Annotated in this window: 57 protein-coding genes (1 of these 57 running past the window's edge); 17 read left to right on the forward strand and 40 right to left on the reverse strand. The window is 52.9% G+C overall.

What is annotated here, in order from left to right; genetic code table 11:
* Positions 1-108: 108 nt before the first annotated feature.
* The 18 genes from G7Y52_RS06015 to G7Y52_RS06100 form a co-directional block, all read right to left on the reverse strand.
* A complete protein-coding gene (locus G7Y52_RS06015) occupies positions 109-429 on the reverse strand; it encodes a phage tail protein (protein ID WP_206215210.1) in 321 nt (106 codons plus the stop codon).
* Between the two features lie 31 nt (positions 430-460).
* Positions 461-973: a lytic transglycosylase domain-containing protein gene (locus G7Y52_RS06020; protein WP_165067812.1), complete on the reverse strand. Its 513-nt coding sequence runs from the start codon at positions 971-973 to the stop codon at positions 461-463.
* The gene (gene pilV / locus G7Y52_RS06025; protein WP_165067833.1) at positions 970-2094 is read right to left on the reverse strand and encodes a shufflon system plasmid conjugative transfer pilus tip adhesin PilV; all 1125 of its coding nucleotides are present in this window, start codon (positions 2092-2094) and stop codon (positions 970-972) included. Before pilV ends, G7Y52_RS06020 begins: the two co-directional genes overlap by 4 nt.
* A 9-nt stretch (positions 2095-2103) precedes the next feature.
* Entirely contained in the window at positions 2104-2523 is a 420-nt protein-coding gene (gene pilM, locus G7Y52_RS06030; protein ID WP_165067839.1) for a type IV pilus biogenesis protein PilM, read from the reverse strand.
* Positions 2524-2994 (reverse strand): type 4 pilus major pilin, encoded by a 471-nt coding sequence (locus G7Y52_RS06035; RefSeq protein ID WP_165067844.1) that lies wholly within the window; start codon positions 2992-2994, stop codon positions 2524-2526.
* A 1-nt stretch (position 2995) separates the two neighbouring features.
* Positions 2996-4087: a type II secretion system F family protein gene (locus tag G7Y52_RS06040; RefSeq protein ID WP_165067849.1), complete on the reverse strand. Its 1092-nt coding sequence runs from the start codon at positions 4085-4087 to the stop codon at positions 2996-2998.
* Entirely contained in the window at positions 4078-5706 is a 1629-nt protein-coding gene (locus tag G7Y52_RS06045) for an ATPase, T2SS/T4P/T4SS family (RefSeq protein WP_165067870.1), read from the reverse strand. Before G7Y52_RS06045 ends, G7Y52_RS06040 begins: the two co-directional genes overlap by 10 nt.
* A gap of 3 nt (positions 5707-5709) precedes the next feature.
* Entirely contained in the window at positions 5710-6378 is a 669-nt protein-coding gene (pilP, locus tag G7Y52_RS06050; RefSeq protein ID WP_165067873.1) for a type IV pilus biogenesis protein PilP, read from the reverse strand.
* Positions 6365-7663: a type 4b pilus protein PilO2 gene (gene pilO2 / locus G7Y52_RS06055; RefSeq protein WP_165067894.1), complete on the reverse strand. Its 1299-nt coding sequence runs from the start codon at positions 7661-7663 to the stop codon at positions 6365-6367. Before pilO2 ends, pilP begins: the two co-directional genes overlap by 14 nt.
* Position 7664: 1 nt before the next feature.
* A complete protein-coding gene (locus G7Y52_RS06060) occupies positions 7665-9236 on the reverse strand; it encodes a pilus assembly protein (protein ID WP_241159616.1) in 1572 nt (523 codons plus the stop codon).
* 10 nt (positions 9237-9246) lie between these two features.
* On the reverse strand, positions 9247-9621 hold the full coding sequence (locus G7Y52_RS06065; RefSeq protein WP_165067897.1) for a toxin co-regulated pilus biosynthesis Q family protein: 375 nt from the start codon (positions 9619-9621) through the stop codon (positions 9247-9249).
* A 76-nt stretch (positions 9622-9697) separates the two neighbouring features.
* A complete protein-coding gene (locus tag G7Y52_RS06070) occupies positions 9698-10426 on the reverse strand; it encodes a conjugal transfer protein TraL (RefSeq protein ID WP_165067900.1) in 729 nt (242 codons plus the stop codon).
* Between the two features lie 163 nt (positions 10427-10589).
* Positions 10590-10901 carry a helix-turn-helix domain-containing protein gene (locus G7Y52_RS06075; RefSeq protein WP_165067904.1) on the reverse strand — a complete coding sequence of 104 codons (312 nt, stop codon included), beginning with the start codon at positions 10899-10901 and terminating at the stop codon, positions 10590-10592.
* A 1-nt stretch (position 10902) separates the two neighbouring features.
* Positions 10903-11178 (reverse strand): LuxR C-terminal-related transcriptional regulator, encoded by a 276-nt coding sequence (locus G7Y52_RS06080; RefSeq protein ID WP_206215211.1) that lies wholly within the window; start codon positions 11176-11178, stop codon positions 10903-10905.
* Between the two features lie 366 nt (positions 11179-11544).
* Positions 11545-11790, reverse strand: a complete 246-nt coding sequence (locus G7Y52_RS06085; RefSeq protein ID WP_165067911.1) for a hypothetical protein — start codon at positions 11788-11790, stop codon at positions 11545-11547.
* 9 nt (positions 11791-11799) lie between these two features.
* On the reverse strand, positions 11800-12039 hold the full coding sequence (locus G7Y52_RS06090; RefSeq protein ID WP_165067918.1) for a hypothetical protein: 240 nt from the start codon (positions 12037-12039) through the stop codon (positions 11800-11802).
* A gap of 1 nt (position 12040) precedes the next feature.
* Positions 12041-12184 carry a hypothetical protein gene (locus G7Y52_RS06095; protein ID WP_165067924.1) on the reverse strand — a complete coding sequence of 48 codons (144 nt, stop codon included), beginning with the start codon at positions 12182-12184 and terminating at the stop codon, positions 12041-12043.
* Positions 12181-12519, reverse strand: a complete 339-nt coding sequence (locus G7Y52_RS06100) for a hypothetical protein (RefSeq protein ID WP_165067930.1) — start codon at positions 12517-12519, stop codon at positions 12181-12183. Before G7Y52_RS06100 ends, G7Y52_RS06095 begins: the two co-directional genes overlap by 4 nt.
* Before the next feature lie 104 nt (positions 12520-12623).
* Here G7Y52_RS06100 and G7Y52_RS14910 point away from each other — a divergent pair, with 104 nt between their 5' ends.
* The 4 genes from G7Y52_RS14910 (at position 12624) to G7Y52_RS06125 (ending at position 16456) form a co-directional block, all read left to right on the forward strand.
* Positions 12624-13091 carry a hypothetical protein gene (locus G7Y52_RS14910; protein WP_206215212.1) on the forward strand — a complete coding sequence of 156 codons (468 nt, stop codon included), beginning with the start codon at positions 12624-12626 and terminating at the stop codon, positions 13089-13091.
* Positions 13057-15324 (forward strand): TraI/MobA(P) family conjugative relaxase, encoded by a 2268-nt coding sequence (traI, locus tag G7Y52_RS06110; RefSeq protein ID WP_165067950.1) that lies wholly within the window; start codon positions 13057-13059, stop codon positions 15322-15324. Before G7Y52_RS14910 ends, traI begins: the two co-directional genes overlap by 35 nt.
* Positions 15325-15407: 83 nt before the next feature.
* Entirely contained in the window at positions 15408-15659 is a 252-nt protein-coding gene (locus tag G7Y52_RS06115; RefSeq protein WP_165067953.1) for a hypothetical protein, read from the forward strand.
* Between the two features lie 425 nt (positions 15660-16084).
* Complete coding sequence (locus G7Y52_RS06125) at positions 16085-16456, forward strand: Mov34/MPN/PAD-1 family protein (RefSeq protein WP_165067963.1); 372 nt, start codon at positions 16085-16087, stop codon at positions 16454-16456.
* 461 nt (positions 16457-16917) lie between these two features.
* On the opposite strand, the gene G7Y52_RS06130 is transcribed toward G7Y52_RS06125, so the two are convergent.
* Positions 16918-17619 carry an HNH/ENDO VII family nuclease gene (locus G7Y52_RS06130; protein WP_165067967.1) on the reverse strand — a complete coding sequence of 234 codons (702 nt, stop codon included), beginning with the start codon at positions 17617-17619 and terminating at the stop codon, positions 16918-16920.
* 307 nt (positions 17620-17926) lie between these two features.
* Here G7Y52_RS06130 and G7Y52_RS06135 point away from each other — a divergent pair, with 307 nt between their 5' ends.
* From G7Y52_RS06135 to G7Y52_RS06160, 6 genes are all read left to right on the forward strand, one after another.
* Positions 17927-20821 (forward strand): ATP-dependent DNA helicase, encoded by a 2895-nt coding sequence (locus G7Y52_RS06135; RefSeq protein WP_165067970.1) that lies wholly within the window; start codon positions 17927-17929, stop codon positions 20819-20821.
* Entirely contained in the window at positions 20814-21956 is a 1143-nt protein-coding gene (locus G7Y52_RS06140) for an ATP-binding protein (RefSeq protein WP_206215213.1), read from the forward strand. Before G7Y52_RS06135 ends, G7Y52_RS06140 begins: the two co-directional genes overlap by 8 nt.
* Positions 21953-22555: a DUF4276 family protein gene (locus G7Y52_RS06145; protein ID WP_165067976.1), complete on the forward strand. Its 603-nt coding sequence runs from the start codon at positions 21953-21955 to the stop codon at positions 22553-22555. The genes G7Y52_RS06140 and G7Y52_RS06145 overlap by 4 nt, the downstream gene beginning before the upstream one ends.
* A 12-nt stretch (positions 22556-22567) precedes the next feature.
* Entirely contained in the window at positions 22568-24394 is a 1827-nt protein-coding gene (locus G7Y52_RS06150; protein ID WP_206215214.1) for a site-specific DNA-methyltransferase, read from the forward strand.
* Positions 24394-27072 (forward strand): DEAD/DEAH box helicase family protein, encoded by a 2679-nt coding sequence (locus G7Y52_RS06155; RefSeq protein WP_165067979.1) that lies wholly within the window; start codon positions 24394-24396, stop codon positions 27070-27072. Before G7Y52_RS06150 ends, G7Y52_RS06155 begins: the two co-directional genes overlap by 1 nt.
* 163 nt (positions 27073-27235) lie before the next feature.
* On the forward strand, positions 27236-28444 hold the full coding sequence (locus G7Y52_RS06160; protein ID WP_165067982.1) for a hypothetical protein: 1209 nt from the start codon (positions 27236-27238) through the stop codon (positions 28442-28444).
* 122 nt (positions 28445-28566) lie between these two features.
* On the opposite strand, the gene G7Y52_RS06165 is transcribed toward G7Y52_RS06160, so the two are convergent.
* The 4 genes from G7Y52_RS06165 to G7Y52_RS06180 form a co-directional block, all read right to left on the reverse strand.
* Positions 28567-28875, reverse strand: a complete 309-nt coding sequence (locus G7Y52_RS06165) for a hypothetical protein (RefSeq protein ID WP_206215215.1) — start codon at positions 28873-28875, stop codon at positions 28567-28569.
* 129 nt (positions 28876-29004) lie between these two features.
* The gene (locus tag G7Y52_RS06170) at positions 29005-29901 is read right to left on the reverse strand and encodes an Abi family protein (RefSeq protein ID WP_165067990.1); all 897 of its coding nucleotides are present in this window, start codon (positions 29899-29901) and stop codon (positions 29005-29007) included.
* 237 nt (positions 29902-30138) lie between these two features.
* Positions 30139-31020, reverse strand: a complete 882-nt coding sequence (gene rdgC, locus G7Y52_RS06175) for a recombination-associated protein RdgC (protein ID WP_206215216.1) — start codon at positions 31018-31020, stop codon at positions 30139-30141.
* Between the two features lie 73 nt (positions 31021-31093).
* Positions 31094-33982 (reverse strand): helicase C-terminal domain-containing protein, encoded by a 2889-nt coding sequence (locus G7Y52_RS06180; RefSeq protein WP_165067997.1) that lies wholly within the window; start codon positions 33980-33982, stop codon positions 31094-31096.
* 684 nt (positions 33983-34666) lie between these two features.
* Between G7Y52_RS06180 and G7Y52_RS06185 the strand changes: the two genes are divergently transcribed.
* Genes G7Y52_RS06185 through G7Y52_RS06200 form a run of 4 tightly spaced genes read left to right on the forward strand, consistent with a single transcriptional unit; the run spans position 34667 to position 37670 of the window.
* Positions 34667-35059 (forward strand): hypothetical protein, encoded by a 393-nt coding sequence (locus tag G7Y52_RS06185; protein ID WP_165068000.1) that lies wholly within the window; start codon positions 34667-34669, stop codon positions 35057-35059.
* Between the two features lie 28 nt (positions 35060-35087).
* On the forward strand, positions 35088-36080 hold the full coding sequence (locus G7Y52_RS06190) for a hypothetical protein (protein WP_165068003.1): 993 nt from the start codon (positions 35088-35090) through the stop codon (positions 36078-36080).
* A complete protein-coding gene (locus G7Y52_RS06195) occupies positions 36080-36787 on the forward strand; it encodes an OmpA family protein (RefSeq protein ID WP_165068007.1) in 708 nt (235 codons plus the stop codon). The genes G7Y52_RS06190 and G7Y52_RS06195 overlap by 1 nt, the downstream gene beginning before the upstream one ends.
* The gene (locus G7Y52_RS06200; protein ID WP_165068011.1) at positions 36780-37670 is read left to right on the forward strand and encodes an HNH endonuclease signature motif containing protein; all 891 of its coding nucleotides are present in this window, start codon (positions 36780-36782) and stop codon (positions 37668-37670) included. Before G7Y52_RS06195 ends, G7Y52_RS06200 begins: the two co-directional genes overlap by 8 nt.
* 19 nt (positions 37671-37689) lie before the next feature.
* Here the strand turns inward: G7Y52_RS06200 and G7Y52_RS06205 are convergent, their stop codons facing one another.
* From G7Y52_RS06205 to G7Y52_RS06260, 13 genes are all read right to left on the reverse strand, one after another.
* Positions 37690-38694 (reverse strand): hypothetical protein, encoded by a 1005-nt coding sequence (locus tag G7Y52_RS06205; RefSeq protein ID WP_165068015.1) that lies wholly within the window; start codon positions 38692-38694, stop codon positions 37690-37692.
* 83 nt (positions 38695-38777) lie between these two features.
* Entirely contained in the window at positions 38778-39380 is a 603-nt protein-coding gene (locus tag G7Y52_RS06210; RefSeq protein ID WP_165068018.1) for a hypothetical protein, read from the reverse strand.
* Entirely contained in the window at positions 39377-40081 is a 705-nt protein-coding gene (locus G7Y52_RS06215; RefSeq protein WP_165068026.1) for a protein mobD, read from the reverse strand. The genes G7Y52_RS06210 and G7Y52_RS06215 overlap by 4 nt, the downstream gene beginning before the upstream one ends.
* 2 nt (positions 40082-40083) lie before the next feature.
* A complete protein-coding gene (locus tag G7Y52_RS06220; RefSeq protein ID WP_165068032.1) occupies positions 40084-40455 on the reverse strand; it encodes a hypothetical protein in 372 nt (123 codons plus the stop codon).
* Between the two features lie 10 nt (positions 40456-40465).
* Positions 40466-41680 carry a relaxase/mobilization nuclease domain-containing protein gene (locus tag G7Y52_RS06225; RefSeq protein ID WP_165068054.1) on the reverse strand — a complete coding sequence of 405 codons (1215 nt, stop codon included), beginning with the start codon at positions 41678-41680 and terminating at the stop codon, positions 40466-40468.
* Positions 41674-42024, reverse strand: a complete 351-nt coding sequence (mobC, locus tag G7Y52_RS06230) for a plasmid mobilization relaxosome protein MobC (RefSeq protein ID WP_165068059.1) — start codon at positions 42022-42024, stop codon at positions 41674-41676. The genes G7Y52_RS06225 and mobC overlap by 7 nt, the downstream gene beginning before the upstream one ends.
* Positions 42025-42742: 718 nt before the next feature.
* Positions 42743-42946, reverse strand: coding sequence for an AlpA family phage regulatory protein (locus G7Y52_RS06235; RefSeq protein WP_165068064.1), 204 nt, complete (start codon positions 42944-42946; stop codon positions 42743-42745).
* A 276-nt stretch (positions 42947-43222) separates the two neighbouring features.
* Complete coding sequence (locus G7Y52_RS06240; protein ID WP_241159617.1) at positions 43223-44428, reverse strand: integrase arm-type DNA-binding domain-containing protein; 1206 nt, start codon at positions 44426-44428, stop codon at positions 43223-43225.
* Complete coding sequence (locus tag G7Y52_RS06245) at positions 44422-45621, reverse strand: integrase arm-type DNA-binding domain-containing protein (RefSeq protein WP_165068074.1); 1200 nt, start codon at positions 45619-45621, stop codon at positions 44422-44424. The genes G7Y52_RS06240 and G7Y52_RS06245 overlap by 7 nt, the downstream gene beginning before the upstream one ends.
* Before the next feature lie 108 nt (positions 45622-45729).
* Complete coding sequence (locus tag G7Y52_RS06250) at positions 45730-49221, reverse strand: SNF2-related protein (protein ID WP_241159618.1); 3492 nt, start codon at positions 49219-49221, stop codon at positions 45730-45732.
* Positions 49167-49487, reverse strand: coding sequence for a hypothetical protein (locus G7Y52_RS15225; protein ID WP_241159619.1), 321 nt, complete (start codon positions 49485-49487; stop codon positions 49167-49169). The genes G7Y52_RS06250 and G7Y52_RS15225 overlap by 55 nt, the downstream gene beginning before the upstream one ends.
* 472 nt (positions 49488-49959) lie before the next feature.
* Positions 49960-50133 (reverse strand): AbrB/MazE/SpoVT family DNA-binding domain-containing protein, encoded by a 174-nt coding sequence (locus G7Y52_RS15565; RefSeq protein ID WP_165068077.1) that lies wholly within the window; start codon positions 50131-50133, stop codon positions 49960-49962.
* A 90-nt stretch (positions 50134-50223) separates the two neighbouring features.
* A complete protein-coding gene (locus G7Y52_RS06260; RefSeq protein ID WP_206215218.1) occupies positions 50224-50934 on the reverse strand; it encodes a DsbA family protein in 711 nt (236 codons plus the stop codon).
* Between the two features lie 204 nt (positions 50935-51138).
* On the opposite strand from G7Y52_RS06260, the gene G7Y52_RS06265 reads away from it, so the two are divergent.
* Complete coding sequence (locus G7Y52_RS06265) at positions 51139-51765, forward strand: NYN domain-containing protein (RefSeq protein WP_165068084.1); 627 nt, start codon at positions 51139-51141, stop codon at positions 51763-51765.
* 25 nt (positions 51766-51790) lie between these two features.
* Here the strand turns inward: G7Y52_RS06265 and G7Y52_RS06270 are convergent, their stop codons facing one another.
* From G7Y52_RS06270 to G7Y52_RS06285, 4 genes are all read right to left on the reverse strand, one after another.
* Entirely contained in the window at positions 51791-52120 is a 330-nt protein-coding gene (locus G7Y52_RS06270; RefSeq protein WP_165068087.1) for a hypothetical protein, read from the reverse strand.
* Positions 52121-52203: 83 nt separating this feature from the next.
* Positions 52204-52455 (reverse strand): hypothetical protein, encoded by a 252-nt coding sequence (locus G7Y52_RS06275; RefSeq protein ID WP_165068091.1) that lies wholly within the window; start codon positions 52453-52455, stop codon positions 52204-52206.
* Between the two features lies 1 nt (position 52456).
* Positions 52457-52900, reverse strand: a complete 444-nt coding sequence (locus G7Y52_RS06280; protein WP_165068095.1) for a hypothetical protein — start codon at positions 52898-52900, stop codon at positions 52457-52459.
* Between the two features lie 113 nt (positions 52901-53013).
* Positions 53014-53262: a hypothetical protein gene (locus G7Y52_RS06285; RefSeq protein WP_165068098.1), complete on the reverse strand. Its 249-nt coding sequence runs from the start codon at positions 53260-53262 to the stop codon at positions 53014-53016.
* Positions 53263-53714: 452 nt separating this feature from the next.
* On the opposite strand from G7Y52_RS06285, the gene G7Y52_RS06290 reads away from it, so the two are divergent.
* Complete coding sequence (locus G7Y52_RS06290; protein WP_165068101.1) at positions 53715-54041, forward strand: hypothetical protein; 327 nt, start codon at positions 53715-53717, stop codon at positions 54039-54041.
* On the forward strand, positions 54038-56345 hold the 5' portion of the coding sequence (locus G7Y52_RS06295) for a relaxase/mobilization nuclease domain-containing protein (RefSeq protein WP_165068124.1). 299 nt of this gene lie beyond the right edge of the window; 2308 of the gene's 2607 nt are visible here — the first part of the coding sequence; its start codon is at positions 54038-54040; its stop codon lies beyond the right edge, outside the window. The genes G7Y52_RS06290 and G7Y52_RS06295 overlap by 4 nt, the downstream gene beginning before the upstream one ends.

Genomic DNA, 56345 nt, shown 5'->3' on the forward strand with positions numbered 1-56345 from the left:
TTTCCCGAGAATTTTTCCGCTTCGATATACCGTGCTGGCATGGCACTTTGGGCAGTCGGGCTTTGCTTCCATGGGCTCCTCCTGTTGGAGGGAGATAACATATTTACATCATATTGTTAATACTCTCCCCCTGAGAAACAGCCCCCTCAGATCCGGCACGCTTCCGCCCACAAGCGCAAACAGTTCCGGGTAGGCTGTCTGCGACACGGTTTGTCCGTTACATTCCAACCAGTTATCCATATCGTCAGGGTTGGTTGCAACGGGCCATGCGACGATGGTTCCCACAGGGACGCCGCCCCCTGCATTTTTGGCAACCACGGCGACCGTCGTGGGATTGAAAGCGGTAGCATCCGCGCCTGTGGCAAGCGGCGGGGTAAATGTCAGTTGAAAAACAAACAGGAGAAAGAAAGACAAAAAAAATTGGTTCATTCGCATACTTTTTCCTTCGGTGGAGGATTTTTCACTTCTCCGCCAGTATCTTTTTCACATGCCCGAACACGGTTCGCGCATAGATCCGCCCGCGTTCGGGGTTTTTGTGCAGCGGCGTGTGGTAGGAGGCCACGGCTTTCCAGTTCAGCCCGTGCCGGCGGATCTCCTGCGCCAGAATCCATACGCCGATCCGGACGTTGGTGGCCGGGTCCAGCACCTGTTCCAGCGGCCAGTGGTATTTTCTGATCCAGTAGGCATTGACCTGCATGATCCCCACATCGAAGGAGCGGCCACTGTGCAGGGCGGCCCGCGCCAGGCGCAGGGCCTTTTCCCTGGAGTCCGGCCGCACGTCCCGCCCGGCGAGATTCAGTATCCAGGGCCGGCAGCCGGACTCTGTGCGGGCAATGGCCAGCGCCAGGGCTTTCGGCACCTGATAGCGGGCGCACGGCGCGTCAAAGAGATGCTCCACGGCCTGCTGACGTTCCCGCAAGGTGTTGGCATGAGCTGGCGCGCAACAGCAAAGGAGCGCCAGAAACACTATCATTCCTGCTTCGCGCATGTGGTGAACACCATGATCCTGGCGTAATTGTCCGTCGGATAAATCCAGCCGTCCGCGTCTCCCAACTTTTTGTTTGGGGTCTGCACACGCAGATGCACCTGCCATTCGGTATCGGATACGGACGTCGCCCAGGTCTGGAGTGAAGTCAGTGGCGGCGCTTGCGGCCCGGCCTCGGCAAGGGACGGCGCGGTATAAATGGCTGGCACCGTGCCTGTGGACGGCGCGCAAACGGGCTTGGGGATGCGCTGACCGTTGACGGCCACGGCAGCACTTTTGAACAGCGCGGAGTTGCCGGAATCCCCGATGATCTCCAGGGAGTGATTGCGGCAGATGTAGAGGCCGTGCACACGATCCAGAAAGACGCGGCCCTGATCCTCGTCGGCGGTACAGGCTTCCGTACTGATCGCCCGCTCCGTAAACCGGAGTTCGCCCACGCCGGTAATGGCGTGATCCGTCATGTCCAGATTCGTTTGCATGGCGTTAAGATCCGGGTTGCCCGGCACGGCCACGCGGTAGAGAAAATCCTGCCCCAGCGCCGAAGCGTCGTAGGTGGACAGCGCGCCCAAATGCCCCGCGCCGGGCGAGGCAAGACCCAGGGAGGCGAAGCTGACGGCCCAGCCGCCGCCGGCTCCGTGCAGTGTCTCGGCGCTTTGGCCGGGAACATCGCCTGTGGGCACATACCCGCCGGATCCGCCCAGCAGCGCGGCGGTGTACGGAATCACCACATTGGCAAACCGGCTTCCCGCGTCCACGCCGCGTCCGCCTGTGGTCAGCACCACGCCCTGAAGCTGGCCCGTTTCGGGCTGGCGCACATGGATCTGGTATTCCTGCCCCCAGATGTTGCGCCGGCTGAACCCTTCATACAAAAAGCCCTCGTTGATCAGCGTCTCGATGCTCACGCCCGGCCCGGATGTGGCGCTCGTCTGAGACAGCAACGTGTCCTGATGCCGGGCGACGTAGCCGCCCGCCGCCCGCGTCACCTGCCGTAAATGATCAGCCGCAAGCCGTTGCTGTGTGGCCGTGTTGCCCTGTTCCCACAGGGAAACCATGCCGGGGATCATCAGGATGGTGATGATCAGCGCGCCGATGGCGTTGAGAATGGTCATGCCGCCTCCTTACGCTTCCGTTACGCTGATGACGGATCCGTTCGGCACAAAGGCCGGAACCGGCACCGGATGCCGTACTGCCGGGACAATCCGGCCCTGATCGGCCAGACCCACGGCCAGGCTCTCCCGGAAAAGCTGGCGCACGGCTTCCGCCTCGTGCGGTGACGCGGAGCCGTACACGTAGCAGTAGCCGCCCTGAACACGGGCGTGCCAGGGGCGAAGCGCGCGCCAGCTTGCGGGGAGGTCGAGGGAGGCGAGCGGGATCTCGCCGGAAACCCCCTTGTTGGCCCGCACAAAGGAAAAGACGGCCTGCCGGTATATGGCGTAATTCATGGCCGTGATACGGGCTTCCTCCGCCGAGAAATCCGCCGGGCGCTGCAACAGGGCCATGACGCCCAGCAGAAGCACAAGGACAGCAAGGGCTTTCATTTACCGCGCCGTGTAGGTGATGGTGTTGGTGTCGCCGCAGGCGTTGGTGACGGCTGTGGCGTCGGAGGGATCGATCTCCCCGCCGTTCACGCTGATTCCGGCCCAGGCGTCCGCCTGGAAGCGCGCCAGTTGCGTGCAGTCCGTCTGCGGGATATTCGTCAGTTCAATGGCGAATGTGCCGGTGCTGGTGTCGGAGGTCAGCGTGATGTCGCCGCCCCACGGGTTGCGCAACGCATCGCCCTTGATGAAGGCATCCGGCACGATGCCGGCCTTGATCGCGACGTCGTTGTCCAGCCCGTCGTAATTCGTTCCGGCAAAGAACTGTTGCGTCTGCATCCGCAGAATGATCAGGTTTTCCTCCATATTGGCCACGTTGCTTTTGGAGAACGCGGCATAGATACCTCCCGCGGCCGACGCCAGAACAATCAGACCAATGAGAATGCCGCCGAGAGCGCCGAGAATGTGTCCCATATTACATGCCTCCAAGCTGGAGTTGTGTTTCAAACGTGCCCGCGACCAGTGAAATCAGGATCAACTGGCCGATGATGAGCAGGTTGACGATGACGCCGATTTGTTGGGCGTAGCCCCTGATTCGTTCCACGCCGTCCTCAAGCCAGGTGTCCGCAATTTCCGCCATGCGCTCCTGAAAGCCCGGCATCCGCGCGTACACGCGCAGATCGTCCACGATCTCCCGGCTGGGAAAGCCCATGCCGGAGTCGCGCAACGCCGTGCCGAAGTCCTCTCCGTGTCGGCTGTGCCGCAGAATCGCGGCCACGATTTCCCGCAGGTACGGCGTGGACGCCGTTTCCGTCATGCGGGAAAGGATCTGCGCAAGCTGATGCCCCGCCTGCATCCGGGTGGCAATGGTGTACAGCCAGACCGTGCCCACAGTGAGTCGGTAGATGGACCAGGGGATCACCCTGTCCGCCAGACGACGGAACCGGCCGGTCCACAGGGGGAAGGAGATCAGCACGGCGATCAGTCCCAGCCCCAGCCCCACGCCGCAGGCGGCCCCGGCCCAGGAACCGATGAACGATGACAGCGCATGGAGCACGCGGGCGGGGCCGGTCCAGTGCGCGGGGTCTGACACCAGCGCCAGTTGCGGCATGACGTGCAGGGCGATGATCACCATCATGGCCATGCACGCCAGAAACAGCAGACAGGGAGCCGTCAGGTTGGCCGCAAGGCATGTGCGCATGGCGCTTTTGGCTTTCAGCACCCTGATCGCCAGCCCCAGCCCTTCCGCCAGCCTGCCGGACGCCTGCGCGGAGGAAATGAGCATGACTTCCTCCGGCGTGGCCAGCCCTTCCAGGGCCACATCCAGCGTGCGGCCGTCGCCAAGCGTGGTCAGAATGTGCGCGTACACCTCTTCCAGCGGCGAGCGGCTTTCCCGCGCATGGCGCTGGAGGAGCTGGAGACTTTCCTCAAGTCGCATCCTGTTGCGCAACTGGGTCTGGAGCTTTTTCCAGACCCGTATCCGCTCGCGCGCGCCGAAAAAGAGCAGCGCCAGCAGCCGGACCGTGCGCGAGGGGCGCGACGGGCGCGAAAGCGCGTTCACAGCCATGTCTGGCCTCCGGGCTTACGGTTGTGGGGAGCGTCAGCATCGGAGTCGATCGGCATGGAAAGCTGATCCTCGGCGGTGACGGGATCGATGACGCCGGCGGCCAGCAGATGACGGGCGTGTTCCAGATAGCTCATGCCGTGCAGCTCGTCGCGCCAGTAGGCGCGCGCCTCGCGCAATTCGCCCCCTCTCAGCAGACCGAGCATGGTTGGATCGATGGCCGCAACTTCGGCCACCACGGTCTGGCGGAACAAACCGGGCTGGCCGACAGCCCTGCATTGTTCGCAGCCCTCCATGTTGCGCAGAAACAGGCCGTCGTGACGCGCGTCGCCGTAGATCAGGTCATGCGGCAGGCAGCGTTCCAGCCGGGCGGCAAGGTCTTTCGAGATCGCCTGCCGGTTTTCCCGCAAGGGCTTGCGGCAGTGCGGGCAGAGCTTGGCGATCAGCCGCTGATACTCGACGCCGGAAAGCACGGTGGGATCGCAGAGCGTGCGCATGGGTTCGGCCATGTGCCCGCGCAGCATGACTTCAAGGCGCGTGAGAATCCCAAAGGCGTCGCTGGCGTGGATGGTGGCCCATACCGCATGGCCGGATTGCGCCACTTCAATGGCGGCCAGGGCCGCATCCGCATAGCGGATTTCACCGATCATAATCGTGTCGGCGTCGTCGCGGTTCGTGCCGGCAATGGCCAGGGTATAGGCGGACAGACCGCCGGCGCGCTGCTGATCCTGTTTGGAGTTGACGCGGATCTGGTGCATCCCCTGAATCGGCTTTTCCGGTGGATCTTCCACGGAGATGAAGTTGTCGCCGGGCCGTTCCTGAATCAGTGCCTCCATCATGTGCGCCAGGGCCGTGGACTTGCCGGAGCCGGTGCAGCCGGAGATGAGCGTCATGCCGTTCCTGCTGGCAAGATCGCGAAAGAGCCTGGTTTGCGCCCGCGCCTGACGCGTGCGGCCGTGCCGATCCGTCAGGGTCACGTCCCCATCGGTAAAACCGAGCTTGGCAAGGCGCTCTTCCAGTGTCCCGGACGCGCCGCTGGTGTCGTAAATCAGCCGCAATGGCATGAAGGTGCCCACGCCGTTTTCCGCGCCCGCGCATTCAATGGGTTCACAGTGGATGCGCACCGAATGCACGCCGCGCGGCAGGTAGTCCTTGTTGGCGATGCGGCCGTCAAGCTGTGAAATCACATCAAATGTGGGCGAATCCTGCGAAGACCCCAAATGCTCGTAAATGGCGCGGATCATCCGCCGGCCGGTTCCGCCGTCCAGTTCCATGTCGTCGCGCAACATGCCGAGGATGCGAAAGCGCGTCCGGCAGAAAGTGCCCATGTCCACGATATGAATATCCGTCGCGCCCTGGTTGTAGGCGCGGGCGATCAGATCAATGGCCATTTGCTGAATGTCGGTGTCGCCCAGGCCGGAACGCGAGGCGTAGCGGGCATAGTCCTCGTCAAACCTGCCCGGCGGAACAAAAAGGCTCTCCCTGATCCCCTGATCGCGCAGATCCATGACCAGGTTGACGATCTCCAGTTTGCCACGCTGTTCATCGGAAATGTACAGCGTCCCGTCCTTCACGGCGACGCGGGAACGCAGATCATCCGGCAATGCGCGAAGCTGTTTCATGGCTTACTCCTTGAACGGCACGACGCGCGTGGACGATCCCGTGCGGATCAGCACGCTGTCTCTGGTCACGGAGAGCACGCCGCCGCCAAAGCGCCGGCCGTGCGCCACTGTCACCACTTCCCCGCTCGACGTGCGGATGGTGGCCGACAGCCTGCCCGCCACGCCCTGCACCGAGAGCACCACCGGCCCGGAAGGTTTGAGCAACGGTTTGGTCTCTTGCGTTTTTCCGACAGGCGGTTCCAGGGGCGGCAGCACGATTCCCGGCGCGGGCGCGACGGCACTGCGGGCTTCCTTGAGTTTCTGTTCCAGTTCCGCAATCTTGACCTGCTGTTCCAGCAAATGTTTCTGACCGCGCATCCGCGCCAGATCGCCCAGACGGGTTTCCGAATTGTTGAGCGCCGCGCGAACCTGTTCACCAGGCTTTGCCTTGTCCTGTTCAGCGGACATCGCCTGTTTGGCGGGCGTTGGCGTCGCGTGCGACTTCAGCGTGGAAGGCATGGCGGCGGCAGGCGCTGTTGCCGGCTTCAGGGTGGGAGGCGTGGCTTTGCTCTGCATTGCCGAAATCGCGGGCCGGCCCTGCTGCTGCACGAGGAAAAAGCCTCCCGTGGTCGCCGCGCAGACCACGATGCAGCCCCCCAGTGCGAGCAACGCTTTCCTTTTAGTGAACGGCATAAATCTTCCCCTTCACGGACCAGCTTCCGTCGTAGTCAATGGATTCAATCGTCAGCCCCGGCACTTCAGCCAGCATTGCGAACAGGCCGCCCTCGCCTTCTCCCATCAGCAGATCCGGAACCTCGCCGAGCGACCATGATCCCACATGCCAGGGAGCCGTCACAGCCACCTTGTCAATGGTTTTGCGGGCTTGCGCCGCAAAGCGCAGTTCCAGTTTTGTCCCGGTATCCTGAGCGATTTGCGAGAGAAGGCCGGACGCGGCATCCTGGCGCACCAGCATATTGTGGTCGGTTCCCGGCCCGTCCGGGCGTTTGGCGCGTTGCGCCAGCGGCGGCAGCGGACGGGTGGAATGGGCAAGCTTGGAATTTTTCGCGTCCAGCCGGCCGTTGTCCGGCAGATGGATGAAATCCCCGCCCGCCTCGTGCCGCCATTCCAGGGCAAGCTCCCTGCCGGAGCAGACAACCTTGCCCAAATCCCAGCCGTTTGACGCCAGAGGCAGATCCATGAGCGCGGGCAGGCACTGCCGGGCCGTGTCCGTCGCCGACGGCGCTGCCTGCCAGGCCATGTCAAAAAAACTTTCCGGGCGTTCCCTGAGATCTTTCTGGCGCTGGATTTTGGCCAGTTGCGCCTGTCTGGCGGCCTCGTATTCCGCGCGCCTGATGTGGTGGTTCAATCCAATGGCCGTTCCGGCAATGCAGACCGTCACCCCAAGAACCACTGCCGCGCGCAGCAGGGCCGTGCCCGAAAACGTCTGGTGGAGGTTGAGCAGCCGCCCCCTGTCCCGCACCCACAGATCCGCCGTGGACAGGCGGCAACGCTCGGAGAGCCAGGCCGCGCCAGCTTCCGCCGAGTCCAGGCGCACAGGCGCAATGCCGGAAACGCGCTCCAGCAGGGCGCAGGCTTCCAGCGCGGCCGCTTCCGAGCCAAACACCTGATCTCCCTTTTTGGGGAAAAAGCCGTCCATGCGGCAATGCACCCACCAGATCGGTTCTGGCGTTACAAGGGGAAAGACCCCCAGAAAGGACGCCGGCACGTCCAGGCAGGTCGCCAGGGAGCGCGCCTTGCGCCAGTCCTTCCAGATGCCGCCGGACGCGCCAAAGCCTTCCTGTCCCTTTGGGGTTCCGACGTGGGTCGGGTGGTAGCGGGCCATCACGTCCAGTTCCGGGCCGCCATGTTCCAGGGCGTGCTCCAGCAGCACCTTGCGGTTGACCGCGAAATGGTGAAGAGGCGGCGTCCACAACAGGCCAATGGCCCAGGGACGGTTGTTCAGGATGATCCGTTGCATCTCAGTCCTCGCTCCCGCCGCCGGCGGCTTCCACCTCAATGGTGATCACCAGCAGGGTTTTGGCGTACCCGGCCCTGCGCCCGCTGTTGAGCAGACCGAGCGCGTTGGCGAGCTTGTGCGTCTGATCCTGAAAACCGGCCAGCACCAGCGTCTGGCCCATCTGCATGGAGGATCGCTGACTGAACGCCCGCGTGCTGGTTTTGGGCAGTTGGATGGTCAGATCGTTGGCGGCGTACTCGTTCAGTTCGTCCAGTGTGGAGAGGTTGATATTGTACTGGAGCAGCACGCGCCGGCGGTCCAGAATGTGCGGAATCACGGTCATGGCAAAGCCCGTGGTCACTTCTCCGGGCGTGACTTCCGTGGTCTGGCCGTAGTCGGTGGAGCTGGTGGACGATCCCGCGATGTAGTTGATGCGCTGAATGGCCTGTGCCGGCAGCGGCTGGTTCGAGAGCACCAGACCGCCGGATTGCGTCACCTGCGTGGCGTGGCCCCACTGTCTGAGCGCCTTGAGCACGCCCGTGGAATCCTTCAGCTTGCCGGAAACAATGGTGGCCGACGCCGTGCCCGCGCCGCCCAGGGCCGACAGGCTGCCAGCCACAACGGAAACGTCGTCATTGGCGAACAGCACCTGAAAGTTCAGCCCCGCCTCGTTGTCGTCCGTCACTTCCAACGCCCAGACATGAACCGTGAGCGCCACCTGACGCGACAGACGTTTGTTCGTGTCCGCGATGTACGCGGCAACCTGCCGGACATTCTGCACCCGATCCCGGACAGTAAGCGTGCCGGCCGCCTGATTGCCGACCACGCTCCCCTCTGGAGAGAGCAGCGCCTTGACCGCCTTTTCCGTATCCGCCCAGACATCGAACGTGTATCGTGTGGTGTTCGACTGCGCCGTCTGGCTGGATGTGTCCGCCGTGGCCACAGTCTGATTGATGTTGGAACCGCCGATGCTGGATCGGGAGTTGTCCTTGCTCTCGTTGGTGATCTGTTCCGTATAGCTCTTTTCGCCGGGCATCCCCAGGAGCGTGAACGTGCGCACCGTCAGCCGGGAAAAGACAACCGTATCCGTTCCCGAATCAAAGTCCCAGCCATACCCCGATGCTATGGCGATGTGATCCAGCAGGCCACGGAACGATCCTTCATAGGATACAGCGAGTATGGGGCCGCCTGAAGCCAGCGTCGGCAAGGCGTTTTCACCTGGCTGGCCCTGTTGTTGGGTGTTGCTCTGACCGATGGAAGGCAGGGGGGCGGGGTCGGCGCTTACCTGAACTGTTAACGGCGTCAGCTTTGAGACAGTGGCGGCAATGCCGGCCAGCGTGCCGTGTGTGCGCAGGGTGACTGGCGTATCGAACGCCGCGTGCGCGTGCGTATCCACGCGGATGGGCACGGCCTTGACCCCCATATAGGGATCTGTCACCACCTCCACGGCCTTGGATTGCGAAATGGTGGTGAATGCGTCGCCTTTGGCTTCAATGGCCTGCCGATCCGGCGCTGTGTGGGCGCAGCCGAACAGGATGACGCCAAGAAGAAGGAAGGCGGCAGCGCGAAAAAGACGGTTATTGTGCATCCTCATGCTCCCACCTTCAGTGTTCCGACACTTCCATGACCTGGTTGCCCTGGTAGATGGTCACGCGCAGCGCCAGACCATTGGCTTGAAGCGCCGCAAAAAGGGTTTTCACCGCGTCGATGAACTCGCCCTGGAATGTGGCCGAGCCGCGTAACTCATAGTCGTTTTGTGCGTTCCATATGAGGTTGTAGTTTGCACTGGCCGCCCAGTCCGTCATTTGCTCACGCAACATCCGGCCCTTGCCGACCTCCCAGCGAGGCGCGCTCGCCGGTTCGGTCGACGATACAGCGGGAGAGACGGGAGTGTGCGGCGGCCTTTCCGAAACGGCGGGCCGGGCAGGGGCACAGCCGCACGCAAGCAGGCAATACAAGCAAACAGTTGCGATTTTCATCAAATCACCCTGAAACCGTCTTGTGCTGGCTCTGGCGCTGTAGTTGTTCTGTTGAGGAAGTCCCTCATACGTCCCCCTACAGAATCCCTGCCTGTTCCACACAGGCAAGAATCTGATTCCAGTAGTGCCGCAGGCGCGATCGAACCATGCAAGGCGTGGAACTTCCGTTGATCCCCGCCCCAAAGCTCAGATGTTTGGCGAATAATTCTTCCAGATCCTTGCCGATGAGCGTTTTGCTCCCGTCCGGCAGGCGGATCACCGCGTAGACGTGTGAAGCATATTCCCGGTACGTCTTGAATTCCTCAAACGGTTTGTCGTCTATGGCAATCTCCCCGAAGTAGGGATTCAGCCAGACAACAATCGGCGATGCGGGAAATGCTGTGGCCAATCCGGACAAACCCTTGAGCGTGTCCGCAAGGGCCAGCCCGCCGGTGATGACAGTGTGAAAAAAGACCAGATGTCCCTGTTCTTCCAGTAACTGCAAAATGTCGTTTTCAAGCAGGTACGCGCTCAGAGCGATGGAGGATGACGCCCCGTTGTCCACAATGACGTGCGATTCCTGAGGTGCGCAGAGCAGAGCATCAAACAAGGCATCAAAGTTTCGGGAGTCAATGTTCCCGTCATTCATGAGTTGAACAGGTGTTGCATTGATCTCGCGGAAAGACGTAAGCGTCGAATTGATGGGATCTGCATCATAGGCCGAAACCTCTTTTCCGAAATGGCGCAGGGCCTGGCACAGCATGATCCCAATCATGCTTTTTCCCACGCCGCCCTTGCCTTGTAAAATAAAATGAATAGTAGCCATATCTTTTTCTCCTTGAAGTCAAAAATTGTTTTCCAAAAGGATTTTTCCACAGATGAAACATCCCCAATTTTGGGCCTGTCCATTCAGGAACAGAGTGGAAACAGTTCACCGGACACGAAAGTGAAAAAACGTCACTCATTGGAAGGATGTTGGCCTGAGGCCGTCATACTTCGGAATAATCAGCGGTTTTTATTCGTTTGGAAACGATATAGTTTTCAATTACTGATCGCTCATAAAGGATACGCCTGCCAAACATATTGTATGATGGGCCAATACCTTCAGAACGCCAGTCGGCAAGCATTTTTTTGTGGATGCCAAACTCATGTTCAACGTCTTTTGGTGAAAGCAGCTTTTTGCATTGATAATTTGTATCATCAAATTTTCTTTCACTATCCACTTCCCTTAGAGCTTCAATGAGCAAATGAAGCAATTCTTCGGGCGTTGTTACAATAACAACATTTTTTTCAGAGAGCATATCAAACTCCTATGTCGGGAATGAAATCAGATGAAAAGCCGTAATATTTTGCAACAAGTTCATTCATGCTGTGGCAATCATTTTGTTCCAGCATTTTTTCTCTGTGGCGAAGCACGCCACTATAACTTATGCAAATTAATTCGGCAATTTCTGTGGTGGTTTTCCCTTTCAAAATGAGTTTAAAAATCTCCCTCCCTCGTGGAGTAAGAACAAGCCGGGATGTCCTTTTTGGCATATCAGCTATAATTGCCCACATAAGTTCGATGCTTCCATTCACATCGCACAACTGTCTGATGGTTGCCTGATGCCTATAAACAGTTGCGCATTTAATGGATAGTATGCGGGCAATTTCTTTTGGGACGTTTGCCCATCACCATCAGCGTGACGATTTGTTTCTGCCGTCTTGAAAGTTTGCTCATGGCTTACAACCTCCATAAAAGTAGTTTGGGCTATAAGCTGTAGCATGGTGGCTTTTCTGGCGGCAGTGGTAGAATTATGCAAATGACAAAATATTTTCTCAGATGGTTTTCCCGCTGAAATGCCTATGTTGAGGAGCTCTCTTCCATTTTAAGGATAGGGTACCCGAGGCGAGGGGGGCAACACATCAGAATATCCAGCAATATGGCCTGAGCGCAGTCATTTTTCAGAAGAAGGCCAAGTGGATGCTGAACAGGCAAATGATGAGTAATGCCCCCTGAACCAAGATGGCATCGCTTTTTCCCTTCGCCTCCTGATACGCAGCGTGATTTTCCCGATCCGCCTCCGCCCATTCCGCAAGGATTTCCTCTGTGGCCTTGCGGATTTTTTCCGGCGCTCCGAAGGAGAGATTTCGGCAGACGTGAACCAAAGCATCGGGAAAGACATTCAGGAAACCGCGCAGCAATTCCACGGAATCCCGTTACCGGTTGATGCCCCGGAAAGTGAGCGGTTCCCGGTTCAGTTCTCCCGGAGTTCCCCGCAGGGTCAGACCGTATTTTCCCAACCCCTTGTTGCTTCGGGCGGCGGAATTGATGACCTCTAAATGTTCGGGAAACTCAGCCGCAATAGTGACGAGTTCGATCCAGCCGTCCGCGCTGTCCAGGTCAGCTTCCCCGCAAACAAGCGCATCGTTTTCGTGCGGCTGATGGGCTTTGAACACATCAGGATTTGAGGTTGTCGCTTTCCAGCAAAAGCACCTTTTTTCCGTCAGCAAGCAGGGAGTCGATCAGGGCGAAAGATACCTTGCTTTTCCCCACGCCGCTTTTGCTTCCGCCCACATAAAAAATCGACGCGTTTATGTTCACAACTTCTTATCCGGCAAATCCGGCACGATGAAAGATGTTCTTGCCGGAGCCGGTGTTTGCGCGGGTGCCCTCCCCTGTTTTTGCACGGGAGGCGCGTCCGCAGTTTCAGAGAAAAATTTCTGGATAAGGTATGCGGGAATGATGATTCCCGCGTTTTTGAGCAGCTGACTCAGTTCTTTTGGGCTGTAGCCTTTTTTGAAAGCTTTTCTGAAATCGTTTTTCAGAAATTCAGCCGCTTCCGGTCTGGTTTTTCCGTCTTTTTTCTTTGGTAAATTCATGAGCAGTTTCTTCGCCTTCGTGAGCTGTTCCATGCGTATTGTTGCGTTTGAAGCCATGTGTTTTGCCTCCTTTGGGAAGATCATAGCCTATCGGCAGTAAAGATAAAATTTTGCATAAATCTACCACTACACGATACGGGGTCGCCGTGGCAGGATGGAAGTTGTGCTACACGCACAACTTCCATCCTGCCAAAGGGCTGCCGCCCTCTGGACACCCGAATGCTCGGCGCTTTGCTTCTCGCATTCCAAAGGCAAAAGACATGAAAGGCAGAAAGACGGAGGGCGGCGGCCGGAGCGCCGCCAGAAAATGGGTAACGATCCGTGTTACCGATATGGAAAAAGCACGCCTGATGGAGCAGGCGGACATCGCGGGACTGTCCCTGTCGGAATACATGCGACGGCGTTTTTTCGGCGGAACGATTGCGGCCTGCACTGACGTGAAAACAGTGGGAGAACTGCGGCGGATCGGCGGCCTGCTCAAGCACAATTTTGCAACGCTCCGGCAGGTAAACGCGCCGCACGGCATTATGGAAAAGCAGGAAGACGCCCTGCGGAAACTCGTGTGGTTGATTCAAAAAATCGGCATGGCCCTCGATGATCGTCAAAAAAATCAAGAACCGGAAAAGTGAAAAATCGAAGTCCTGGCAGATAGGTGATCTGGTGGATTACATCCGCTTTCCCCACAATAAAAACCCGCAGGAAAAGATCGAATATGCGGGAGGAAGAAATTTCTGTTCCACAACACATGCCGGACAAAAAATTGAAATGATCGCGCTTGCCAGAGAATCGGTTCACAGCGCCATGCCTGTGCAGCACTGGATTTTTTCCTGGCGGGAAGGCGAACAGCCGACGCGGGAACAGGTGGAAGAAGTTGTGGATATGTTTCTTGAAAAAATGGAACTTGCCGAACACCAGATCATCTATGGACTGCACCACGACACAGACAATTATCACCTGCATATCGCGGTGAATCGCATGAATCCTGAAACCGGAAAAGTTGTGCAGCCGCACAGAGGATTTGACATTCGGGAGGCGCATAAACTTCTTGCCTTCATCGAACACAAACAGGGATGGGCGTCCGAGGAAAAGGCTCTGTATGCGGTGCTGGAGAACGGTGAACTTGTAAGGCGGCGCATACGGGGCGGAGAAAGAAAACCAAAACAGCCTGCTCTGGATTTTGAACATGCCACCGGCGAGAAATCCGCCCAGCGCATCGCGCAGGAACGCGGATACGACCTCATAAAAAATGCGGGATCGTGGGCGGAGCTGCATGAGAAGCTGGCGGGAGTTGGATTGCGGTTCAAGAAAAAAGGCTCCGGTGCAATCATCTTTGTGGGCGACATTGCGGTGAAGGCGTCCTCTGTGGATCGCGCATTCAGCATGGGAAAGCTCTGTAAGCGTTTGGGAGATTTTGAGGAAGGAATGTATCCCGATGCTCTGGGCAAGATTGCCCCGGAGCCGGTGAGTTCCGTCAATCTCAAAGAGTGGAAGGCGTATCAGGATGCGTTTGTCGGATCGCCGGACAAAGCGGAAGCAGCGGAGAATGTCGAGCTTGCCCGGATGAAGGAGAGGCAGCGGATGGAGAGGAAAACGGCTCTTTCCCGTCTGGCGGGATACGGCTTGCCGGTTCTGAATATCGCCCGCCATTGCCTGATGGTGCAGCAGAGAGCGGAACGGTTTTCTTTGCGTTCAGGCCGGAAAAAAGCGCGTGGCGGCAAGCCACGTTTTGAAGCCTGGTTACGGGCGCAAGGCTTGTCCCGACAGGCCGAACGTTGGCGACATCGTGCGGCATGGGAACAGGCAAGACACAGCCCTCCCGCACTGCAACGGATAGCGGAGGCAGCGATAGCCATGCGCGAACTCAAGGATTTCAGGCGATATGCCGAGGCGGTCAATGCGGAACGCTACCGCGTGACCTGTATCAAAATGGACGAGAACGGCGGGAAAAAGACCTTCATCCTGGACAAGAAAGGCGGCCTGACCAGAGGCTTTTCCCCGAACGAACTGGAGGCCCATCTGCCGGAAATGCTGCGCTTCCAGCGGCGCGGCGAAAATATCTACTACACGCCGCTGTCGGATGAGCGGCATCATATCCTCATTGACGACATGACTCGCGACAGCCTGAAAAAACTTCAGGAAGACGGCTTCCGGCCAGCCGTGGTGCTGGAAAGCTCGCCTGGCAATTACCAATGTCTGCTGACCATTCCCAGGCTGGGCACGGAATTTGACCGGGACGTGGGCAATCGTATCACGGAACGCCTGAATCGGGAGTACGGCGACAAAAAGCTGTGCGGCTGCATCCATCCGCACCGTGCGCCGGGATTCGAGAACCGCAAACCGAAGCATCGGCGCGACGATGGCAGCTATCCCCAGGTGAAGCTATTGTTTGCGGAGCGCCGGGAGTGTGGCAAGGCGTTTGCTCTGGCCAGAGCGATTGATCGGGAATACGTGGAAGCGGATCGGGAAAGGCGTGCGCGGCCTCGCTTCATCCCCAGCGCCAGACCCGGCGATCCAGCCAGAGCCTACTACGCCCACCTGGAGAATATCCGCCGCCATCTGACCATTGAGGACTATTCCCGCGTGGACGCCATGATCGCCCTGCGGATGCGCGCCAACGGCCACAGCCGGGAGAGCGTGGAAGAAACCATCCGTGCCTGCGCTCCAACCATCCGCGACGCACAGACCGGCCGCAACTGGCAGCGGTACGCCGAAAGAACAGCGGATTACGCTTTCGGCCCCGCCGGTGACGGGGATTTGATGAGAAACGAGCGATACTTGGAGCTGTGGAGAAGGGTTGAGGGTATTGAGGAGGTGGAGCGGAGCCAAACAAGGCCAAGGATACGGCAGGCGATGAAACCTTGATTTTGTTTTTGACAGGGGCCATACTAAGTCAGGTAATCAAAAGTTTCTTTGACAGGGTTAAATATGTTTAGAGCAGATTACCTTTGACTTTTTATGAAAGTCAAAGGTGGCATTCAGGCGAAAAACGCGGTTTTCGCCTGAATGTACGCCGCGTTGCGGCGGCTGCCGCTTTCGCGTCAGCAGAGCATTTTCAAAGTGAAAATGCTCTAAATCAAAAATTCGCAGTCTATAAGGACAAGGATACGGCAGGCAATGAAAACTTGATTTTGTTTTTGACAGGGGCCATACTAAGTCAGGTAATCAAAAGTTTTTTTGACAGGGTTAAATATGTTTAAATCAAAAATTCGCAGTCTATAAGGAGCTCTTATCATGGAAGAAAAGAAAAAAATTGTGAAGGCTGTTTCTTTGCCCAAGGGTAGTTTCCATACAACATGTTGCGCTAATTGTCCTAATGGAGAAGATCAGACTGACGAAAACCATAAGGGAAAATATTGGTGTAATCTACACCACTACTGGACCAATCCATGGGACTCATGTCCTGATATGAATAATTCATAAATATGAAGAACCTTGAGAGTGTTGACCCGTAGGGGGATAGATTTGTATAACTATTTGAAATTATTGAATATTTTGTATGCATATGTGCAATTTGTTCAATAATCTCAATATAGTATAGTGGAAATCTATCACAGGGTCAACACTCTCCATATCTTAAGTATGCAGATGCTTCGTTCTACTTATAGATATATTGTGTGACTAAATGCTGGAATATCAATTCGAATCAAAGGTGTTATGCCAAATTAAAAAAAGTCTGACTTTCCCTGAAATGGGAGGTATTCTTGGCATCAATGAACAACGCATTGTGACAAAATACCACTTTGACAGCACTGGCATAACAACAGAAAGTCGATATACTCCGGACGTTGAAGCATTAAATAAAGTCATATGTGAGTGGGCAAAGGCGAAAATTGAATTTATTGGCTTTGTCCACTCACATCCCAAGTCGGAATCACGATTATCTTCAGGAGATATTACATATGCAAGGAGAATTAAAGAAGCCTGCATGATTCCAAAGATATTGATGGTCATCTACATCCCTGGTGAGAATATGCTTCATCAGTATGTACTGTGAGTAATTTTTCTGTGTGACGTTTTCGCGTCTTGCCTTGCAAAATGCGTCGAGTTGTTTGCTGCCTTTCGCTCTTGATGATTCCCTCGAAGTTCGCCACAGAGGATTGCCCGGATCGTCTGTCCCACTCTCCCGCTCTTATAAGAGCGGGAGAGTGGTTGTGCTCCGGACAATGCGTATAACAATCAAAAAGAGTTCAATATTTTCTTTATGTTACTGGGGAAAGTGACTGTGCGTGCTGTGCGCCGTGCGATCGAACACTCCACCGGCTAAAGCCGGTGGAGTGTTCGATGAAAAGCTCAAAGATGTTGTCAGATTATACATGAGTCCACAGAAAAATGCCGTGGTATATTGTGTTGATGAAAAAAGCCATCATTGAAAATATACGTATATTTTGTACAAGTATTTCTGAATCAGTGCACTAGATGATATTGTAAATTATATCAACAAAAGGTAGTCCCAGATCAAAAGCATAGTTGTCGGCTCCTTTCTTTCCAATAATCTCTTCTCCATTTATCAAATTCCGGTCGATTTATTTCGCTTATATTGGTATGTTTATGGAGCTCTGAATAATTTTGGGTATGCTCCTCTTGAGTCAATTCTAAAATATGACCGTCGTCTTCTTGTAGGATATGATGTAACTGGATTGGGGAACAGGATTTACTAAATGGGGGCTTGCCATTACCCAGAGCATCACAGCTAGTAACCCCTCCACATTTTTTCGATTTATCTATAATATGATTACGTTGCGAGACAGTTTTCCCATTGTAGGTAATCACTTTTGAATTTTTAATAATACGCTTTTCAAATTCAGATATTTTTCGCGGGAAAAATATTTTACGGATTTTTTGCACAAACTTTGTTTTAGATAAGACCCTCCATAAATATTTTGCCCTACTAATAACATATGGAACTAGTCTTACCATTGGGCCTACGAGAGCACCCACTGATGCACTAAAACCTGAATCAAATTCAATATCATTATTGTATTCTGAATAATCTATTTGATATAATGAACCGTCTTCAGATACTTCATAGAGTTCATCATCAAGTATTAGATATTTTTTATTATTACCATCATCAATTATTGAAAAATTATGAGTTTCCGCGATGGCAAAATTAGAAAATAAAAACAATAAATATATAGTTGTTGTTATGATTTTCATTTTATCCTCTCAATATTCAACTTGTTTATCTCTCGAAGTTGCGAATCTAACCATTGTCTTATTGTAGTTGCCCTACGCTTGCCTAAAATGGGATAGAGATATTGGCTAGGTAAGTGATATATTAATTTCTTCTAACATAAGTGTGTACAAATCCTTTAATCCTTTTGATAGATTTACTCAATCCCCTATTGTTGCCATAGCTGCCTTTATTAAAAGATATATGAACTACCTTGTAGATATTTCTTCCCCTAGCCTTATAGTGCCTTTTAGCAAGTGCTGCCAAGCGCTTTAAACTCCAGGGGGCATCATGGACTTTCGCCCTACCGAACAGCAGCAGGCCGTCATCACGCATGAGAACGGCCCGGTTTTGGTCATTGCCGGGCCTGGTTCCGGCAAGACCTTTACCCTTGTCGAACGTATCGTGCATCTGGTCGTCAACAAGGGCGTCAAGCCGGAGCAGCTTCTCGTGGCCACGTTCACGGAGAAGGTCGCCAAGGAAATCGTTTCTCGCGTGGCCAGGCGGCTCATGCAGGAAGGCGTGACCGTAAATGTGGACGAAATGTACATCGGCACGCTCCACTCCATTTGTCTCCGTCTGCTTGAGGAGCATCGGGAGTTCACCAGGCTGAAGAAGAACTTCACCGTGATGGATCAGTTTGATCAGAGCTATTTTTTCTTCCAGCATTTGCGCGAGTTTGAGGAACTCGCCCCGGTGACGCTGCTGCTCAAGGGGGAGAGGCAGACCAGCCGATGGAAGAAGGCGACCCTGCTTTGCGGCTGGATGAACAAGCTCTCCGAAGAGATGCTTTCCGCCAACGCCCTCATGGCCGACCCGGACGAGGCCATACAGGCGCTCGGCAAGTGGTACGCCCTTTACCAGAAACTGCTTGAGCAGGAGAATCTGCTGGACTTCTCGGTGATCCAGCTTGAGGCTTACAGGCTGCTCACGCAAAACCAGGACAGCGTGCTTGCGCCCCTCAGGGAAAAAATCCGCTATGTCATGGTGGACGAGTACCAGGACACCAACACCATTCAGGAGCGCCTGCTGCTCTTGTTGCTGGATGAAAAGAAGAATATCTGCGTGGTGGGCGATGACGATCAGGGCCTGTACCGCTTCCGGGGCGCGACCATCCGCAACATTCTGGAATTTGCCGGCCACTTCCCCAGGGGCACGTGCGCGGTTCATTCGCTGACCACCAATTACCGTTCTGATCCGGGCATCATCACATTTTATAATGGCTGGATGGACGGCAGCGTGGACGGCTTTTCCTGGCAAGGGGCTGACGGCACGCGGTTTCGCTATCCCAAGCAGATCGAGCCGCCCACCGGCAAGCCCGCGCTGGAGGCGCCCGTGCTGCGCGTTTCCGGCAGTGCGGATGAACAGAACTGGCACGGGGAAGTGCTGGACTTCCTGCAAACGCTCAAGGCGGAGCACCTCAGCGACTGGAACCAGGTGGCCTTCCTTTTCCGCTCCGTGCGTTCCGACAAGGCCAAGGCGCTGGCCAGCTTTCTGGAAGAACACGGCATCCCGGTCTATGCGCCGCGCTCCGACCTCTATTTTGATCGGGAAGAGGTGCGCCTCATGCTCGGGGCGTTCCTTTTCATCTTCCGGATTTTTAAGGAGATACGGGAAAAGTGGGAGTCCAGATACCACCCGCTCGCCGTGTGGGATTTCTATGATTCCTGCCTCGGCCAGTTTGCGGACAGGCTGCGCCAGCCGGAAAACAAGGAGCTGAAGGACTGGTGCGTGCGCCGCTTTCGTGAAATCGAAAGGATGCTTGACCACAACACACCGCTGGACTTCGGCTTTTCCGCCCTGTTCTACCAGTTGATCCAGTTCCCCCTGTTTTCGGGCTTTCTGGAGCTGGGTACCTCCTCGCGCGACGAGCGCCCGGCCCGCAACCTGGGCATCTTTTCGCAGCTTTTGGTCAAGTTTGAATACCTCCACCACATCCAGGTTCTGCACCCCGCCTATCTGGAAAAGAACGTCGGCGACCTGTTCAACCACTTTTTCCGCTACATCGTGGACGGCGGCATCACGGAATTTGAAGACCCGGAGGACACCACGCCGGGCGGGGCCGTCTCCTTTATGACCATCCACCAGGCGAAGGGGCTGGAGTTTCCCGTCACCATCGTGGGCTCGCTCAACGCCGTTCCCCGCAAGAATTACAGCGAACTGGACGAGATTCTTGAGGCGCGTCACCACGATCGGCCGCCCTTTGAGCCGCTGGAAAGGATGAAAGACTTTGATTTCAAGCGCCTCTACTATACCGCCTTTTCGCGCGCCAAAAACCTGCTCGTCCTCACCTGCCAGGAAAAGCGCACCAAACGGGGCAAGCTCAGCACCCCCACGGAATACTTCCACAAGTTCTATGCGACGCTCCCGGAATGGCGCGCGGCCAACCTTTCGGCGCTCAACGTGGATGCCGTCCAGCCTGCGGGCATCAAGGGGCGCTATTCCTACACCTCCCACGTCCTCCTTTATGAGGGCTGCCCGCGCCAGTACCAGTTTTTCAAATACTGGGAGTTCAGCCCGGTGCGCGAAGGCCCCATGCTGTTCGGCCAGCTTGTCCACCAGACCATTGAGGACATCCACAAGGCCGTCCTGCGCGAGCAGCCGGAAAGCGTGACCGAGAACAATATCCGCCTCTGGTTCGATGTGAATTACGCCAACCTGAGCCACAAGGAGCGTGTCTACCTGGCCCCGCAAATCCGGGAGGTGGCGCTTGGCCATGTGCTGCGCTATGTGGAGCGCAAGCGCGGCAACTGGGCGGACATACGCGGCACGGAAGTGGATGTTTCGCTTGTGCGGGACGAATACATCCTGACGGGCAAAATCGATCTGATTCAGGGCAAGGGCGATACTGTGGAGATCGTGGATTTCAAGGCCACGCCCAAACCCAACCAGTACGCCGAACGCCACTTGCTGGCTCGCTACCGGCGACAACTGGAAATCTACGCCTACCTTGTGGAGCAGCGCCACGGCCTTGCCGTCAGTGCCATGAACCTCTACTATACGGGCGAGACATCCGGCGTGCCCACCTACCGCTTCCCCTTTGATGGCAAATCCGTGGACAAGACCATTGCTGAAGTGGACGCCGTGGTGGGCCGCATGGAACGGAAAGAATTTGCCGTTCAGGAACGCACTCCAAAACTGTGCAAGGAATGTGACTTGCAGGCGTTTTGCAATAGGTGTGAATGATACAGGAACAACTATGCGGGTATCAAGAATTCAACTCAAGAATTGGAAAAATTTTAAGGAAGTGGATGTCAGGCTGAATGCCCGCACATTTTTGGTGGGCGTCAATGCAGCCGGTAAATCCAACTTTCTTGACGCGTTTCGATTTATGCGTGACGTTGTTGAACATGGCGTCGGAAAGGCTGTGCAAGCCCGCGGGGGGATGAAGAAACTGCGTTGCCTCTACGCACGGCAGGAACCTGATATTCGACTTGCATTTACAATAGACAATACATGGGAATATGAAATTGAGCTCATAAGTGATAAGACATTTCCTGTTTTGATAAAAAGGGAATCTGTACTGAAGAATGGGGAAGTTATCCTGGAGCGCCCTGACAGGGCGGACACAAAAGACAGACAACGCGCAACGCAGACGGCGCTGGAACAGGTAAGCGCCAATGAGGCCTTTCGAGATATTGCGAACTTCTTCAGAAGCATTGAATATCGCCACATTTTGCCTCAGGTGGTTCGCGATCCGCAGGGCTTTTCCGCCGCGCCTGTTGTGAATGATCCCTATGGGCGAGATATTGTTCGGCATATATGGGCGACGCCGAAAAAGACACGCGAGGCCAGATTGCGGCGCATTGATAAAGCGCTGCAAATAGCCGTTCCCACGCTGTCCAAACTGAGGGTGGAAATGGACGAGAGCCGGGGGCAACCGCACCTGCGGGCAAAATTTCAGCACTGGCGTTCCAATGGGGCCATTCAGGATGAAAGCAGCTTTTCTGACGGAACCCTGCGCCTGATCGCCCTGTTCTGGATGTTTTTGGAAAACGGCGGGCCGCTCCTTCTGGAAGAGCCGGAACTTTCCCTGAATGAAGAAATTGTTCGCCGCTTGCCGGGCCTGTTTGCCAGGCTCGTTCGAGGGAAGCAGGGCCGACAGGTGCTTATTTCAACGCATTCGTATGCTCTCCTTGAAGATCCGGGTATTCAACCTGAAGAGATTCTGAAGCTGGAATCCGGGCAGGACGGGACAATCATTCAAGGCCCATCGGATGATGCCCAAAAACTGATGGAAAACGGGCTGAGTGCCGCTGAAGCTGTGCTGCCGGAAATCCGGCAGAACAGAATGGAACAACTGTCGCTTTTCCCGCTATGAAGATACATGTTGTTGCTGAAGGCAGGCTGGAAATCCCCGTTGCGCGCCGGCTTATCGCATTTTGTGGACATCATTGTGGAAAAGTCTATGAATTGAGAGGAGCGGGCAATATTGGGAAAACGGCAGTGACGTATGCCCGCCTTGCGAATGCGGAAACAGCCGTGCTTATCCTGACGGATTTGATGGACAGCGGAAGCCCTTGTGCCATTGCCGCCCGAAGCCGTTATTTTGGGAGGCGTGCCGCTGGCCTGCACCCGAACGCTCTTTTGCGGTTCGCTGTAAACGAACTGGAAAGCTGGTTACTGGCGGATCACGAAAACTTTTCCAAACTTCTGGGAATACGGGCGGGAAAAATTTCATCCCAGCCGGATGTGTTGCCAGACCCCAAAAAGTATATTGCGGACTTGGCGCGCCTTTCTCCACAAAAGGCGATCAAGGCGGATCTTATTTCCGCCTCAGGCAGACAAGGCAGATTATATATACCCAAAATGGAAGAATTCATCAATGAATCATGGGATATAAAGGCTGCCATGCGCCGTTCCCCCAGCCTGAAAAGATGTATCAATCGTCTTCGTGAACTGCATCCTGTTTTGCCATAAAAAGGAACCTCCATGCCCCAGCACACCCTCCCTGCCACGCCTCCCAGGCAAAATGTAGAGGATATGACCTTTGACCTGCCGCAGCCGGAGCCCATCAAGGGCTTTCCCGAACTGCGCTGGACGGGCAAGCGTCCTTTTACCTCTACGCATTACTACCCGGCGCAGCTCAAGGAACGCTACGGCGATCCGGTGGACGGCTGGATGAACCGCATTTACTGGGGCGACAATTTGCAGGTCATGAGCCATTTGCTCAAGGAGTTTCGGGGCAAGGTGGATCTGGTGTATATTGATCCGCCGTTTGATTCAAAGGCGGATTATAAAAAAAGTATTTCTATTAAGGGCATTACTAAAGAATCAGATTTATCAAATTTTGAAGAAAAACAATATTCAGATATTTGGACAAATGACATTTATCTGCAATTTATTTATGAAAGACTAATATTAATTAGAGAACTATTATCAGATAACGGAGCATTATATATACATTGTGACCCACGAAAATCTTCATATATACGATTAATTTTAGATGAAGTTTTTGGTAAAAATATGTTTAGGAATGAAATAATTTGGCATTATAAATTTAGGATGATGGATAGTGATATTCAGTATAATAAGAAGCATGATAATATCTATTTTTATTCAAAATCATTAAAAACAAAAATTAAAATGCCAAAAGAAGAATGGACAAAAGAAGAACTAATTAAGACAAGGAAACAAGAAATCATCGTTGATGAAAATGGTCAAGAGTTGATTTGGATGCCAGGTCAAAAAGGTAATTCTAAAAGTCGTTTAGTATCCATAGATGAAATTTTATCACGAGGAAAAGCTGTAGATGATGTATGGGATATACCTATTATCAGTAGCAGTGCATATGAACGCACATCATATCCTACGCAAAAGCCAGAAACCCTCCTTGAGCGTATAATCCTCGCTTCCTCCAACCCCGGCTCCATTGTCCTTGACTGCTTCATGGGCTCCGGCACAACGCAGGCCGTGGCCATGAAGCTTGGTCGGCGTTTCATCGGGGCCGACATCAACCTTGGGGCCATTCAGACCACCACCAAACGCCTGAACGCCATTATTGCCGAAAAAAAACAGGCCCGGCCCTCCCTGCTGGAAAATGGCGCAAAGCCCTATCTGAATTTTGAGGTCTACAACGTCAATCACTACGACGTGTTCCGCAATCCGGTGCAGGCGCGGGACTTGCTGCTTCAGGCGCTGGAAATCGAACCGCTGGAATCCACCGATGTCTTTGACGGCATGAAGGACGGCTACAAGGTCAGAATCATGCCCGTCAACCGCATTGCCACCCGGGCCGACCTCAACCCTATCCTCAACGGCATCAATTACCGGGAAATGGAAAAACGCATGGAAGCCGCTCCGGGCAGCCCGGCGGAACGTATCATGCTGGTCTGCATGGGGCACGAGCCGGATCTGGCCGCCAGCCTGAAAATGGACATTGGCAGCCACTACAGTGTGGATGTCAAAGTCGTGGACATCCTGCGCGACAGAAAGGATCTCACCTTCAAATACGATTCCGAAGCTGACACGGCCGTGGAAAACGGCGAGCTGATCATCCGGCAGTTCTACCCCCGCAATCTCCTGCAAAAACTCTCCATCCTTGAAGAAAACGTGGAGGACTGGCGTCAGCTTGTGGAAACCGTGGCCATTGACTGGAACTATAACGGCGAAGTGCTGCAACCCGCCGTGTATGACAACCCCGGCAAGAATGCGCTGGTTCAGGGCCGCTATGCCGTTCCCGAGGATCACGGGCTGATCCGGGTCAAGATTACCGACCTGCTCTCCGAAAGTTTTGAGACCACGCTGGAGGCAGAGTAATGGCCGGAAGAAGGAAGAAGCAGGCCGCCCCCCAGGTGGATCTCAATACCACCTTTTACCGTGAGCTTTTTCGCTTTTACCGGGAAAACAGGGGGAGCATCCGTTCCCACTATCGCGGGCTGACGCGCGAGCTGTTGGACTACAACGACCCGGACAGGCCGCGGCCCGGCCAGTTCCTGCGGCGTCCGCAGTTCGAGGCGCTGGAAATCCACGTCTTCCTCAAGGAATATCTCAAGCTCCGTCCTGTGCATGACATCTTTGCGGACTGGTACAAGCGCCGCAAGGGCTTTGAAAAGCGCGGCGACGTGCTGGGCATGGACGGCCAGTATGTGCTGGAAAATTCGCCCATGTTCAATGAGGCAGCCTATGCCGCCGTGTTCAAACGCATGAAGGCCGCCCGCCAGGACTACGCCAACTATATTTTCGCCCTGACAATGGGCGTGGGCAAAACCCTGCTCATGGCCACCTGCATTTTCTATGACTTTGTGCTGGCCCGGAAGTTCCCGGACGACCCGCTCTATTGCCACAACGCCCTGATTTTCGCGCCGGACAAGACCGTCCTGCAATCCCTGCGGGAGATCGAAAGCTTCGACTTTGCCAGGGTACTACCGCCAAAACATGCCAACTGGCTCCAGGCAAATCTCAAGCTGCAATATCTGGACGAGGCCGGGGCCACGCTCAATGTCCTCAACAATTCCGACTACAATCTTGTCATCTCCAACACGCAAAAAATCCTGCTCAAGCGCAAAAAGAAGAGCCCCAGCCGCGCCGAGCAGCTTTTTCTGGCGACCGGCGAGACCAAAACCGCCGACGCCAGATCCGTTTATGATGATATTTCCGATCTTTACGGCTTTGATTCGCCGGAGGATGAGGCGGATCTGACCATCAATCAGCGTTTCCTCAAGTTGCGCAATCTCCCGCAACTGGGCATTTTTGTGGACGAAGCCCACCACGCTTTCGGCGATGTTCTGAAAACAGACCTGCTCGATCCCAAAAAGGAAACCTCCCTGCGCTTCACCATCAACACCCTGGCCAGGGGCATCAAACGCCTGGGCAGCTCAATGGTGGCCTGCTGCAATTTCACCGGCACGCCCTATGTGAAGAACGAGCTGCTGCCCGAGGTGGTGTATTCTTACAGCCTCAAGGACGCCATCAATAACGGCTACCTTAAGACCCTGCGGCTGCATAAATTCGCCAATACGCGCGACAGGGAGTTTGTGCGCGCCGTGGTGGACGATTTTCTTGAACGCTTTGACGGGCGCGCCCTCGAAGGGATGCTCCCCAAACTGGTCTTTTTTTCTCCCAGCATTGAGGATGCCACAAAAAACCTGCGCCCCATCCTGGAAGAGGAGCTGAACCGGCGCGACATCCCGGTCTCACAGCTTCTTGTCAATGTGGGCGACCCGAAAATCACCAGCAACGACGACATCAGGGCCTTCAACAATCTGGACAGCGCGGCCTCGGAGAAACGCTTCCTCATTCTGGTGAACAAGGGCAAGGAGGGCTGGAACTGCCGTTCTCTGTGCGGCGTGGCCATGTTCCGGCAGCCCAGGTCAAAGATTTTTGTGCTTCAGGCTTCCATGCGCTGCCTGCGCTCCATTGGCGATCAGCAGGAAGAGGGGCAGGTCTATCTGACGGCGGAGAACGCGGAGATCCTCAACGACGAATTGCAGCAGAACTTCCGCCTGACCACTGACGACCTGCTGCCCCCGGAACGGGCCACCACGCGGTACGAGGTGCGCGTCCTGAAGAAAAAGCGTATCTCCCTCACGCGCGTGCGTCACCTCTATGATTGCAGGGAAAAGGAGCCTGCCGCCCCGGTGCGCTTTGACCTGGAACACTGGGACGTGGCTCGCTACCGCATCCTCCACACCGAGGAGAAGATGCTCCTCCAGCCCGGCGCGCGCAGAACGCAGGAGACGCCCACCGACATCAGCTATATCAAGGAGCAGCGCACGTGGAGCGCCTATACGCTCGTGGCCGAAATTGCCCGCTATCTGTGCGCCTCGCCGCTGAAAATCGAGGGGCTGCTGCGGCAGAGCGAAGAGGGGCTGGACGCCTTGGTCGCCAGGGTCAACGAGTTCAACGAGCTGCTCTACGACGAGATCATCCCCCGGCTGTTTGACGCGCTCTACGAGGTCACGAATTACGACAAGCAGGAGCATGTGGAAGTTGAGCTTGTCCACGACCCGGCGGGCGGCTTCTTTGAAATCCACGGCGACCCGCACAAGACGCAGCTTTTCAGGGAGTGGCAGGCCGATGCCAGGAAAAACGCGCTGGCCGGAAAGAGCTTTCACCTTGATACTTACTGCTTCGACTCCCTGCCGGAGCAGGATTTCTTCCTGAACGTCATCCGCCAGGACGACATCAGGGAGGTCTATTTCACGGGTATGCTCACCCACGGCCAGACGGATTTCCACCTCAACTACATCGATCCGGATACGCATGGCGTGCGGAACTACTACCCGGATTTCCTCATCCTGACCAAAGGCGGCGAGTGGCTGGTGGTGGAGGTCAAGGCAAAAAACATGATGGACGACCGGGACGTGCTGGCCAAACAGGCTTTTGCGGAAACCATGCTCAAGGCCAGCCGGATAAAATACCACATGATCCCGCATACCGAGGCAGCGAGGTGGGAAGACAATCCAAAACCACATCCAGATTTTTTGGTAATCTGATGACGAATCTGGGTGGGGCTTCTCATTTTTAGAGGGTTCGCCTCCCATCAGGCTTGGCACCAAAGAGCTTTTTTCTTGGAGCTAATAACATATGCCGTACGAAACAGAGCAACGTTTAAAGTCATACCTTGACTCGGATTCTCTTCACCAGGAGCAGATGTGCTTGGCTCTTCTTAAAAAAGATAGACGATTTACGAATGTTACTCCACGACAACCGTATGGAGGCCCTGATGGTGGTCGAGATATTGAGGCTTTATTCAAGGATAGAGATAAAACATTTGGTGCAGTAGGTTTCGTTAACAATGCAAATGATTCAACGGCACAAAAAACAAAAATAAAAAGGAAGTTTAAATCTGACTTATCTCGCGCTTTAGAAGTAGATCAACAACTTAAGGTTTTTATATTTTTTACTAATATTCGTTTTACAGTAGGTGAGAAAAATCTTTTGATTCAGAACGCCAAGGAAGCAGGAGTATCAACTTGTGAAATATGGGATAGAGAGAGGCTAAGGGTAGAATTAGATACTCCAGATGGTTTTTGCATCCGATTCCAATATTTAGATATTCCTTTATCTGAAGAAGAACAGGCTAGCTTTTTTGCTCGTTGGGGTGATGATATTCAATCTGTTATTTCTACTGGATTTCAAAAAGTAGAGGAAAAACTTAATAATATAATATTTTATCAAATAGCAAATGAGGTTTTACAACATCTTACGATAACTATTAAACTTAATAGGATATATCAGGCCGAAGAGATAGGGCATTTTCGCATATTTTCCCTTTTTTGTATTACTCAACCCCATTCTCCAATAGATGAAATAATCTTAGGGGCTAGTGATAAGTCACATAGGATGATGCCTGAATCATACAACTATAAAAAAGATCAGCAAGCTGGAATTAAATATGGTATATGTCGAGGAGCATGGGAGAGATATTATGATAAGGGAGATAAATTAATAAGTATTTCTCCTAGTATCGCAACAGGCATGAATGAAGTAGAAAAAATAAGTTTTTCTTATGATAAAGATGGATTTATTATAAGGTATCCATATAATATGTCGATAATGGATATTAATAAATCGTATTTTATTTTTTGGGTAAATAAATCTATTTCAAAATGTATAGAAGAAATTATTATAAGTGCAAACGAATATACTTTAGAAAAAATATATAGTGATTCTTTTTTGATAGATGAATCTAATGTTAATTTTGAACATATCCCTGTACACTTTTCAGAAGAAGAAATGAAAGATCCTTGGGTAAGGATAAGACCGAGTGATGGGAATTCACTATTTAAAATTGATTTTCATAAAAAAATTCCTCAGAGAATATTTATACCTGAACAGAATTATTCTTGTTCCATTATAGCTTAAAGTTCACAATTTTCGGATAAACAGCATAGATAATACAATTATAATATTTAATTTACTCCTATCTAAGGGCGGCGTCCATGAGAGCCAAGCTGTAGCTCCATCCACTGGCCAGACGCGAAGCGCTACGCCGTGGTCATACCCTCTACCATGTCCGCCACACGGGTGCAGATAATGGCATTCACGAAGAATGTGGCATCCTCTTCCGCGCCTCTCTCCGCCTTGGGCAGTTTCAGGCCAGACACAGCCAGCCCGGCATCCAGCGTGAACTCCATTTGCCGGTCGGGATCGGCGTCTGAGGTGGCCACCAGATGCAGCTTCTGGATAGCCATGCCTTCCTCAAGAGCCTGCGCCACGGCGTTCAGGCTGTTCTGCACGGCGGCGGCGGCCTTTTCCTCGGCCTGTTCGGAAGCGGCCAGACTGGCGGAACCCATCGGACGCAAGGTATAATCTTCGCACGGATAGTTTCAAAGATTTTCGGTATATCCCCCCAGGCGTTATGGGCATGGTATAAATGCCGAAGGAACGGCTCCAAGTGAGGATGCAATAGGTTTACTGCTGGTTCAAATGATTCCCCAAAAAGTATCCTGTTCCCAATGCTGAGGGAAACCTAAGTCTTGGGCAAATTGGGGGGGGAATTCATCAAAAAGTGTTTTCAGGCGAGAGCTCCATGATGACGCAGGGGAGATATATTTGAGAAAATATTGTATAATGCACGCTGAAGCATAATAGTTCCCCGAATCGGCTGAAAAATCAGGGCAAAAATGAGGAGGATTTTTCTGCAATTTTGGGTGTCGCGTATTTCTTCGATGCCATATCATCCCGTGATGAGCGCATACATTACGCAATAGAGCAAGTGAGGAAATCCATGAAGTCATAAGATTGGCGGGAAGTCCAAACTCCAAACCGATAATCTTTTGCTCTATGCGAACAAGCATGGGAAGAGCCTTACACCATTCTCCCATCGAAAGATGCTCCATAACGATCCATGAAGGTGGAAGAGGTGGTAATTCATAATTTTTATAGTACAACGATACTTCATGGGATTGGTATCGCGGTTTATTCTTGCGTATTTCATCCGCAATAACATCTTGAAAAGTAGCTGCATAAGATGCAGTTTTGAATATTTGAGCATCCATGAACCAATGCGGGCCATGTCGTTGACTGAGCGAGTCCGACATCACGGTTCTGACCGCTATTTCTATGCGCTCTATGGCATCCAAAGAGAGTAAGCGCAGCCTTCGGTCAAAAATATAGATAGCCCAGAGAGCTTCGTAGGTAATCCCTGCCCTGAAATTTCCCTGTTGATCCCGCAAAAAGCGTGCATACCGATTTAATCGGTGGTAGCCAACAGTTTTGATGTGGCGCTGAGCGTGGGATATGTCGGGAATCAATAAACCTTGTGAGCGCCAACGCTCAATCAGGTCTGCCGGAGAAAGGGCGGGGAGAGAATATTGCATAAAAAAGCCGCGCTGTAATTCGCATCACTTTTCTCGCTGAGGAGAAAAGGCTAGGCGCAGCGCGGACTGTTGGAAGCAGAGTAAATCGTGGCGGTGCGCCTGTCAAGTGAATAAATGTCTTTTTATCAATATATGCAGAAGGTTTTGAAACCGTCAAGCGGGAAATTGTTCATTCTCCAGTGATGGGGAAGGAACGGCAGACAGTTTTGAATGTGCCTGCCGTTCTACCCGGTTACACTACGCCAAACCCACCCCCTCCACCATATCCGCCACAGCGGTGCAGACATCGGCATTCACGAGAAACGTGGCATCTTCTTCCGCGCCTTTTTCCGCTTTGGGTAGCTTCAGGCCAGACACAGCCAGCCCGGCATCCAGCGTGAACTCCAGTTGCCGGTCGGGATCGGCGTCTGAGGTGGCCACCAGGTGCAGCTTCTGGATAGCCATCCCTTCCTCAAGAGCCTGCGCTACGGCGTTCAGGCTGTTCTGCACGGCAACGGCGGCCTTTTCCTCGGCCTGTTCGGAAGCGGCCAGACTGGCGGAACCCATCGGGTGCAGGGTGTAGCCTTCGCAGGGATAGCCATCCCCGCGCAGGATAGCGGCGAAGAGTTTCGGCATGTCTCCCGCAGGCGTGATGGGTGTAACATCCATGCCGAACGTGGTCTTGAACAGGTCAAGCACCGGCTGCACAGCCTTGGCCGAAGTCGCGCCCACAAGCAGGCGTCCTTTTTCCGCATCCCACAGGCAGTCAATCACGGACGGCACAAATTCCGCCCTGGCCGTCAGTTTGGCGGTAATGGCCTCTTTCAGCTCCTTTTTGCGCTTGCTTCCTACCTTTTTGCCGGAGGCGATTTCCTCCCGCACGGCTTCGGCAAGCTGGAGGCGGATGACGGCTCCGGACGCCTTGCGCGTGTCCAGCCGGAAGGAAAAGCCCATGAAACGGCCATCCACGGAAGCCAGTTCAAAACCGTCGGTATCCAGCGGATCGCCAAGGCCCACCCAGCCGAAACGCCTGCCGTCCGCGTCGATTTCGGGAGTGAAGGCGTGTTGCCGCAGGGCGTCCAGATCAAGCGAGGCAGCCGAATCGGCCTTGCAGATGGTCAAGGCTGTACTTGAAGACATGAAACCGGACATGAGAACTCCTTGTCTTTGTCGTGAGGTTGGATGGTGAAGTGATTTGTGTGATTCATTCCGCTCATCTCATACGCGGACGTGAAATCACAAAGCCGGGTACGCCGCCGGAGGGTGAAGCCGTCTGAACGGCGGCTTTGACTTGCGGAGCCGTGAGCTGCCTGTATGCCTCCACATGTTCCAGGGCTTCCGCCAGGCTGTCAAAGGTGGCGTGAACGGTGCGCGCCCCGTTGATGATATTGTTTTTCTCGTACTGGACACGCAGCCCGATTTTGTCGTTGCCTGTTTGGAACACGCGCAGCTCATAGCTTCCTCCGTCTTCCGCCTCCAGAGTCAACGCATGTTCGTTTTTGCCATAAAAATCCGAACCGCTGGCGGAGAAGCCCGTGCCCACAAGCCGGTCGTGGTATGATTGGGAGGCGTCGGCGTTTGAGGGAAAATTTTCTACAGTCTGTGTCATGGCCTCGGCTATGCCATACGTTGCCGCATCCTGCCGGGCAACGGTCATAGCGTCCTCCGCTGTCTTGAATTTTTTGGAAACAGCATAGCGTGGCGCATCCTGGCATGTATGCCAGTGATCATCATCATACATGGTATAAACAGGCCAGCGAGTGGCATTACGAAAATGAGCACGCTCCAAAACATGATGCGTGGAATGCTCATACGCAGCATACTCGATTTTGGAGTCCCCTTCACCAAATGCCAACACGGTTTTGGGTATGGGAGGGAATGGGTACTTGCTCTCCATTTTTGCGGGTGGCGTTTCCTTGAGTCCACGCCGCGCGGCGTCCTCGCGGGCGGCGGCCGCCCCTTCTTCCAGTGACGCGAACCGCCGGAGTTTCACCCCTTGCGGCACAGTCGCCGTAGTGTGCCACTGGCCATCCTCGTACAAACTTTGCCCCAGGGAGCCGATGCTGTTGTTGAAATAGGAACGGCGCAGCACATACCCTTCCAGGGTATAGCCATTATGCTGATTGGACACCGTGTATTCCGTTCTGCCTTCGCCTTCCCCGTATTTCAGCGTATGAGACTGGTTTTCCTTCGGGGCGGCTGGAAGCGGGGTGCTTGAAAGCGGGGTGGCAGCTTTGTCGGCTTCTTTTGGTTGCGCTGCTTCCGCTGTCGTCGGCTGTTCATCGGTCAGACAGGTTTTCGGCGTCCAGGTGGAAACATAATTTGGATCATCCTGCATCCGCTGTAATTCACGCATGACAGCGTTGTGGTTTTCCCGCGTCAGAGCAAGTTCCTCCTGCTGGGGAAATGCCTTGCCCAGAGCAGCCTTCACCGTTTCCAGTTCGGCACGTTCCTGCCGGGTGCGTTCCCGCTGCTTTTCTATGGATTCGTCCAGTCCCTTGCCAAGAAAGTTGTCCACACGCTGAAACAGACCGGACAGGCTGAGCTTGTCGTCAAAGCTGTAGCGCAGATTGTCGGGCTGGAATTGCTGATCGCCCGCGCCCTGGAGAATGATCCGGAAGCCGTCATACGAGGAGATGCTCATACTTCTGATAATGGTCATTGTGAAGCCGCGATACGTCCCGAACAGCACCTTCGCGCCGGAATTTCTGGTGACTTCCTTGATGCCGCCAACCAGAATATCCCGCATCTTCTCGCCGTCCCTGTCCCCCAGTACCTTTCCCTCATGCACCAGCTCCACCAGAATTTTTTCTTTGCCCTTTTCCGTCATCGTGCGCGTGTTGGCGTCTCTGAGCTGGATATTTTCGGCATAGTCCGCTTCCGCCTTTGCCAGTCGCGATTCAGCGGAGGCAAGGTATTTGAGGCGATCCCGCATCCTGTGCTGGCCGCGCTGATGCTGCGAATACAGGGCTTCCAGCTTGCGTAAATCGCTTGCAAGCTGCACCTGCATGAGAATAAGCGGATTGCCGGAAGCTGCGGCTTTCATTTCCGCCGCATTGGCGGCTTCTGAAGACACATCATCTATGACACGCTGGAGCAAATCTCCCTTGCGAAACTGTTCTATTGCGGCTGACTTGTACTCGATACATTGCCACATTCTCGCGTCATACGTCTGTTTTGTGGCGTAATTGTATATCTGCACAGAGAAAGTATCGGGATCGCGTTCGTAGAACATATTCCCCTGGCGGATAATGCGTCCGTTGCGTTGCTCCAAATCCGAAGGCCGCCACGGCGCGTCCAGGTGATGCGCGGCCACAAGCCGTTTCTGCACATTCATGCCCGCGCCCATCTTGGCGGTGGAGCCGAGCAAAATGCGAACGCGCCCGGCATTCATGTCGGCAAAGAGCTTTGCCTTGCGGATGTCCGTGTTGGCGTCATGGATAAAGGCGATTTCCTCGGCGGGAATCCCCTTTGCCATGAGTTTTTGCTTCATGTCATCATACACGGAGAACTTGCCGGAAGACATGGCGATGACCTCATCCATATTGACGACACCGGCAAGAGCGTCGTCCCCGTCATCTTCGGCCATGTCTTCCTGTTCCGGCGTTTCGCGGACAAAAGTGCCGTCCACGTCGATAAGCGCCCCGGATTCCAAATCCTGCCGTTCGCTCTGAGCGGATGCCGGAGCCTTGCCGCCCTTGGGCGTGGACAGGTCGCAGAAGACAAGCTGTGTGCCCTTGTCGGCAGATGTTTCGCGCCAGATGTCGTATATCCGCGCCACAGCCGTATTGAGCTTTGAGCCTTCAAAGTCCTCGGCGCTTGGCTTGATAAGCCGGAAATCCAGACCGGCCTTTCTGGCGTCATTGGTGACCTTGAGCGGATTATCAATGTGCGGGTCTTTGGGCAGATTCTCCATGCGGAAGATAATAGTGCCCATATACGTCGCCTGATCATCGGAGCGTTCCACAACCTCATTGACGGGTTTGCCGCCCCTGACCGGAGGCGTCAGGGGCCGCTCCCCGGCCTGTTTCGCCTGTTCGTCCAGGTCACTCCTGGTCACGACATCGGCAAAGGTGCGATACATGGAGAGCAGTTCCGGCACGTTCTGGAACTTGGCGAAGCGGCTTTTCAGCTTGTAATTGACCTGTGTTTTGATGTATAATTTATTGAAATAACATGATAAAAAATTTAAAAATATTTTTGATACCCTGAAAGCTACCCGGCAAAAAACGGGATGGGAGAACACTCTATTGTACGTTACCGGACAGAATGTTCATAGGCGCGTAGCGTCTCAGAAGATACCCGCATTTTCAGTCCCATTTTTTTGATTTTCTTTTTGGACGTTCCGGGATAAAATAGTATATCCTATCGTTTTCAGGAGTACCCCCATGACCTTTCCACGACATTCTCGCCAAATACCGCGCCGTTTCCTTTTCCGAACGGGACAAGGGCGACCGTTTTGAACGCTTGATGCAAGTTTTTCTGCTAACTATCCCCTGGTACGAGGGCAAATTCCGGCATGAGTGGCTTTAGCGAGAATTTCCGTACAAGGAAAGCCTGGGCGGCAAGGATACGGATATTGGTGTTGTGCTCAAGGGAGTGAAAGGGAATTCTGGACAATTCAGTGTAAATGTTATGATAATAAGTTCAGAATCGCTAAAAACTCTGCAAGTGAAACCTATGTAAAGATGTAGTGGTATTTTGAATTATGTTTTTCTGTATTTAGAGTTTGTATTCATATTGTGGATGGCAATTAATGGTAACCTTTGAGAAGGATTATTATATTATGGATTCTTTTTCGATCATCGCCAAATTTATTGCAGCCTATAATGATCCGGTAAATAAAATATTTGTTGATATCATCGGCATGATTGTTATTGGGGGAGCATTACTGGCTGTTATTAACAAATTCCCCCCTCTACGTGAGTTTTTACCGTATCTTTGTGGAACACTTGGTATTTTTGGTACATTTTTGGGAATTTTTTTAGGGTTAAGCGATTTTGATTCCCATAATATCTCAAAAAGTATTCCTTCATTATTGGATGGCATGAAGGTTGCTTTTTTTTACATCTATTGTTGGTATGTTTGCAACGATAGCACTGAAGTTCATCTATTCCATTCGGGATTGTTTTTATATAAAGGGAGAAAAGGATGCTATTTCCATTCTGAAAAATATTGAAATTTCGACCATAAAAGCAAATCAAGGTATGGAAAAATTGAGTGAAACATTGAACAAATGTTTCAAATCAGATGAAGAATATTCACTGGTATCGCAAGTTAGACTTATTCGCCAAGAAATGAGTGATAACAGTAAAAGAATGGAAAAAAAGTTTTCTGAATTCTCGGAACAGTTTGCCAAGATGGCATCAGAATCATTGGTCAATGAGTTGAAAGCTGTTGTTGATAAGTTTAATGTTATGCTTAATGATCTTGTCAGCCAGTCATTTGTTGATTTAAAAGATTCAACAGAGCGATTGAATCAATGGCAGGCTGAACATAAAGCTACACTACAACAGCAACAGGCGAATCTTTCCAGTCTACTCTTGCAGATTTCTAGCCTTAATACTTTGTTCAAGGAAAGTGTGCAGCGCCTTGAAAAAGTTTCAACTGAAATTGATTCTATTGATGGTAGTTTAAGTGCAATTACGGTCTCTGGTGAGAGCTTGGAAGAGATTACGAGAGAGCTTGGGAGGCAGAATAAGTCTCTTGAGGCTTCTTTGTTGGAGATTGCTCATACAGGCGAACAGGCAAAAGCTGCTATTCCTACTATTTCGCAAGGCTTTACCAAACTCTCTGAACAGATGTACCTCATGCAGGTTCAGGTCAATGAATTTATCGAAGACCTTGGTAACTCTTTGAAAAATCATGCGGATGAGTTCCAGTCTTCTTGTCAAAAACAAATGAATACCATGGATGAATCCATACGTTCGGTATCGCATAAAATTATTGCGACCAATGACGAGCATAGTAAAGCTGTGAAAACGATGATTGAAGATTTTAACAGGCATTCTGAAAATGTCCAGATGGCCTCTGAAGAGCAGATAAAAAATATTGAACATGCTCTGGAAACAGAGTTGACAAAATCTCTTGAAAGTTTTGCTGGCTCTATGGTGGCTTTGTCGCAGAAATTTGTTTCTGATTACTTGCCATTGACAGAGCGTTTGGCAAAAATCGTGCGTCTGGCTGAAGGGGCGCATTGATGGCTCTTTTCAAAAAGCAAGAAGACAGCGACTGGAGTTCAGTGTCTGATCTCATGTCAGGACTGATGATGCTGTTCTTGCTGATTGCCATCGCCTATATGCTTAATGTTGCGGAAGGACAGCGAAAGGTCAAAAAAATTGCCGTCACCTATCAAGAAATTCAGTTAAGTTTATATAATGACCTGATGAATGAGTTCAAAAAAGACCTGCCAAAGTGGAAAGCTCATATCGATCAGAAAACTTTGGCGGTTCAGTTTATGGAACCTGACATTTTATTTTCCTTAGGCAAAGCAGAGATAAATGAGCGGTTCCGAGAAATACTAGATGATTTTTTTCCAAGATATATGGCCATCATTTGTTCTGATAAATTTAGGGATAGCGTTGAAGAAATCCGTATAGAAGGGCACACATCGTCAGAATGGGGAAATAGAGAAGTATCGCTAGATGAGGCATACTTTAACAATATGGCACTTTCCCAAGAGCGTACGCGATCTGTATTGAGTTATTGCTATCATCTTGATAGTGTAGCGGAATATAAGAATTTTATGCGTTCTCATATTACGGCCAATGGTCTGTCCTCAAGTCAGCCTATCCTTTTTAAGGATGGAACAGAAAATACAAGGCTATCGCGCCGTGTAGAATTTCGGACCCGTACGAATGCAGATCAGAGAATAGTACAAATTTTGGACGAACTTCAGTATGATTAAGCTTCCTGATTTTTCGCGATGTGTTGAAGTTCAGCAACTATTATTCTCAATGGGGATAAGTCATGTTAAAGATTTACCTATTGTTAACTTTACAAGAAAAATTGAAAAAAAAGTTATCGTGACAGTAAAAAATACGGAACAACTCCGATATGCTTACGAACTCAAGATAGGTGCCATTCCTCTTGGAAAAGGAGAAATCTTGGGATCGAATAATGGTCTTATTGAAATAAATGGTTTGAAATCTTGTATATATATCAAAGATCAGAGAGGACAGTATTATAATAATGGAATTTCATCATATAGATTTCATTTATGCTGGTGCAATACTATAGAAGAAATGTCTAATTCTGGAAGAAAAAGTAGATATGTGGCGACAGCACGGGATGATGGGCTTTTTCCTGTCAATCACCAGTTTGATGAAGGGCATGAAGAAAAATTAGTAAAGCTTGAATTATGTAAAAATTGTAGAAAAATACTTGAAGAAAGGAAAATGTATTTTTCCCCATTCACGCTCTGTGAATTTTATAAAAGGTATCAGACACATATAGCAGATAGCTTTACGCGGGAAGAGACTCGTATTTCTGAAGAACAGTATGCACCAAACCATGATGAAGTAGCATTAAAATACAAAAGTATTGCAAAGTATGTATGTTCTATATGTGGAGTAGATTGCTCACAGAATAAAGACCTACTACATTTGCATCATAAAGATGGTAATGGGCAAAACAATAAACATTATAATTTGATGGTGTTATGCGTTGATTGTCATGCTCAGCAACAAAAACATTCATATATGAAGAAAAATCCTGACTTTAAAGAAAATATGCAAAGATTAAATGAATTAAGAAAGTCTCAGGGGCTTATTGTCATTAACAATGGCTAGCCGTAATATTTCATCTTCTTCATTCAGCCCCCTCATCTTCCAGCAAATTTATTGGAAGAGGTGGAATCCATCTAAAATCATAGCAGCGGTATGGACTATTTCGTGGCCCATACCAGTATCTCGTAAAGTGTCCTCGCCTAACATGAGGAGGCATCTTTTGGTTTGATAATTCTATTTGTGCTTTACTTTTATATTTTCGTAGGCTGTAGCCTATTTTTTCAGCTACAGCATGAATATTGGGGTTTTCAGGAGGAAAAATTCTCCAGCCATTTTTGATCTTTTGTGACCGAGGGCGACTAATGGTGGCTGCTGCCGTTATACCATCTATTTCTGGAGAGTCTGAGCAGATATACAAAATCAAAGATACTGCGATAGCCGCATTATTTACATTTATTTCATCAAAATACTCTTCTGTTAACGTAGAGTTAATTCCTATTTCCTGCTGCTTCTTGATATTCTCCCGTTTATAAGAATTTATCGCTTCAGATATTGATAATGATTTTTGCAAAGGAATTCTAACAAGATGCGGTTTAGGTAAGTTATCATCATTGTCATGTAGAAATGTCAGCTCGAGATATTTTTTTGAGTTTGCAGATTCATATATAAGTGTAGCGAAAAATCCATCATAATCATGATTTCCCCATTTTATATAGATACTCCAAGCGGGAAGATGAAGGATATTCTCAACTGAAATCTTTGCATCAATATCTGACTTTGCGATGGCTTCAAAAGCTTCATTGTCAAAAATAAATATATCCTGTGTAGGTCTCCAAGAACCAATAGCAGCCAAGAATGCGGCAAAGTGATTTATTTTCCCTAGTGTAATAGGATCATTCTTTTGAGCAAATTGGGGTTCTGCCATCACCACTAATATAGGCCATACATCTAAAGGAAGAAAGCACCATGCAGGCCAGTTATTCCTTTCCCGATCTCTATATTCATCTATTTCTCTCCATAATCTACTGAATTTCTTGTTTTTATTTATTGATTGTAAAAGGCGGATAGGAGCATTGTCTTTTTCCATATGAAAATCTCTTTGGGGTATTTAGTTAAATTTTGCTTGATTAGGATTCATTTCATACGGACTATGAAATAATTCCTATTCTATTAGAAAACATTAATCAATACAAAAACACCGAGCATTATGAAAAGAATAGCAATGCTCCCTTTTCTCCATCCCCCCTTTTCCGCCTCGGCAAACTCCTTCGCGGCCGCGCCTCCACAAAACATCCCCGCCGCGAGGCACAGCCCGCCGATAAGCCAGCCGGAGGGCATGTGCAGAACCGCCGCCAAGGGAATATCCCGCCCCGTGTCGATACGAAAGCCTGCCCAGAGCATCAGGCTGCCGTAGGCCAGCAGGCAAATCAGGGCAAACAGTCCCATCGGCACCAGTCTGGCGTATTGAATCTTGGAAGCAAGGTTCTGTGCCTCCTGCACCACGCTGTCGGTGAGCCGGGCTTGCGCGGCGGCGGTCTCCTTTTCGGCGGCAGCGGCCATGCCGTCCATGATGGTTCTGGACGCTACGGCGATTTTCTCCGGCAACGCCTCATAGTAGACGCGCTGATATTCCATCGCGGCCAGCAGCGGCCAGAGCGCGTCGTCCTCCCGGAGATTCAAGCTGTTGCCGACCTCCCGCAGACGGGCCGTTTCCGTTTCGGACAATTTCCTGCCGCACGCCTTGCCGAGATCAATCACGCTATCCATGCTCATGACGTTTCTCCCATAACACGTTCAAACATGTTCGCGCACAATCTCCGCCAACGCTGCAATTCCGCCCGTGTGCCGAAGGGCATTTCAGGATGGGCGGCGCGGATGGACATACGTCTGGAATACAGCCAGTCGGCCACGCGACCGGCCACCGCCGGAAAGTCCAGCGTCATGCCGTTCTTTTCCACCACTTCGCGCGCTTTGGAGCTGTTATACATATCAAAACGCCGCGCTTCACCGAAATACAAATTCCGGCAGACGTGGATGGGTACATCCGTGAATACTTCCTGAAAGGAATGCAAAAGCTCTATGGAATCACGGTGCCGGTTGATTATCCAGAAAACAACCAGTTCCCGCCGCATTTCCCGCAGGGCTTCCTTCATGATGTCGCCATAACTGGCCGTGCTGGTTTTGGTGCGGGCTGCGGCATTGATGACCACGGCATGATCCGGGCAGTTCTGCACAGTGTCCAGCAGCTCCGCCCAGCCGTCGGCATCGTCCAGGCTGTTCAGACGGCAGAGCAGCTTCGGCAGGGCAAGCTCCTTGTGCGCCTTGAATACGTCCGGGTTGTCGGTATCGGTATCCACAAGCAGGATGTTCGCGTCCCTGTTGAGCAGATAGTCCACAAGGGCGAAGGAAAAGAGACTCTTGCCGACGCCGCCCTTGCTGCCGCCAACATAGAACACGCTTGTTTGAATGTTCATGATCAAAGCTCCGTATCGGGTATGTCCGGCGTATAGTAGGCCGGGGTATTCTGCTCGGTTTTGTCCTCTTTGGGAGGAAGCACAGTTGTTTTTGTCTGTTCAGGCCGTGGCTTCGGCTCGTGTTTTCGCGGAGCCGCCTTCGCGGGAAGCACTTTTGCCCGGATGACGGGCGCGGGAATGATCACGTTGCCCTGGGCCATAATGTCTGCCAGTTCCTTCACCGTGTATCCCTTTTCAATCGCTTTCAGGATATGGGCGTTGAGCAGGTCTGCGGCTTCCTCCCGCGTCTTGCCGAGATTTTTGTCCGGCAGGTCGTCCAGGATTTTCCGCATGGCATTGATGTCTTTCACCGGAATACGTTTGAACTTTCCCATGCGTTTCCTCCTATCTCATCCGCCTGCGCGGTCGGCTCTGGCGTTCCCGCTCTATGCGCCGTTTTTCAAGGTCGCCAACAAGGTTTGCAAGCTGCTGTACACTTCGCTGACATCGGTGAACAATCTCTTCAACGTGCGAAGTTCCGTCTGAAGCAGCATCTGTTTGTCCTCCAGTACGTTCATCCTCGTGCTGAAAGCCGTCAGCCGGGCATTGCAGTTCTCCTCCATCCGTTTCAGGCTCTGTATCAGCATCCGTTCTGTTTCGGTCATGAATGGTATCCTCCTGAAGCTGGGGCAAAAGGAGGGCTTCCTCGCGGGGGAGCTGATTCCATTTTGCCGGATAGCGTTTGATGTTGCAGGCGGCGCGTTTTTCAATGGCGCGCTCAAAAGCCGGTTGCAGACGGGCAACCATGCGCCGCGCCGTTTCCTGCTTCTTTTCTTCGGATTTTTCCTTCGGGGCGGCTTTGGGCGTCCAGCCTCTGGCGTAAAAACCTCCCCTGAAGCGCATCTTCATGCCGCTGTCCGGGGCGATGACGCTGATGTGGTCCCTGCCTTCGCGGTTGATGCGCAGTCCCTGTTCCTTCAGAGCGTTCAGAACATCTTCCCGGTTCCGGACAAGTCCCCGCGTTACTTTCTCCTTGAGAAGGGCATGAATGACCTCTTTGGCCCTGTCGCGGTCGCTTTCCCGGATTTCCTTGCCCCATCGCGCCATTCGCGCCTTGAACAGGTCGGCCTTTTTCGGAAGCTCGTCCCGCGCCCGTGCCGGATCATCTGGCCGCGCCCAGCCTTCGCGCCAGTTGAACAGGTCGCGGAAGACAGCAAAGTCCTTTTGCCAGCCGGGAGGGCAGGCGTTGAAATCCTTGCCGCTGGAAAGCTCCAGTCGCGGAATCAGAAAATGCAGCTCATGATGCCCGGCATGGGTATGCCGTACCCAGAGGATATTGCGCTGATCCGCTTCCAGTCCGGCGAAGGCCACCTGCTCGAAAGCGTCCATGACTTCCTCTTCCTGTGTCTCGCTGATCTTCTCATCAGGGTGCCACGACAGAACGCCGGAGGTGAATTTCCATCGCCGCTCTATGCTGTCGATGAGCGCACGGGTCATGGCGGGATCGCCGCGCAGCACCTGAGGCGGGGCTGTGTCTCTCCCCGGATAGTCCGGGCGCACAAGATAGCGGCTGGGCTTGTCGCCTTCTCCGGTGCCGTGCGGAAAGACCTTCATCAGCATGGCCCGGCCTCCGGTTCATCTTCCGCTGAAGCGCATGATGCGAACTCGGCGATGCGCCGTTCGATGCCTGCCAGCGCCGTCAATACCTCCACGGCTTCCGTTGCCCGCTTGCAGGTGTTGGCCCATCTCGCGAGCTGATTGATGTTCGCGCCGATGCGGGCCAGTTCCCGCAACCGCCGTTTCTCTTCCGGCGTTTTCCGCAGGCGGATGCCAAGGCAGGTCTGGCGGATGTACTCCGACATGCTCATGCCATGCACTCCCGCGTTGAAGCGGAGGATGTCGCGCTCCTCCGGGAACACGCGCACGATGACAGCGGCGTTGCGCACGGGCTTGACGCGCCTCATTGCCTTTCCTGCCTTTTTGCCTTTTGGGGTTCGAAGGGGCTTTGCCCCTCGCCAGCCGTGAGGCTATACGCGCAGCGTATAGACGAAACGTAAGCTGGCCCTCGGAGACAATGACGGACAAATGAACAGGCATCCGCGCAAAAACAAAGACGCATGGTGCGGGCATCAGGAATGCGGCGAGTGCGTATCGGGCGTGAAGCGCAGTCGTATCCGGTGTGTCGCTGGCGGGTATAGCGACGGCTCCAGATAAACATCCGGCTCGTAAGAAGGCGGTATGCGGCGAAAGAGTGAACGCCATGCACAAGCCGCTCAATCAGTATCCGGCTCACAACATGGTCAGCATGATGCACATGACGGCGCGGGCATTTGAACGTCGGGCGGGAGGCAACGCCGTATGTATCGGGAAGATTCTGAGGAGAGTAAGCCGGGACGGGCTTGCAGGTATCGCGCCCGCCGCGTGCCGGTATGGGGGAGAGCCGTGGGAGGCGGGAAACGCTTTTTCGTGTCGTTGTCTTTATGCTTCTGGCTTGCGAGTTTCCTTTGACCGAGCCCCCGCCGGAGGCTTCCTCGTCCGTCGCCCGCAAGCATCCATAGCCGGAAAGCAAGGGCGTTTGGTCAAGGCCCGCGAAGCGGCCCGACCGGGCACGGCCTTGACCGGATGCACGCTTCCGGCACTCCTGCGGGAGTGACGGACGGAGAGCCGGGGGAAAAACGGGATTCATTTTTCCTCCGGATCGACAGTGAGCTTTTCCAGAAGCGCGGCAATATCCGCCGCTCTCCACGCCGTTGTGCGCGGACCGAGTTTGACGGGTTTCGGATACCGACCGCTCTTGCAGCCCGCCCACCATGCGCTACGGCTGACGGGGATGAGCGCAAGTACCTGCGGCAGACGAAGCAGAGCGTTACTGGGTATATTTTGCATGGACTTTCTCCTGTCTGGTTAGGTTCGGCACAGCATATCATAGGTTTTTCCGTCCCTTCTGATTTGAGGTTCCCGCATACAGCGGGATAAATCCAATATTGTCCTGTGAGATGCCGCTTGTGTTTAAAAAAATTCAAAATACCACTTGACATGTTTTTGTGTTTGAAGATGTGTTGATGTAACTTATTGAAATTATATAATTATAAACACGCATGGAGGTAATGTTTTCACTGGATTGTATTGGACATATTCGCCCCTTGTTGCTTGTAACAGACATTATGACACTTCATTGTCCTGCTGTGCCTCTTCGCGCAAGCCGTCCAAAAAGTCAGCCCATGCCTGCATCATGCGATGCCGCTGGGGAAGATATTGGGCATGGTTGTAGGCGATACGGGAGGTATCCTTTTCCTTGTGAGCCAGTTGCCGTTCTATCCAGTCCGGATCAAAGCCCTGTTCATTGAGCAGGGTCGAGGCCATAGACCGGAAGCCATGAATACACATTTCCTCCTTGCCGTATCCCAGGGCGCGCAATGCCTGTAACGGAGTGGAATAGTGAATAGGCTTCCTCACGCTGTTTCTTGAGGGGAAAAGATAGGTTCCGCCCCCGGTAACGGCGTGAAGCTCCTTGAGAATGGCAATCGCCTGTGATGACAACGGGACGATGTGCGGTTTTCGCATTTTCATACGCTCGCCAGGTATGTGCCATTCCCGTGCTTCAAAATTGAACTCGCGCCATTCGGCGCGGGCAAGTTCGACGGAACGGACAAAGAGCAGAGGGAAAAGACGCAACGCGCACTTAACCTGGAAATGGCCGGGATAGTTGTCCAACCTGTTCAGAAGCACGCCGATTTTTTCATTGGAAACGATGGTGGCCCTGTGCCTGCCCTGATGCGGACGTATGGCTCCGCGAAGGTCGACGGCAATGTTGCGCGTCACTCTGCCTGTGGCCACGGCGTAGCGGAAAACCATGCCGCAATACTGGATGATTCTGTGGGCGACAAGCTCCTGTCCCTGTTTTTCAAGGGGCTTGAGTATCAGCAGCAGGTCTTGCGCCGTGACCTCGGAAATGGGCTTCCGTTTCAACGCGGGGAAAAGATAGTGTCTGAATGTGTATAGTTTTCTTTCCCTGTCTTTTTCGGAATTGTGGACGGTCTGCGTTTCATGCCATTCAAGGACAACATGCTCGAAAGTATTGGCTTCCGCGAGAAGGGCGGCGTTCTTCATCTCTTTCTTGTGCCTGCCCGGATCAATACCGTCGGCAAGCAGCTTTTTGGCCTCATTCCGTTTTGTCCGGGCATCCTTCAAAGAGACAATCGGATATTCCCCGAAACTGAGCAGCTTTTCCTTGTCATTGAAGCGGTACGCCATGCGCCAGAGCTTTGAGCCGGTCCTGGCGACATAGAGGTACAGACCGCCGCCGTCCGCGTATTTTTTCGCTTTTTCAGCGGGCTTCAGATTCCTGATTTGCGTGTCGGTCAGCATGACGTACCTCCCTGACGGGATGTCTCCCGCAACGCCTTGTCTCGCAGGAGAAAAAGATACCCGGCCCATTCCCGCATCATGGTTTTTCTTTCCGGCAGATACTGCCACGGATCAAAACGTGTGCGGCCGGAGCGCGCCAACTGTATGTCGATGATGTTCTGTTCGTACCCAAGATCGGGCAACAGTTTGGCAACAAGAGAGCGGATTCCGTCAAAGGACAGCTTTATGCCGTCATATCCGCGTCTGCGCAGGGAAACGGTGATGGTAGATATGTCGATGGGACGTTCAGGTATGCGAACGCCGGGGAACAGCAAGGTTCCATGACCGGAGTATGCCTTCAATTCCCTGAGAATGTTGACTACCTGCGGCGCGAGAGGCACAACATGCTCATGTTTCGCCGCCATGCGTTGCGCGGGGATGATCCAGAGCCTGCGGGAGAAATCAAATTCGCTCCATGCCGCGCAGCGTAATTCGCCGGAACGGACAAACAGCAAGGGAACCAGCCGCAGAGCGCATTTGACGGGGAAATAGCCGTCATGCCGCTCAAGGTTGAGCATAATCTGGCCGAGTTTCCCGGCGTCGAGCGCGGCGGCTCTGTGTCCTGTTTGTCTGGAACGCAGCGACATGGGCAGTTCTTCCGTGGCGTCCCGCGCGGCCTTGCCTGTGGCGACGGCATAGCGGCATATCTGGCCGCAGACATCCGTCAGTCTGCGGCCTCCGCGCAATTTCCCGGATTGCCGCAACGGTTCAATGGCGCTCATAATGTCTTCGGCGGCAATGTCTGTCATGACCTTTCCGCCGAAGGCCGGAAAGAAATATTCCGTCATCCCCCGCATCATGAAGGCGCGATAGCGGCTTCTACAGTGAAGGGTTTCCCGCTCGTACCATTCCATAGCCACGCTTTGAAAGGTGGCTGTGTCGGTCGATGCCCGCGCGGCCTTCCTGTGTTCCGCCGGGTCAATGCCGTCCTTGAGCACCTCCTTGGCTTCATCCCGGCGTTGCCGTGCGGCGCGGAGCGACACCTGGGGATATTCACCGAAGGAAAGGAGCTTGGCCTTTCGGTCAAAACGGTACGCCAGTCGCCAGAGCTTTTTGCCGCTGGCCGGAATGAACAGGAACAGCCCGCCGCCGTCCGCGTACTTTTTCGGCTTGTCGGCGGCTTTCAACCCTTGAATAAAGCGATCATCCAGCATGGTTTTCTCCGTGTCAGGGATACCCGTAAGTCCCCATGAATCCTATGGTATCCGATACCCACAAATAAAAATATTTGTAGTATTCTCAATAAATTATATGAGAATATTTCAGAATACCGATTGGTATGGATACCCTGAATAATACCCGGAAAACAGCGGGATGCAAGGCGCTTTTCCTGGACTTCTCTGGATGAATGATTTTAGATAATATATTGAAATATAAGATATTATAAGTCTAAATAGATCTATTTGGACGTGAAATGAGAGTTTGTAATTGACCCCCGTAGCGTCCAACTCCCAACCATTGGTGACTTGCCCGAACGTGGATGCCCAGGCGTCAAAAAATTCAATATCCTTGTTTTTCAGCTCCTCATACTGCATATAGCGTTGCAGAGTATAGACTTCAGCAATGGTATTGCTGATAGGCGTTCCGGTCATGAAGTACACGCCACGTCCATCATTTTTGCGTTGCAGATAGCGGCACTTGATGAACAGGTCGAGCGCCTTGGCGGAACCTGTGACATTACCCAGGCCGGAGACGTTCATCGTGGTCTGAAAGGCCAGATTCTTGAACTCATGGCTTTCATCCACAAAGAGCGCATCCACGCCCAAATCCGAAAAGTCCACATTCTCATCTTTCTTGCCTGCCGAGGCAACCAGTTCCTGGTAGCGGGTTTCCATTTTCTCCCGCTGTTTTTCCAGTTGCTTGATGGTGGCCCGTCCGCCCGCCGCCTCTTTTGCGGCCGCAATGGCGTCTATAACCATGTTGATCTGTTCCTGAAGAATTTCCTCCTGCACATCACGCGGCATATCGATCTTGCGAAAGGATGAATGTGCCACAATGACGGCATCCCAATCACCTGTGGCGATTTTGGCAAAGAGCCGCTGCCTGTTCTGTTTGGTAAAATCCGTCTTGTCCGCAACGAGAATGTTGGCGTCAGGATACAATTTGTAAAATTCATCGCGCCACTGGTGCAGCAGGTGGTTGGGGACAACAATCATGGGCTTGGAAAGAAAGCCCATGCGTTTGGATTCCATGACCGTGGCCACACAGGCCAGCGTCTTTCCCGCGCCCACAACGTGGTCGAACAGGCAGGTGCCCTCCTGAATGGCCCGCCACACCGCATTTTTCTGGTGCGGACGCAGTTTGACCGCCTCGGAGGCGTTGACCAGTTCAAGATGCGATCCGTCATACTGCGGCGGCACGTTGGTATTGAAGCGTTCGTTGTAGAGTTTACTGAGCATGTCGCGCCGTTCATCGTCCGTCCATACCCAATCCAGAAACGCCTGCCTGATTTCATCGGCCTTTTGCATGGCGGCGGCGGTCAGTTCCTGATCAATGACCATAATGGGCTTTCCGTTTTCGTCATAACTGCCGCTTTCCTTCTCAACCTTGATGGGGCGATTGATGAGCAAGGATTCAAGAATCTTTTCCGCCGGATATTCGGGGATGCCCCACACATTGTCGTTTATGGCCATGTCCCAGATATCCACTTTCGCCAGCCAGCGTCCGAGCGTGGGCAGCCAGGTGATCTCCTGCATCCCCTTGCCGCCGTGCAGATGCTCCACAAAATCCGAGATGACCTGCGCCGGAACCCAGGCCGATCCGAATTTGATGCCGATGTCCACGGCCTCAATATCCGGCGGCATGACGGCAGCCAACGCTTCCACATTGGGAGCGAAGCGGGGATCGGATTCCGCCGCGGCCTGCGCCCGATGCAGCTTGGCGCGGACATTGCCGGTCAGGTATCTGTCGCGGATTTCCCACTCCTCAGTGGCGGGATTCAGGAAAATCTGCCCCTGGTCGCGCAATTCCGTCTGAATGTCCTCCGCCGGACGATGCAGAAGCTGCGCCATGCGGCTGAAATCCACCCTGCCGTTTTCCCGCAGGGCAATGAGCAGAGCGTCTCTGGCGTTTTCCGCTGTTTCCGCCACCTGCGCGGGCTTGAGCACCCGTTGCCGGAAAATGGCGGCCTTTTTGGCCGAGGCGGGACGGGCGGTTCCGCCATGCTTGCGGGCCGTTTCCGGCGACAGGCCCTTGTCGTAGTCGGCCTCAAGTGATTCCAGCAGGCTGTGTTCGGGGTCGTCCCGCATCAGGCCGCGATTGGTCTGGGAATTGAGGTGGCCGTACTTTTTGACGAAAGCGTCATACTGACTGTTGAGACGGCCACGCAGAACCGTCATTTTACTTTCGTCGCCGTCGCTCTTTTCCTCATTGAGCAATTCGCGCAACGTGTCCCGAATCTGAATCATGCCCGCCAGACGCAACCGGGCGGTTTCGTTTTTGACCGGCAGCAGATCGTAATCGTTTTCAGCAAAGGCGGAGGCGACTTTGAAGGCAATCTTCCGGCTTTGCGGCTCAACGCACAACGCGCCGGGCTTCAGCGCCTGGAAATACGGGCTGCGGATGAAGTCGGCGTTGCGTACCCGGACTTCCGTGTTTTGCGGGCTTTCCTCTCGCGGCACGAAGCAGTCCGCCGGAAGCGCGTCCAGACGTTTGGCGATTTCCGGGCCGAGTTCCAGTGGCGTGTCGGTAATACAGGACAGCGCGCCCTCGTACATGCCGCCGTCAAAGACCATTCTGCCGATCATCTGGCCGGGATTCTGGAGGAAATAGCTGTTGATCACGGCCTGGCGCGAACCACCGTTTTTGAGGTCGTCCACAACGCCCGAACCCGTCGTGATCCAATCCCTGCTTCGCTTGTTTTCGCCGTTGTGGCGCTGGAAAAACACGATGTCGGTCGTGACATCGGTGAGCGCGTTCTGGCGGAAGGCTGTTTCCGGCAGGCGGATAGCGCCGAGAAGATCGGCCTGGCCCGCGATATGCTCACGCGCCGAGGAATCGGCGGCGTCCAGAAAATAGCGGCTGACCACAAAGGCCGCGACGCCGCCTTCCCGCATCAGGCTGATGGACTTGGCCAGGAAATAGTTGTGGATGGAGAATTTCCGCAGTTCGGGGAAATCAGGATCGTACAGCGACTGCTTGCCGAAGGGAGGATTGCCGACCACGGCGTCTATGCCAGCGTGACGAAGCCGGCTGTTCTGGAAACCGGTGTTAAGATGTACTTCTTGGGGATAAAGGTATTGAGCGATGGCTGAAGTCGTGGGATCCTGCTCCACCGCTAAAAAGAGGGCACTGAAATGTTTGGGGCAGAGACCGATGAAGTGGCCGATGCCCGCTGAAGGCTCCAGGATGCGGAGAGATTCACCCATGCCGAGGCCAAGCCGGGAAAGCCCCTCATATATGCCCCGAATGACCGTTTCCGAAGTGTAGTGGGCATCCTGCGTGGAGCGGCGGGCGGCCGCATAGTCGTCCGGGGAAAGCAGACCCTGCAATTCCCGGTATTCAGCGGCCCATTGCTCATTTTTAGCGTCAAAGACCTGCGGCAGCCCGCCCCAGCCCACATAGCGGACAAGAATTTTCTGTTCTTCCGGCGTGGCCAGTTTCGCGCCATTGGCCTGAAGCTGTTTGAGCAGGCGTATGGCGGCGATATTATCCGCATATTTGGTTTTCGCACCGCCAACGCCCAGCCGGTCTTCAGGAGTTATTTGGTAATTTTCAGGCTCATGTCGATGCCCATGCTCTCCAATATCTCCCAATCGGACATCCCCCGCAGGCTCGCCTGCCGGGCCGTCTCGCTGCTCAACGCCTGTGCTTCCGTCTGTTGCTGACCGTACAGTTTCAGGTCGAAGGCCAGGCTCCCCTTCGCTTCCAGCATCCTCAGTTCGTCGGGGCTGTTCAGCGCCCAGCGATCCAAAATCGAGTAGCCCAGGGGCGTGTAGCCCCCGCTGCGCACGTCGTTGATTGTTTCGAGCTTGAGAACCTTTCTTGCGATTTCGAGGGGACAGGTTTGTCTGTCGAGCATGTTGCACCTCCCAGGGAAGGGTATGGGTGAAATGGTGGATTTCCTGTACGGTCAGATACTCGTCGGCTCCGGCCTCAAACAGCTTTTCGGGCGTCCGTTTGTCGCCGTCCATGATCTGCATGATTTCAGGATTGCGGCTGTACATGCGCGAGCCGTCGCGCATTTCATACACGGATTCGCCGTTGCCGTTGAGGCCGAGGAGCGTTCTTTCCGGCTTGTCGTTTGTCGGAAAGGAAAAGCCCTGATGCTGTTCCGGCTCCGGCACAACGGAAGCCGGTTGCGCCTGTTCAGCCTGTACGGGGGAAACGGCTTCCTCCCGCATGTCGTCCTGGATGTTTTCCGCCCGTATTTCCTCGATCTGCGTCGCCATTACATCGAAGAGCGACAACTGGCGAGGATCGTTTGCCTGCTTGCGCCGTCTGGCCATGTGTCTGTCCTTGTCTGGAGGACGGGCAGGCGGCGCATGGTCGGGCTACCCGTCATTGTGTTCCGTTTGGGCGAGTTTCAGCTTTTCAGCGTTTTCAATAAAAATCCGCCCGTTTTCCTCAAAGAAAACAACCTTGTCCCCTTCCTTGACGCCGAGCTTCTGCCGGACTTCGCGGGGAAGCGTGAGTTGGCAGCGCGAGGTGAGCTTGGCCAGTTCCATGCCTGTTCTCCTTGTTTCTTACTTCCAAGTATTGTCTTGGAAATAAGATAAAAGAGCTGTGGCAAAAGGTCAAGCGCCTGTCCCCTTCGGCTACAAAAGAGATTCGTTCAGCAGGCCGCGCGTGATGATTCCGATGACGCGCTCCTGAGCGTCCGAATCCCCGGCGCGAACCTGGCGGCTCAGTTCCAGGGCCGTGGGCAGTTCCGCCGCCGTGAAGTCGCAGGCCGGAAAGCGGATACCGTTGAGAATCCATGTGGGCGTGGACGTGATGCGCGATTGCGCGGCGACAATATCCGCGCTCACCAGAGAGGTGGCAGCTTGCAGGGCGTCCGCAAGGGCTTCCGGCGCAATGGCGGCTTCCTGAAGCGCGGACTGGAGGGCGGCTTCATAGGGAACCGGAATGCCGAGCGTAGTTTTTGGCAGAACGGCAGCCCAGAAGCGATGCGCCGCATTGAGGGAAAAGCCGCGCAACGCCTCATAGGCCAGAGCTTTTTTCAGCGATTCGCCGTATTCATCCGAGGGAATATGCCGCACGACGATGCACAGACCGGGGTTGTCCCGTTGCGCCTGAAGCGGCTCCTGAATGCCGCAATAGGGGCATTCGAGATTCGACCAGAGTTCCGCAATATCGCCCTGAAAACCGTCCACCAGTCTGCCGTCAAGGCAGGTTCTGCCGGAGAGCGCCTCCAAAGGCCGATAAGCTTGGGACAGGTCTTTGGCGATCTCGGTTTTCACGCCAGCTTCCACGGCTATCCTGTCAGATGCGGGCGTTCCTGCGTGGGCAAGATTGGTGCAGAACATATTGAAAAATAATGATAAAGCAATGAGCATGGTTTTCATGGCAGATCCTGTGGATGAAGATTAGGTATTGACAATGGCTGAAATAGCCGTATCTTATTTCCAATTACTGCCCATCGCTGATCCCCAGGTATAGCTGGAATCGGATTGGCGATAGATGAACACTTTTAAGGAGGAATTTATTCCTCCTTTTCTTTTGGAGTGCCTATGTCCGAGTCCACAGAGCTGCTGGAAGCTAAACCACGGGGCATGATCTTTGTGGACTTCTGGAATTACGAGTTGACCATGAAAGAACTTGAACCCGGTTTTCTGACAGACTGGTTCAAATTGCCTTCTATCGTTATCCAGGAAATTTCTCTTCTGCTTGGTGAAACCGTCCAATATGGACGGTGTTTTATTTTCGGTTCTTACGACCCTTCGTCGCCCGGCGATGCAAGGCTTCGTTCTTGGGCAACGACAGTCCTTTCCAAGGTTCCTGGTGTCGCGGTGAGCTTTGTGCCTCGACAGAAGCGCAGAAGAGGGCCTCACTGTACAGGTGCTGCACACCATGAAATAACAGAGTGCCCCTTTTGCCATGCTTCCATGCTCGGTACGCAGGAAAAGGGCGTTGATACACAGATTGCGACCGAAATGCTCGATATGGCGTATTCCAATTGTTGTGACGTTATTGCCCTTGTTTCGGCTGACAGGGATTTCATTCCGGCGGTGCAAAAACTCCTGGCGCGTAATATCAAAGTCATTCATGCGTTTTTCCCCAATCATGGACATGAGTTGGCCGCAACGAGTTGGGCCAGCTTTGATCTGTTCAAGGCGCGGGAGCAATTTCGCCGCTGAGTTTTGAATCAACACATTTGACACACTATGCGGCAAGATCATTGCTCTTGTTCTCCTGTGCCAGTTGGAGCAACTGCGGCACTCTCAGTTGCGCCTTTTTGAGTGAGGGATTGGCATAGAACATATCGCCCCGGACGATCTGGCCGGAAAAGACAAAATGGGCCTCGCCCTCTATCTGTTCCTGCAAGTCGCGCAGGACAACGCGGTCTTCCTGCTCCACTGTGGTGGAGTTGGCGTCGCGATAGTCGGAACTGATTTGTTCATTGACGTTGAAGCCTGTGGTGCGAAGGACAGTGCTTTGCCCTGCCTGCCCGCGCAATAATTCCCATGTCTTCTCAGCGTCCTGCATTTTCATGAGCATCAAGTTCAACATATTTTTATAAAAAAAAACAATAGAATAAATCAGAGTCACGATAAATTTACCCCTAAAATCAACCCCTATTTTTCCTGGATGGAAAAGGATTTGTCCGGCCCTTGCAGGACATTCCCCAGTCTTCCTTCCGGCCCATCAAGACGCGGCACGTTGCCGAAAGCGGCGGCACGGTCAAGGTCAAGCCCTTCGGGCGCTTCGCAACCTTGACCCTGCCGCCTTTCTTTCGGCTTTTCGTGTTTGTGGCTGATGAGCGGGAATGCCTTCGGCGGGGCTTCCGGGCAGGAATACATGGCGAAAGCAGAAAGGTGAAAAGACAATTCACTCCCTGCCGGAATACACCTCAAATATCCTGTCCCGAATTGCCGCTTGCTGGTCGGGGCCAAGAAGCAGCCTGGCATTCTGCCATGACGTTTTGCCCGTCCGTGTTTTTCGGGTTACGAGATAAAACAGACTGCCCTCAATGCCGGATTGACTGAAGTCAACTCCCTTGTCTTTGGGTGTGTAGCGACGGGAATGACAATCATCATGGGCGTACAGCACAAACTTTTTGCCCGTGGAGATGTCCCGGAAGTAGCACCCAAGGCAGGGAGTTTTTCCCCATATCTTGAAATCCAGAATGGCCTCCATGCACGAAGCCTCAATCACTGACTTGTATTCGTAAGGGCGCAAGCCGCTTTTGATTGCGCTTATGAAGCTCAAGCCCCGAATTTCCCTCTGGGGCATGGGGAAAAGCGTCAGTTGCGCAGGGACGGAATTTTTCATCACAACTTCTCCTCTTTCCGTACAAGTGACGTGCTCGCGACAGGCTGCGCGGGCTTTTCGTCAGGCAGGGGTGCAATCGCCCCGGACTTGCCGCCAGTAGCAGAAAGTTCCGCCTAGCTGTTTTCTTCCGGCGCGTTCAGTACCACCTTGAGACGGTCAAGCGAGATTGCAAGTCCGGCCTCAGTCAGCACCTCCCGAATTTGCCGTATGCTGTATCCCTTTTGAGCGGCCTTGCGGACATCGGCAGAGAGTATCCCGACAGTTTCCGCCCGCGTGTGTCCCTGATTTTGCGCCGCCAGACTGCGGAGTTTTTTGCGGGCCGTTTCTATTTGCGCGTCAGTGTAGCGTATTGGCTTTGCCATTGGCGTTTATCCTGTTTTGAATGTGAATTGACAAAATGGAGAATTGATTTTCAGTAGCACAATTTCATATTTTTATTCAACGCCATTTCGTGGATTGTATTGGATAACATAAAATTACAGTGTTGAAGATGGACGTATATGGACAATAAATAAATATTTATCATACAAAATAGAAATCAGAAAAGTTTGTTCAGGACAGTATAATACCGTCTATTTGCTTTTTTCACTGGATATAAAACTATTTCTGAGCGTATGCTGAAGCCAATCAACAAAGTGAAGGGAGCAAAGGCAATGGAAAAATCAATCAGCGGTATTTTGGCTCACGTTTGCAGTTTGTCTTTACAAGTTGGTAGCCGTCTGACGCCGACTACAAACTTGCCAAAGGCTTCGCCTCTGGACTCCGGCAAGTGTTCGGCGCTTCGCTTCTCACACTTTCAAAAGGCAGAAAGGCAATGAAGGCAAAAGGCAACAGGGAAATCCGGTATTCGCACCGGCATACTGTGCGTTTTTCGGAAGCGGAGGAAGCCAGCTTGCGGGAGCAGGCCGCCAGCGCGGGCCTGACCCTATCCGAGTATCTGCGGCGGAGGCTGTTTGGCGGGCGACCCATTGTGGCCAGAACCGACGACCAGACGACGAGGGAGTTGCGGCGGATTGGCGGTTTGCTCAAGCACAATTTCGAGACAGTGAGAACCACCGGACGGCGTGAAGACCTTGAAGAAATGAACCGTACCTTTAGGGCATTGCGGCAGGCAATAGAAGCCCTCATCCACCCGGCATGATTCTGAAAAAACTCAAGCGCACCAATTTTTGCAAGACCAAGGCCGCCATGATCGGCGGTCTTGTGGACTATATCCTTGCCAAACAGGACGAGGACGGCAATCAGAAATTCCTGTACGGTATGGGCTTCAATTTCCTGACAAGCGGCACGAAGAACTGGAAATGGGAGATGATTTCACTTGCCGAGGAATCCGTACAGAGCAAAATGCCTGTCGCCCATTGGGTCATGAGCTGGCCGGAAGATGAACTCCCAAGCCGGGAACAGGTCATTGAGGCAACACGGATCTTCCTTGAGCGCATGGGGCTTGCCGAACATCAGACCATCATTGCGGCGCACCAGAATACAGGCAATTTTCACGTCCATATCGTTGTCAACCGCACTCACCCCGCAACCCTGAAAGTCATCCAGCCCCACCGGGGATTTGACATCAATGCCGCCCACAGGATTGTCGCCGAGATTTCCGAAAAGCAGGGCTGGGCAACGAATCCTCATGCCCGCTACAAGGCCGATGAACAAGGCAAGGTTGTATCCGTCAAGCGCAATTACGAGCTTGTCCGGCCAACCCATGAAGCGGCTGAAATGGAATCCGCCACGGGCGAAAAATCCGCCCAGCGCATAGCGCAGGAAAAGGGGCATGATATTATCCGGAACGCCGTAACGTGGAAGGAACTGCACGAAAAACTTGCCGCCGTGGGCTTGCGCTTTGCCAGAAAAGGTTCGGGCGCTGTTATTTTTGTTGGGGAGACTGCGGTCAAGGCTTCCTCGGTTGACCGCAAATTCGGCTTGTCAAAGCTCTGCAAACGACTTGGCGAGTATGAGGAAGGGGAATACCCGGAAACCTGTCCCAAACTCGCGCCAGAGCCTTTAAGCCCCGTTTGCGGGGAGGAGTGGCGCGAGTATCAGGATCTCCGGCAGGAACATGCCGAAACCACACGCAAGGCCAGAGAACGGGAAACGGCGGAGCAGGAAGCCAGGGAACAGAAGCAGATGCAGGAGCGCAAGCGCGTATGTGCGTCTCTTGCCGGGCATGGTCTTTTCATGCTGAATATTGCCCGTCATTTGCTCAGGGAAAAGCAAAAACAAGACACGCCCCGCCGCCCTCGCGCATCGGGCAAGGCGCTTCCCCCATTCAGGACATGGCTGCGCGGGAAAAACAAAAGGCAGGCCGACATCTGGCGTTATCGCGGATACATGAGACGCCCCATGCGGGAAGTCAAAAGCCGTGTGTTTTCACGAACAGGCAGGATACCAAAGCCGCTGGAAGCATACAGGGCTTTTGTGGAGAAAACATTTTCCCCTGAACGCAGGGCGCAATCATGGAAAGACAGCCTGACAGCCCTTTACATGAGATATGCGGGATATACGGAAAAAGAGATAGCTGACTGCTTTATACGCCAAAATATCAGTGAAGACCCCTCAGACCAGAAGGATACTAAATTTTATGCAAGGATGATTGCTCAACAAGCCTTTGGAGCAAAGCGGGATATTATTATATCTGATATTGATGAGTCATGTATACTCAGAATAAATCAGCTTTCAGAGAAACTGTATTTGGAAAACAACAAATACAAATATATTGATTTTTCACAACAAAATAATGGAAACAGTGAATATTTCAAGCAAACAGAAAATTTTGACAAGCACAATAGTATCATCAATGCCGATAACTATATAGTTACATATACAAACACGACAAAAGAAGATTATAATTTTGTTCAGGTAATAGACAAACCAAACGGCAAGGGAAGCCTTGATGCTGAAGAAATTTCCAGATTTATGTCTCAAATCATGGATATGCAAAAACAGGGAGGAAAAATATCCTTTGTACCTGTATCAAATGATAAATATCATTTCATTATCAATAACATGACACGAGATCAGGTTACTCAAATCCAGAAAGACGGATTCAGGCCAGCTATCATATCATGGGCGGAAAGTGATGGATTTCAATGCATAATTGAATGCCCAAAACCGCATACAAAACATGATGCCGACATCGAAAGACAGATGATGAATTTTTTTACTGCGAAGTACGGCTCAAGTAAAAATTTATGCGCACAAGGCAAAGATTCAAATGACAGGGAAACTCTTGCCGGAAGTATTGATCTGAACGGGAATGTCATGTTTGCCAGACGTGGAGATTGCGCAAAATCTCTGGAGATGGTCAAAAATCTTGCGAAACAATATATCAAACAGGATGAACATGACGTGTGCGCCAGAATCGACGGCATGGAAGGAGCCTACAGAAAACATTTGCGGGATATTCAGGCCAATCACCGTTTCAATGGGGATTGTGCTCCCGAAT

This window comes from Desulfovibrio sp. ZJ200 (assembly GCF_011039095.1).
Classification (GTDB): domain Bacteria; phylum Desulfobacterota; class Desulfovibrionia; order Desulfovibrionales; family Desulfovibrionaceae; genus Desulfovibrio.

Excerpts from the sequence above, each read along its gene's own strand:
- G7Y52_RS06165 (WP_206215215.1), bottom strand. The coding sequence starts at position 28,875 with ATGGGTTCCGCCAGTCTGGCCGCTTCCGAACAGGCCGAGGAAAAGGCC.
- G7Y52_RS06260 (WP_206215218.1), bottom strand. The coding sequence starts at position 50,934 with ATGTTCTGCACCAATCTTGCCCACGCAGGAACGCCCGCATCTGACAGG.
- rdgC (WP_206215216.1), bottom strand. The coding sequence starts at position 31,020 with ATGTCTTCAAGTACAGCCTTGACCATCTGCAAGGCCGATTCGGCTGCC.
- G7Y52_RS06075 (WP_165067904.1), bottom strand. The coding sequence starts at position 10,901 with ATGCTCTCTGAAAAAAATGTTGTTATTGTAACAACGCCCGAAGAATTG.
- G7Y52_RS06265 (WP_165068084.1), top strand. The coding sequence starts at position 51,139 with ATGTCCGAGTCCACAGAGCTGCTGGAAGCTAAACCACGGGGCATGATC.
- pilM (WP_165067839.1), bottom strand. The coding sequence starts at position 2,523 with ATGAAAGCCCTTGCTGTCCTTGTGCTTCTGCTGGGCGTCATGGCCCTG.
- pilV (WP_165067833.1), bottom strand. The coding sequence starts at position 2,094 with ATGACCATTCTCAACGCCATCGGCGCGCTGATCATCACCATCCTGATG.
- G7Y52_RS06100 (WP_165067930.1), bottom strand. The coding sequence starts at position 12,519 with ATGGCTTCAAACGCAACAATACGCATGGAACAGCTCACGAAGGCGAAG.
- G7Y52_RS06225 (WP_165068054.1), bottom strand. The coding sequence starts at position 41,680 with ATGCTGATGAAGGTCTTTCCGCACGGCACCGGAGAAGGCGACAAGCCC.
- G7Y52_RS06290 (WP_165068101.1), top strand. The coding sequence starts at position 53,715 with ATGAAGGCAAAAGGCAACAGGGAAATCCGGTATTCGCACCGGCATACT.
- G7Y52_RS06070 (WP_165067900.1), bottom strand. The coding sequence starts at position 10,426 with ATGGCTACTATTCATTTTATTTTACAAGGCAAGGGCGGCGTGGGAAAA.
- mobC (WP_165068059.1), bottom strand. The coding sequence starts at position 42,024 with ATGAGGCGCGTCAAGCCCGTGCGCAACGCCGCTGTCATCGTGCGCGTG.
- G7Y52_RS06210 (WP_165068018.1), bottom strand. The coding sequence starts at position 39,380 with ATGAGCATGGATAGCGTGATTGATCTCGGCAAGGCGTGCGGCAGGAAA.
- traI (WP_165067950.1), top strand. The coding sequence starts at position 13,057 with ATGATCGTCAAAAAAATCAAGAACCGGAAAAGTGAAAAATCGAAGTCC.
- G7Y52_RS15225 (WP_241159619.1), bottom strand. The coding sequence starts at position 49,487 with ATGCTCGACAGACAAACCTGTCCCCTCGAAATCGCAAGAAAGGTTCTC.
- G7Y52_RS06245 (WP_165068074.1), bottom strand. The coding sequence starts at position 45,621 with ATGCTGGATGATCGCTTTATTCAAGGGTTGAAAGCCGCCGACAAGCCG.
- G7Y52_RS06270 (WP_165068087.1), bottom strand. The coding sequence starts at position 52,120 with ATGAAAATGCAGGACGCTGAGAAGACATGGGAATTATTGCGCGGGCAG.
- G7Y52_RS06240 (WP_241159617.1), bottom strand. The coding sequence starts at position 44,428 with ATGCTGACCGACACGCAAATCAGGAATCTGAAGCCCGCTGAAAAAGCG.
- G7Y52_RS06130 (WP_165067967.1), bottom strand. The coding sequence starts at position 17,619 with ATGAAAATCATAACAACAACTATATATTTATTGTTTTTATTTTCTAAT.
- G7Y52_RS06060 (WP_241159616.1), bottom strand. The coding sequence starts at position 9,236 with ATGAGGATGCACAATAACCGTCTTTTTCGCGCTGCCGCCTTCCTTCTT.
- G7Y52_RS06220 (WP_165068032.1), bottom strand. The coding sequence starts at position 40,455 with ATGGGAAAGTTCAAACGTATTCCGGTGAAAGACATCAATGCCATGCGG.
- G7Y52_RS15565 (WP_165068077.1), bottom strand. The coding sequence starts at position 50,133 with ATGGAACTGGCCAAGCTCACCTCGCGCTGCCAACTCACGCTTCCCCGC.
- G7Y52_RS06015 (WP_206215210.1), bottom strand. The coding sequence starts at position 429 with ATGAACCAATTTTTTTTGTCTTTCTTTCTCCTGTTTGTTTTTCAACTG.
- G7Y52_RS06200 (WP_165068011.1), top strand. The coding sequence starts at position 36,780 with ATGATTAAGCTTCCTGATTTTTCGCGATGTGTTGAAGTTCAGCAACTA.
- G7Y52_RS06155 (WP_165067979.1), top strand. The coding sequence starts at position 24,394 with ATGGCCGGAAGAAGGAAGAAGCAGGCCGCCCCCCAGGTGGATCTCAAT.
- G7Y52_RS06150 (WP_206215214.1), top strand. The coding sequence starts at position 22,568 with ATGCCCCAGCACACCCTCCCTGCCACGCCTCCCAGGCAAAATGTAGAG.
- G7Y52_RS06205 (WP_165068015.1), bottom strand. The coding sequence starts at position 38,694 with ATGGAAAAAGACAATGCTCCTATCCGCCTTTTACAATCAATAAATAAA.
- G7Y52_RS06040 (WP_165067849.1), bottom strand. The coding sequence starts at position 4,087 with ATGGCTGTGAACGCGCTTTCGCGCCCGTCGCGCCCCTCGCGCACGGTC.
- G7Y52_RS06125 (WP_165067963.1), top strand. The coding sequence starts at position 16,085 with ATGCTGGAATATCAATTCGAATCAAAGGTGTTATGCCAAATTAAAAAA.
- G7Y52_RS06235 (WP_165068064.1), bottom strand. The coding sequence starts at position 42,946 with ATGCAAAATATACCCAGTAACGCTCTGCTTCGTCTGCCGCAGGTACTT.
- G7Y52_RS06285 (WP_165068098.1), bottom strand. The coding sequence starts at position 53,262 with ATGGCAAAGCCAATACGCTACACTGACGCGCAAATAGAAACGGCCCGC.
- pilP (WP_165067873.1), bottom strand. The coding sequence starts at position 6,378 with ATGCCGTTCACTAAAAGGAAAGCGTTGCTCGCACTGGGGGGCTGCATC.
- G7Y52_RS06045 (WP_165067870.1), bottom strand. The coding sequence starts at position 5,706 with ATGAAACAGCTTCGCGCATTGCCGGATGATCTGCGTTCCCGCGTCGCC.
- G7Y52_RS06035 (WP_165067844.1), bottom strand. The coding sequence starts at position 2,994 with ATGGGACACATTCTCGGCGCTCTCGGCGGCATTCTCATTGGTCTGATT.
- G7Y52_RS06135 (WP_165067970.1), top strand. The coding sequence starts at position 17,927 with ATGGACTTTCGCCCTACCGAACAGCAGCAGGCCGTCATCACGCATGAG.
- G7Y52_RS06195 (WP_165068007.1), top strand. The coding sequence starts at position 36,080 with ATGGCTCTTTTCAAAAAGCAAGAAGACAGCGACTGGAGTTCAGTGTCT.
- pilO2 (WP_165067894.1), bottom strand. The coding sequence starts at position 7,663 with ATGCAACGGATCATCCTGAACAACCGTCCCTGGGCCATTGGCCTGTTG.
- G7Y52_RS06190 (WP_165068003.1), top strand. The coding sequence starts at position 35,088 with ATGGAAAAATTGAGTGAAACATTGAACAAATGTTTCAAATCAGATGAA.
- G7Y52_RS06185 (WP_165068000.1), top strand. The coding sequence starts at position 34,667 with ATGGATTCTTTTTCGATCATCGCCAAATTTATTGCAGCCTATAATGAT.
- G7Y52_RS06020 (WP_165067812.1), bottom strand. The coding sequence starts at position 973 with ATGATAGTGTTTCTGGCGCTCCTTTGCTGTTGCGCGCCAGCTCATGCC.
- G7Y52_RS06280 (WP_165068095.1), bottom strand. The coding sequence starts at position 52,900 with ATGAAAAATTCCGTCCCTGCGCAACTGACGCTTTTCCCCATGCCCCAG.
- G7Y52_RS06170 (WP_165067990.1), bottom strand. The coding sequence starts at position 29,901 with ATGCAATATTCTCTCCCCGCCCTTTCTCCGGCAGACCTGATTGAGCGT.
- G7Y52_RS06065 (WP_165067897.1), bottom strand. The coding sequence starts at position 9,621 with ATGAAAATCGCAACTGTTTGCTTGTATTGCCTGCTTGCGTGCGGCTGT.
- G7Y52_RS06145 (WP_165067976.1), top strand. The coding sequence starts at position 21,953 with ATGAAGATACATGTTGTTGCTGAAGGCAGGCTGGAAATCCCCGTTGCG.
- G7Y52_RS06215 (WP_165068026.1), bottom strand. The coding sequence starts at position 40,081 with ATGAACATTCAAACAAGCGTGTTCTATGTTGGCGGCAGCAAGGGCGGC.